This window comes from Streptomyces sp. NBC_00086 (assembly GCF_026343255.1).
In the GTDB taxonomy this organism is placed as follows: Bacteria; Actinomycetota; Actinomycetes; order Streptomycetales; family Streptomycetaceae; genus Streptomyces.
Genome location: NZ_JAPELZ010000004.1, coordinates 112,759 through 158,936 on the forward strand (window position 1 = coordinate 112,759; position 46,178 = coordinate 158,936).

At 70.1% G+C, this 46,178-nt stretch carries 40 protein-coding genes and 3 pseudogenes (1 of these 43 running past the window's edge); 18 read left to right on the top strand and 25 right to left on the bottom strand.

All coding sequences use genetic code 11. The features are described from left to right. Together OG276_RS40535 and OG276_RS40540 are read left to right on the top strand one after the other, a co-directional pair. Positions 1-253: the 3' portion of an MFS transporter gene (locus tag OG276_RS40535; protein WP_266914840.1), read on the top strand. Its footprint begins 2,225 nt before the window's first position; only the last 253 of its 2,478 coding nucleotides appear in the window; its start codon lies off the left edge, out of view; it ends in the stop codon at positions 251-253. A 387-nt stretch (positions 254-640) separates the two neighbouring features. Further along, a complete protein-coding gene (locus tag OG276_RS40540) occupies positions 641-1,168 on the top strand; it encodes an NUDIX hydrolase family protein (RefSeq protein ID WP_266914920.1) in 528 nt (175 codons plus the stop codon). A gap of 250 nt (positions 1,169-1,418) precedes the next feature. Here OG276_RS40540 and OG276_RS40545 read toward each other — a convergent pair whose 3' ends face one another. Then, on the bottom strand, positions 1,419-2,534 hold the full coding sequence (locus tag OG276_RS40545) for a HEAT repeat domain-containing protein (protein ID WP_266914842.1): 1,116 nt from the start codon (positions 2,532-2,534) through the stop codon (positions 1,419-1,421). A 269-nt stretch (positions 2,535-2,803) separates the two neighbouring features. On the opposite strand from OG276_RS40545, the gene OG276_RS40550 reads away from it, so the two are divergent. After that, positions 2,804-3,706, top strand: coding sequence for a GNAT family N-acetyltransferase (locus tag OG276_RS40550; protein WP_266914844.1), 903 nt, complete (start codon positions 2,804-2,806; stop codon positions 3,704-3,706). An 84-nt stretch (positions 3,707-3,790) separates the two neighbouring features. Here the strand turns inward: OG276_RS40550 and OG276_RS40555 are convergent. After that, positions 3,791-3,892: pseudogene (locus OG276_RS40555) on the bottom strand (DUF5958 family protein); the annotation flags it as partial. Positions 3,893-4,052: 160 nt separating this feature from the next. Between OG276_RS40555 and OG276_RS40560 the strand changes: the two are divergent. Further along, positions 4,053-4,652, top strand: coding sequence for a hypothetical protein (locus tag OG276_RS40560; protein ID WP_266914846.1), 600 nt, complete (start codon positions 4,053-4,055; stop codon positions 4,650-4,652). 269 nt (positions 4,653-4,921) lie between these two features. Here the strand turns inward: OG276_RS40560 and OG276_RS40565 are convergent, their stop codons facing one another. Beyond that, the gene (locus OG276_RS40565) at positions 4,922-5,791 is read right to left on the bottom strand and encodes a DUF3592 domain-containing protein (RefSeq protein WP_266914848.1); all 870 of its coding nucleotides are present in this window, start codon (positions 5,789-5,791) and stop codon (positions 4,922-4,924) included. 359 nt (positions 5,792-6,150) lie between these two features. Here OG276_RS40565 and OG276_RS40570 point away from each other — a divergent pair, with 359 nt between their 5' ends. Continuing rightward, positions 6,151-7,239, top strand: coding sequence for a terpene synthase family protein (locus OG276_RS40570; RefSeq protein WP_266914850.1), 1,089 nt, complete (start codon positions 6,151-6,153; stop codon positions 7,237-7,239). A gap of 50 nt (positions 7,240-7,289) precedes the next feature. On the opposite strand, the gene OG276_RS40575 is transcribed toward OG276_RS40570, so the two are convergent. From OG276_RS40575 to OG276_RS40595, 5 genes are all read right to left on the bottom strand, one after another. Next, complete coding sequence (locus OG276_RS40575; protein ID WP_266914852.1) at positions 7,290-7,481, bottom strand: DUF4236 domain-containing protein; 192 nt, start codon at positions 7,479-7,481, stop codon at positions 7,290-7,292. 562 nt (positions 7,482-8,043) lie between these two features. Then, the gene (locus OG276_RS40580; RefSeq protein WP_266914854.1) at positions 8,044-8,910 is read right to left on the bottom strand and encodes an NmrA family NAD(P)-binding protein; all 867 of its coding nucleotides are present in this window, start codon (positions 8,908-8,910) and stop codon (positions 8,044-8,046) included. A 101-nt stretch (positions 8,911-9,011) separates the two neighbouring features. After that, positions 9,012-9,491: a hypothetical protein gene (locus OG276_RS40585; RefSeq protein ID WP_266914856.1), complete on the bottom strand. Its 480-nt coding sequence runs from the start codon at positions 9,489-9,491 to the stop codon at positions 9,012-9,014. Positions 9,492-9,635: 144 nt separating this feature from the next. Next, entirely contained in the window at positions 9,636-10,154 is a 519-nt protein-coding gene (locus tag OG276_RS40590) for a MarR family winged helix-turn-helix transcriptional regulator (protein ID WP_266914858.1), read from the bottom strand. A gap of 144 nt (positions 10,155-10,298) precedes the next feature. Then, positions 10,299-10,493 (bottom strand): hypothetical protein, encoded by a 195-nt coding sequence (locus tag OG276_RS40595; protein ID WP_266914860.1) that lies wholly within the window; start codon positions 10,491-10,493, stop codon positions 10,299-10,301. A gap of 94 nt (positions 10,494-10,587) precedes the next feature. On the opposite strand from OG276_RS40595, the gene OG276_RS40600 reads away from it, so the two are divergent. Then, positions 10,588-11,040, top strand: a complete 453-nt coding sequence (locus tag OG276_RS40600; protein ID WP_266914862.1) for a hypothetical protein — start codon at positions 10,588-10,590, stop codon at positions 11,038-11,040. Between the two features lie 14 nt (positions 11,041-11,054). Continuing rightward, positions 11,055-11,564: a hypothetical protein gene (locus tag OG276_RS40605; RefSeq protein WP_266914864.1), complete on the top strand. Its 510-nt coding sequence runs from the start codon at positions 11,055-11,057 to the stop codon at positions 11,562-11,564. A gap of 118 nt (positions 11,565-11,682) precedes the next feature. On the opposite strand, the pseudogene OG276_RS40610 reads toward OG276_RS40605, so the two are convergent. Together OG276_RS40610 and OG276_RS40615 are read right to left on the bottom strand one after the other, a co-directional pair. After that, a pseudogene (locus tag OG276_RS40610) lies at positions 11,683-12,333 on the bottom strand (NADPH-dependent F420 reductase); the annotation flags it as partial. A 45-nt stretch (positions 12,334-12,378) separates the two neighbouring features. After that, positions 12,379-13,191, bottom strand: a complete 813-nt coding sequence (locus OG276_RS40615; protein ID WP_266914866.1) for an inositol monophosphatase family protein — start codon at positions 13,189-13,191, stop codon at positions 12,379-12,381. A gap of 115 nt (positions 13,192-13,306) precedes the next feature. Between OG276_RS40615 and OG276_RS40620 the strand changes: the two genes are divergently transcribed. Beyond that, positions 13,307-14,251 (top strand): LysR family transcriptional regulator, encoded by a 945-nt coding sequence (locus tag OG276_RS40620; RefSeq protein ID WP_266914868.1) that lies wholly within the window; start codon positions 13,307-13,309, stop codon positions 14,249-14,251. Between the two features lie 94 nt (positions 14,252-14,345). On the opposite strand, the gene OG276_RS40625 is transcribed toward OG276_RS40620, so the two are convergent. From OG276_RS40625 to OG276_RS40650, 6 genes are all read right to left on the bottom strand, one after another. Continuing rightward, positions 14,346-14,987 (bottom strand): hypothetical protein, encoded by a 642-nt coding sequence (locus OG276_RS40625; RefSeq protein ID WP_266914870.1) that lies wholly within the window; start codon positions 14,985-14,987, stop codon positions 14,346-14,348. 62 nt (positions 14,988-15,049) lie between these two features. After that, a complete protein-coding gene (locus OG276_RS40630) occupies positions 15,050-15,397 on the bottom strand; it encodes a hypothetical protein (protein WP_266914872.1) in 348 nt (115 codons plus the stop codon). 112 nt (positions 15,398-15,509) lie between these two features. Then, a complete protein-coding gene (locus OG276_RS40635; RefSeq protein WP_266914874.1) occupies positions 15,510-18,428 on the bottom strand; it encodes a hypothetical protein in 2,919 nt (972 codons plus the stop codon). After that, complete coding sequence (locus tag OG276_RS40640) at positions 18,429-20,291, bottom strand: HSP90 family protein (RefSeq protein WP_266914876.1); 1,863 nt, start codon at positions 20,289-20,291, stop codon at positions 18,429-18,431. It lies immediately after the preceding gene. 301 nt (positions 20,292-20,592) lie between these two features. Then, positions 20,593-21,576, bottom strand: a complete 984-nt coding sequence (locus tag OG276_RS40645) for a hypothetical protein (protein ID WP_266914878.1) — start codon at positions 21,574-21,576, stop codon at positions 20,593-20,595. Positions 21,577-21,720: 144 nt separating this feature from the next. Further along, positions 21,721-22,830 (bottom strand): hypothetical protein, encoded by a 1,110-nt coding sequence (locus tag OG276_RS40650; protein ID WP_266914880.1) that lies wholly within the window; start codon positions 22,828-22,830, stop codon positions 21,721-21,723. Positions 22,831-23,747: 917 nt separating this feature from the next. On the opposite strand from OG276_RS40650, the gene OG276_RS40655 reads away from it, so the two are divergent. Then, positions 23,748-24,656: an aminoglycoside phosphotransferase family protein gene (locus OG276_RS40655; protein ID WP_266914882.1), complete on the top strand. Its 909-nt coding sequence runs from the start codon at positions 23,748-23,750 to the stop codon at positions 24,654-24,656. A gap of 111 nt (positions 24,657-24,767) precedes the next feature. Here OG276_RS40655 and OG276_RS40660 read toward each other — a convergent pair whose 3' ends face one another. Then, on the bottom strand, positions 24,768-25,580 hold the full coding sequence (locus tag OG276_RS40660; RefSeq protein WP_266914884.1) for a hypothetical protein: 813 nt from the start codon (positions 25,578-25,580) through the stop codon (positions 24,768-24,770). Positions 25,581-26,429: 849 nt separating this feature from the next. On the opposite strand from OG276_RS40660, the gene OG276_RS40665 reads away from it, so the two are divergent. From OG276_RS40665 to OG276_RS40675, 3 genes and pseudogenes are all read left to right on the top strand, one after another. After that, positions 26,430-27,203, top strand: coding sequence for an ABC transporter ATP-binding protein (locus OG276_RS40665; RefSeq protein WP_266914886.1), 774 nt, complete (start codon positions 26,430-26,432; stop codon positions 27,201-27,203). Next, a complete protein-coding gene (locus tag OG276_RS40670; RefSeq protein WP_266914888.1) occupies positions 27,200-29,179 on the top strand; it encodes an ABC transporter permease in 1,980 nt (659 codons plus the stop codon). Before OG276_RS40665 ends, OG276_RS40670 begins: the two co-directional genes overlap by 4 nt. Before the next feature lie 527 nt (positions 29,180-29,706). Next, a pseudogene (locus OG276_RS40675) lies at positions 29,707-30,018 on the top strand (chorismate mutase); the annotation flags it as partial. A gap of 444 nt (positions 30,019-30,462) precedes the next feature. Here the strand turns inward: OG276_RS40675 and OG276_RS40680 are convergent. Together OG276_RS40680 and ligA are read right to left on the bottom strand one after the other, a co-directional pair. Then, positions 30,463-30,903, bottom strand: a complete 441-nt coding sequence (locus OG276_RS40680) for a hypothetical protein (protein ID WP_266914890.1) — start codon at positions 30,901-30,903, stop codon at positions 30,463-30,465. Between the two features lie 298 nt (positions 30,904-31,201). Beyond that, entirely contained in the window at positions 31,202-33,250 is a 2,049-nt protein-coding gene (gene ligA / locus OG276_RS40685) for an NAD-dependent DNA ligase LigA (protein WP_266914922.1), read from the bottom strand. A 110-nt stretch (positions 33,251-33,360) separates the two neighbouring features. Here ligA and OG276_RS40690 point away from each other — a divergent pair, with 110 nt between their 5' ends. The 4 genes from OG276_RS40690 (at position 33,361) to OG276_RS40705 (ending at position 39,969) form a co-directional block, all read left to right on the top strand. Further along, positions 33,361-33,999: a DUF2461 family protein gene (locus OG276_RS40690; RefSeq protein WP_266914892.1), complete on the top strand. Its 639-nt coding sequence runs from the start codon at positions 33,361-33,363 to the stop codon at positions 33,997-33,999. A 260-nt stretch (positions 34,000-34,259) separates the two neighbouring features. Then, positions 34,260-35,933, top strand: a complete 1,674-nt coding sequence (locus tag OG276_RS40695) for a BCCT family transporter (protein WP_266914894.1) — start codon at positions 34,260-34,262, stop codon at positions 35,931-35,933. Positions 35,934-36,610: 677 nt separating this feature from the next. Continuing rightward, positions 36,611-39,412: a serine protease gene (locus OG276_RS40700; RefSeq protein WP_266914896.1), complete on the top strand. Its 2,802-nt coding sequence runs from the start codon at positions 36,611-36,613 to the stop codon at positions 39,410-39,412. 65 nt (positions 39,413-39,477) lie between these two features. After that, positions 39,478-39,969 carry a hypothetical protein gene (locus OG276_RS40705; protein WP_266914898.1) on the top strand — a complete coding sequence of 164 codons (492 nt, stop codon included), beginning with the start codon at positions 39,478-39,480 and terminating at the stop codon, positions 39,967-39,969. 295 nt (positions 39,970-40,264) lie between these two features. Here the strand turns inward: OG276_RS40705 and OG276_RS40710 are convergent, their stop codons facing one another. Then, positions 40,265-40,483, bottom strand: a complete 219-nt coding sequence (locus tag OG276_RS40710; RefSeq protein WP_266914900.1) for a hypothetical protein — start codon at positions 40,481-40,483, stop codon at positions 40,265-40,267. A 123-nt stretch (positions 40,484-40,606) separates the two neighbouring features. Continuing rightward, a complete protein-coding gene (locus tag OG276_RS40715) occupies positions 40,607-41,416 on the bottom strand; it encodes an alpha/beta fold hydrolase (RefSeq protein WP_266914902.1) in 810 nt (269 codons plus the stop codon). Positions 41,417-41,496: 80 nt separating this feature from the next. Here OG276_RS40715 and OG276_RS40720 point away from each other — a divergent pair, with 80 nt between their 5' ends. Beyond that, entirely contained in the window at positions 41,497-41,901 is a 405-nt protein-coding gene (locus tag OG276_RS40720) for a MerR family transcriptional regulator (RefSeq protein ID WP_266914904.1), read from the top strand. 105 nt (positions 41,902-42,006) lie between these two features. Here OG276_RS40720 and OG276_RS40725 read toward each other — a convergent pair whose 3' ends face one another. Next, positions 42,007-42,432: a DUF4259 domain-containing protein gene (locus OG276_RS40725; protein WP_266914906.1), complete on the bottom strand. Its 426-nt coding sequence runs from the start codon at positions 42,430-42,432 to the stop codon at positions 42,007-42,009. A 203-nt stretch (positions 42,433-42,635) separates the two neighbouring features. Here OG276_RS40725 and OG276_RS40730 point away from each other — a divergent pair, with 203 nt between their 5' ends. After that, positions 42,636-43,568, top strand: a complete 933-nt coding sequence (locus tag OG276_RS40730) for a class I SAM-dependent methyltransferase (RefSeq protein WP_266914907.1) — start codon at positions 42,636-42,638, stop codon at positions 43,566-43,568. Between the two features lie 229 nt (positions 43,569-43,797). Here OG276_RS40730 and OG276_RS40735 read toward each other — a convergent pair whose 3' ends face one another. The 3 genes from OG276_RS40735 to OG276_RS40745 form a co-directional block, all read right to left on the bottom strand. Further along, the gene (locus OG276_RS40735; protein WP_266914908.1) at positions 43,798-44,484 is read right to left on the bottom strand and encodes a 2OG-Fe dioxygenase family protein; all 687 of its coding nucleotides are present in this window, start codon (positions 44,482-44,484) and stop codon (positions 43,798-43,800) included. Between the two features lie 297 nt (positions 44,485-44,781). Then, the gene (locus OG276_RS40740) at positions 44,782-45,201 is read right to left on the bottom strand and encodes a hypothetical protein (protein WP_266914909.1); all 420 of its coding nucleotides are present in this window, start codon (positions 45,199-45,201) and stop codon (positions 44,782-44,784) included. Positions 45,202-45,415: 214 nt separating this feature from the next. Further along, on the bottom strand, positions 45,416-45,820 hold the full coding sequence (locus OG276_RS40745; RefSeq protein WP_266914910.1) for a transglycosylase SLT domain-containing protein: 405 nt from the start codon (positions 45,818-45,820) through the stop codon (positions 45,416-45,418). Positions 45,821-46,178: the final 358 nt, after the last annotated feature.

The following is a 46,178-nucleotide window of genomic DNA, read 5'->3' on the forward strand; positions in this document are numbered from 1 at the left end:
CGCGGTCCTGCGCGGCACGGTGCGCGCCGGCTCAGGAAGGCCGGTCGAGGATGCCCGGGTGACCCTGCTCGACGCGGCCGGCAACGTGGTGGACACCCTGACCACCGGTTCGGACGGGACCTTCCGGTTCATCGACCTGCCGTCGGGCGAGTACACGGTCATCGGGGCCGGCTATCCGCCGGTGGCGACGGTCCTGCAGGTCGCGGGCGCCGGGCGCACCGAGCGGGACGTACGGCTCCGGCACGAAGACTGACGAACAGACACGAAACGGTGGGGCTGCTCCCTTGGGGGCAGCCCACCCGTCTCCGCTCCAGGGTCACGGCTCACCGGGTACGGGTACGGGTATTGGTACGGGTGCGGGCGCGGGTACGAGTATGTGGCTGTACCCGAACTGCCCGGTGCTCCACGCCTCCGAGCCTGGGCGGACAGGGCTCCGGAGGCGTCGGCGTCCCCGCCGTGGCCCTGCTGAAGCTCAGGACGCCTCGCGACCCGACATCGCCCCTCACGATCACCCGTTCCATCGCGTAGATCCTCCCGACATCGACCCGAGCTGCACCCGGAATGGGAACCTGCCCGTGTGAACCGGCCCGTGGGTCCTGCGGCTACGGCACCTGGAAAGTACGATCAAGCAATGTCTGACATGACCGAAACCACGCCCGGCTGGCTGACCACGGATGAGCTTGAAGTGGCCAGAACCCAGATGCCGATCCTGTACGTGACAGCGGTTCCAGTGCGGGTGGACGATAGCGGCGAAGTCACCGGTATCGGGCTGCTGCTGCGCATGGGTCCGGACGGAACGGTCAGCCGGACCCTTGTGTCCGGACGCGTCCTGCACCACGAGCGGGTCCGTGACGCGCTGTTGCGCCATTTGGAGAAGGACCTCGGGCCGGTGGCTCTGCCCCGTGTCCCCGCATCCCTCCAGCCCTTCACCGTCGCCGAGTACTTCCCCACCGCCGGCATCACCGCCTATCACGACCCCCGCCAGCACGCGGTGTCGCTGGCCTACGTCGTGCCAGTGGCCGGTGACTGCCGGCCCCGGCAGGACGCGCTGAACCTGGTCTGGTTCAGTCCCCAGGAGGCCGCCGACCTGGCCGTGCACGACGAGATGCCCGGCGGCCACGGCGTACTGCTGAAGCAGGCTCTCGCACACACAGGACACACCTACTGAGAGCCCCGCAACGTGCGCGAAGGCACGCCGGGGTCTGCGGCAGAGCCGTGAGGGTGGGATCTTGTCGGGGCACCGGAATTCGGGTCCTCAAGATCCCTCCGATGTCGGGTGCCGAGGGTCACTGAAGCAGGATCATCTTGCTTAGGAGCTCGGACCCGGACCGCCCGTAGAGCTGCCTCTTGATCTTCTTGATGCGGTGTGCGGCGCCTTCGACACTGCCGGAACTCCGGTCCAAAGTGAGGTCGGCCAATCAGAGCAGGGCTCGGATGGCGTCGCGCTGCTCTGGCAGGCCGGCTTCCCTGAGCCAGCGGATTTTGTTGCCCATGTTTCCCCAGCAGTTGTCATTGGCGGTGAGGGCCTGCAGGAGCTCTCGTTGCGCGGCTGACAGTTGCAGGCCAGGGCTGTGGCCGACGGGGAAGGCTTTGACCAGCAGCGGACCCCAGTCGCGGTCGACGGAGTAGTCGCTGGCGAGCGGTATCAGGGCCATGGCCGCCGGGGCTAGGTCCTCGAAGGCCTCGACGCGGTCAAGGGCGGCCTGCAGGAGGGTGAAGCGGAGCCAGCCGTCGATCTGAGGGAGGGGGTCGGGGAACCAGTGATCTGCCTCGGCCGGGTTGTGCAGGGCTTCGAGCAGGACGGCGGTGGCGCGGGGCATGCGCGCGCATCCGGTGGCCAGAGCGGCACAGGCACGTACGGCTGGGTCAGGATCATCGAGAAGGCCAGCGGTGTCCTGGCCCCAGGCACCCATGGCCAGAACGGCGGAGGAGCGTTCTCGGCGGCTGCCGTCTGATGCAAGAACGCGACGCAGGCGGTGGGCGGCGCGGGGGACGAACTCGGCGAGTTCGGGTGCCTTCAGAAGGTGCGTGACCGTTCCGAGGGCTGCCTCTCGGGTGGCCGGATGCGGATCCTCGAGGAACGGTTCGACCGCGTCGTAGAGCTCGGATCGGATGTTCCGGCATGCGCGGATCGCTTCGAGCTCGTCTTCGTCCTCGCCGTCGCACTCACCCCCGTACTCGCCATCGCTGCCGGGGCCCTCGCCGTAGGAGGCCGAGTCGGCGATCTGACCGAGCCAGTCGAGAAGTGCGGCCCGCAGGGGCCGGTTCCGGTCGTCCCAGGGGAAGAAGCTCTCGTGCTCGGCCATAGTGTGGGGGTGGGGCAGGATCCGTGCGACGAAGAGTGCGGCGGGCGGGGTGGAGCTGTACAGGGAGCCCTGGTGCAGCACTGACATATCGAGCATTCCCAGCGCCTCGGCCTGCACCTCGGGATCCTCGTTCAGGAGCCGGCACAGGTACGGCGGGGTGTCCTCAGCGCTCCCGTATGCATGCTGAAGGGTGCCCCATGCGGTTGCCACGAGCAGTTCTCTGGCCATCGGAGGCAGTCCGGACCATTTGGAGGCGTCGCGGTCCTCGTGTCGATTCGTCACATGCACAGCCTGCCGAACAGCACTGACAACCGGTTGCGGCAGGCCAAAAATCCGTTCTCGGTCACTCGATCACACTGTTACGCTCCGCTCGCGTCCTCGACCGCGAAAAGGGAGGTGGGAACCGTGAGCCAGCTGACTCTCGTGTGCTCCCACCCCGTTCCGAGGACGCCGGGGATCTGAAGGGGAGCGCGTCGCTACCCGGAAGGACCCCTCACGTGACCGATCTGGTCATCCGCGCCCTCGCCACAGGCGAGGAAGCACTTTTCGAATCCCTGCCCGATCCCGGTCTGGTCGGCTTCGCCGCCTTCGGCGACACCTACAGCGGGCTGGCCGCCGCCGGTGAGTACCGCCCCGAGTGGACCTGGGTGGCCCTGCGTGACGGTGTGGTCGTGGCGCGAGCGGCTTGGTGGGCAGGGCCAAAGGACGACAAGCCGCTCGCTCTGGACTGGTTCGACTTCACGGACGCCGGTGCCGCCGTACAACTACTCCGCGCTTCGCCGCTGCACGCCGAGTACTCACTCAAGCTGCCGCCCGGCTGGCGCGACGTCCCTGCGGTCCGGGAGCAGGCCCAGGCCCGGATCGACGCGGCCATCGCCGCAGGCATGGCTCCTCTGGTCGAGCGCTTCCGGTACCGCTGGACGCCGGACTGCGGTGTGCCCGCGCGCCCGGGCCGCCTCGAATTCCGTCCCGAGCCCGACGACGCGGCGATCCTCGACGTCTTCCGCCGTATCCACCAGGGCAGTCTCGACGCCCATGTGCGCCGCACCGTCGCCGCATCCGGGCTGGAGGCGGCCGCCCAGGAACAACTGGACTATCTGCGCTGGCTGCCGAGCCCGCGCGAGTGGTGGCGCCTTGCCTACAACCCTGCCGGGGAACTCGTCGGCCTGAGCGTCCCCGCCCGCCACTACGGAGACCCTCTCATCGGCTACATCGGCGTGGTGCCCGAGCACCGTGGCCACGGATACGCCTATGACCTGCTCGTCGAGGCCACGCACAAGCTCGCCGACGAGGGCGTGGACCGCATCGTGGCCGGGACTGACCAGACCAACGTTCCGATGGCCGCCCACTTCGCGAGGGCCGGCTACCCCATCGCCCAGGAACGCATCGACCTGATCTAGCCCAGAGACAGGAAACGGTGTGGGACTCGGGGTGTGACAGCCGAGCCCCCCGCACCCGCTCCTGCGACTCCTGAGCCACCAGTAACCACATCCGTCGGAGCAGAAGCGTTCGCGGCGCCGTTCGTCCGCGACCGCGAGTACCGGGACCAGGAGCCGGAACGCCCTGCGGCGTTCGTCGACCGGGATGAGGTCGGCGAGCGTCCGATGGCTTTCGGGGCGTGGTCACGGTCAGAGCCTGACGGGCTTGGCTCCACTCTCGTCCTACGCCACAGGCCCCGATACCGCGGGCTCCCGATGAAGATCTGATGGTAGGTTCGCGGCCGCAGATGCCGACGGGGGGAAGATCATGACGCCGACCACACTGCCGGAACCGTCCGGCCAGCCCTCGCACGGGCAGCGCAGGGCACGCCGCATCGTGGTTCGTACGGGTACCGGGGTCCTCCTGCTCCTGCTGCTCGGCACCCTTCTCGCCGGCCAGCCGTGGAACGCGCCCTGGTGGCCCGGCAGGACCGAGGTCACCGGCGTCCCCGACCCTTGTGAGGTCATCTCCGAACCGACCCGCAGGCTGCTGCCCGGAGTCGTCCCCGTGCGGGACCCGTGGGAGCGGGTGCTGGTGAAGCAGGAAGTGTGCGAGGCCAAGAACGACACGGGGTCCCTCAGGCTCGGCTATGAGCAGTGGCAGTGGAGACACCTCAAGTCCCCCCAAGCCGGAGAGGCGGCGGCCCACGACCGGCTCCAGAGCCTCATGGACCGCGGCCATGGCCGGAGCTGGGACCCGGTGCCGGGTCTCGGCGCCGAGGCGTACCGGGATGGTTCGACCGTGCTGGTACGCAAGGCCAATGTCATCGTCCGTGTCTCGTACAGCGAAACGCGGACGGAGTCGGCCAGCAGGGTGGCCGAAGCCGAGCACCTCGCCCGCTCAGCAGTGGCCGCACTCCGTCGCTAGGGAGCGTCCGGCGGGCGTGAAATTGCGTGGGCTCAACGGATCGGTGCGGAGCTGGCATACCCCCTCCCCCTCGATTTACCCGCCCCGCCCTCGGCGCCGAGGGCGGGTCTATTACCGGGTCGATCAGGAAGTGCTCGTGGCGCTCTGGCCTCCTGGGATTACCCGTTCGCGGCTGGGGGCTGCTCCGTGAACGGCCAACGGTGCGTCGCTGAGCACCGGGTTGCCCGGAGCATCCGCGGAGAGCCAAGTGCAGTCTTCGATCGGGGCTGTTACAACAGGACGGCTCCCGCTACGGTCGTCACCGCGCCGAGGAGCAGGCCCTGGATGACAAAGACGATGTCCCGGATGGCGGAGCGGCGGGAGGCGGCAACGTCCAGGGTGAAGATCTCGGGGGCGTCGGGCACGTAGTGGACTGTCATTTCCTGGCCGTACGCGGTGGCCGGGTCCTTCGGCGGGGTGGGGAGGCGGGCAGTGACGGTCGTTCCCTCACGGGTCGTGAAGGCGATGATCGAGGCGTAGCTGGTCCAGGTCCCCTCGTTGTCGTCATGGATGGACTTGGTGACAGCGATCAGACGGCCCTGGACGCAGGTGGCTTCGGCCAGCCGCTCCGATTCCTGGCGCGCCAGACCAAGGTCGTGGCGCAGGACGAACAGCATGGCGACGGTCAGCGGGCCGCCGGCGCCGAGCAGTGCCCAGGGGTAGCCGTGGCGGATCGCGGTGTCGGTGACCAGCCCGGCATAGAGCAGAAAGACCGCGAAGTTCGGCCAGCCCCGCCCGCTCAGGCCGTCCTGGAGTGTGTAGGCGACCTCGAACCGCTGCGGGTTGCCCGGCGGGTGGAGCACCGCGACCTCGCGGCCGACCCAGACCGTGTCCAGTTGGATTCCGCGCTCGGCCTCGTACCGCAGGGTGTACTCGTGCCCTGTGGCGGTGTCGGTGTCGGTGTCGGGAAAGGCAATGACCACGGGTACTCCGGCCGTGCCGGGGGCGCCGTGTGCGGGAGCCTGCACCTCGACGATCCGCCCGGTCACCCGAACTGCACGCTGTCCACGAGTGGCCCCGGCTAGCGCCCATCCGTACCCCAGCAGCGCCCATAGTCCACATACCGCGCAGGCCAGCAGCCGCGTCACCTGCCAGTCCATGCCCGGGCCCCCTGTTCGCCCCCTGTTCGTCGCCGAGCGCCAGATCTACCACGCCCGGGCGGCAGCGGTAAGTGGTGCGGCCAACTGTCCATGCAGGCGGAGTCGGCTCTGGCGCGCACCCTCCTGAGAGGAGCTCGGTGGCCACCGGCCGTCTCGTGGGTTGTGATTCCGTGCGCATGCCTGGCCATTTCGTCGCGGCCGTGTGCCTGGCGTTCCTCGACACCCAGCCTCACCTTGAAACTCCGATTCCAGTTCTGTAATTCGTATGGGGTCATTCGTGGTGTCACGGGTGTGCCGTGCACCCCGTAGGGAATTTTCTGATGCGGGCCGGCGTCCAGAACGAGGCAGGAATGACCGTTATGGGAACCCAGACGTTCACCATCCCCCCAGTGCGGACCAGCTTTCGCTGGCGCATCAACCCGCACCACTCCACCGAGATGGACGCGGATGCGAACGCGTGGGCGTTCGGCCTGTTCAGCGATGACCCGCGCGTGCCGGCGCCGGTTCATGCCGACAACTACACGACGTGGGCAGCGTTGTGTTTCCCTGACGTGGATGCCGACCTGCTGAGGCGTTGGTGCCGATTCAACGCGCTGTACACGGTCATTGAGAACAAGCAGGAGGCCCTGTACGAGACGAGCGGCGCCGGCAGCGCTGAACGGCTATGGGAACGTACGGTCACGCTGCTGTTCCGGCAGTCGCATGCTGACGACGTGTTCGTGGCATGCGACTGGGGCGAGGGACTGCCCTGGTACAACCTGACTGCGGCCATGGCGATCGCCGAGAGGCTCCCGGAGGCGCTGGCCAGGTACTTCCTGCGGCGCATCGCGTACATGGCGCAAGCGCAGTACCAGGAAGACCTCGTGATCCGCTCGCCCCGGATGGGGTGGGGCGAGTACCTGGAGTACCGCCACATCAACTTCGGTGTCCCGCTGTTCACCGCGACCATTCCCGCACTGCTGGAGCGGAGCCTTTCCGCGGACGAGTGGGAGTCGACCGAGCGGGCGCAACTCGATCGACTGACGGCGCAGCACTGCTGCCTCGTCAATGATCTGTATTCGTTCCGGAAGGAGTGGAACGACAGGCACGGTAAGAAGCGGCACGTGCAGGCCGTCTCGGTGCTGCAGCACATCTACGGCCCGGGTGTTCAGGAGGCCCTGACCAGGCTCGTCGAGACGATAGAGGAGACGGAACGCCAGTTTGTGGCGCTCCGTTCACGTTGGGCCCTCACACCAGAAGCTGATGAGTACTGCGATCGCCTGGAGGACATCAGCGCGGGGAACCTCCGCTACCACCAGACTTCGCCACGATTCCATGGGAGCGGTTTTGAGGGCGTGTTCGCTGGTGGGCAGCTGCAGATGAACGGGGCGACCGGAGGCGAGTCCTCAACGCCCGCCCATGTACCTCCGCCAGGCAGGGGTTACGGCGCCTCAGGCCATCCCGCCTGATGCCACGTCAGCCGCATGTCGCGGACCGCGGCCGGTGGGCCGCCCGCTGATCAGCCGCGGCGGGTCTTGCGCCAGCCGAAGGGGCCGGGCAGGTCGATCGAGGTGGTGCGGCGGCCGGTGCTGCTGTGGGTGCGGCGGGGGCCGCGCTTGCCGCCGCCGGTGGTGATCGACCACGACTTGCGGTTGATGTTGAGCCGGACACCCGGCAGGATCCTGAAGCTCTTGCGGAATGTCAGAGGCATGTCGTCTCACTTCCTCGGTGGGCGTACGGTCGGGCAGCCGAACTGTGCGTGCATTCAGGCTGCTTGGCGTGCCGTTCGTATGTCCCGCGGTCCCCGTTCCATGCGCCGCTGTCCCCTCAGGCCGCAACGGAAGCCGAGTCCGCGAGACTGGGTCGGCGTTCTGACGGCAGCTCAGAGTCTTTTTTCAGGTGCGTGTTTGCCCGACCGGAAGCGGGTCAGACGCATGGAAGGCGGAGCACGCAGCCCGGACTGCAGCGAGGCTTCGCCGGCCGGAGACGTGTGGGAGAACGATGCCCACACGGCTCCGGCGGCCGGCACCACGACTGCCGCACGGGATCCGCGCGGCACCGGGACCTCCTACTCCCCCGACCATCTCCCCCGGTCGCGGCAGCGGAGCGGCTTCCCGGCAGCCCCCGACGACGGCGCTCAGACCACCGTCCCCGGGCCTCGGACCCCGGCGGCAGTCGCTCTCCCCGCGCAGGCCGTGGGCGAGGGTGCTTCGGGAGAACCCGACCGGGCGCGACCCCGAGCCCCGTTGGCTCCGTCACCTTGAGCCGACGCCCTATCGGCTGAAGTGGGCGTGGTGTTCGCGCAAGAAGGCATCGAGGGTACGGGGCGGGCGGCCGAGGATGTCGACGACGGTGGTGGTGGGGGTTTCGGGTCGGGTGACGGCGAGTTGCTGGATCTCCGTCACGTGGTCGGCGAGCCAGGTGGGCATGCGGGCGTTGTGGATGAGGTTGTCGCGCAGTTCGTCGGGGGTGAGGTCGACGTAGCGGATCTGATGGCCGGTCAGGGTGGTCAGTCGTGAGGCGAGTTCGGGGTAGGAGACGGCTTCGGATCCGGTCAAGGTGTAGGTGCCGCCGGCGATGTCGCGCCTGGTGAGGGCGGCGGCGGCGACGGCACCGATGTCGCGGCAGTCGACGTAGTTGCAAGGCGCGTCGCCCGTCGTGCCGAGGATGACGCCCTGGGCGACGGTGGGGGCAAGGCGCAGGAGGTTCTGCATGAAGGCGTATGGGCGCAGGATCGTGTGGGTGAGGCCGCTGGCGCGGAGGTGTTCCTCGACGGCGCGGTGTCCACGGGATATGGCGACCGGGGAGTCGGGGTCGGCGGCGGGTGCGGAGATCTTGACGATGTGGCCGATGCCGGCGTCGGCGGCGATGTCGACGACGCGGGTTTCGAGTTCGACTTGTGCGGGACCGTTGGCCATCGCGAGGAAGAGCTGGCCGGCGCCCTTGAAGGCCGCGTGCAGGGAGTGGGGATCGGTGGCGTCGGCGTACTGAACCTCGACTGGCGGTTGGTGGGCGCCGGTTATGCCGGGGATCGGCCTGTGCGGGGTGCGGGTCAGTGCGCGGACGGGTGTGCCGAGCGTGAGCAGGCTGTGGAGCAGGGCGTTGCCGGTTGCTCCGGTCGCTCCCATGACAACGATCATCTTGTGCTCATTCCTTGGCGACTTCCCGGCGGCGGGTGCTGCCGGGGTGGGCTCGGTCGGGCTTGGGCTCGTGGGGCGGGTGGACCCGGTGCCGCGGCGGGCTATGTCGGGGATGCCGTGGGAGTGGTGGTGCGCCAGCGCAGGGTGACGATGGTGGTGGCGAGGGCCGCGGAGACGGGCAGGTCGATGCGCAGACGCTCCAACCACGGGGTGGCGGGGACCAGGCTGTGGGCGGGTAGCCATTGGGCGGTGAACCATCCCAGCAGGGCCGCCGCGCCGGCGGCGGTGATGACGAGTGCGGCCGTGAGGGCGACGCGCGGCGTGGTGGTGGTCCACCGGCGGGGCTGCCCGCCGTGCCACAGCCAGGTGCCGACCAGGAACGCCACCACGGCGGAGGTGCCGGCGATGGAGGTGCAGGCGGCCACGGCCAGGTCCCGCTGCCCGGTGAAGACTCCGGCGGTACCGGCCGTCAGCGCGGGGGCGGCGTAGGCGGTCAGCACCTCGCGCCACAGGGTGAACGGCCGGGGTGGCCGGGAGCCCGCCGCCCGGTTTCGGCGCGTTCTGTCCTTTGTTGCGGGCATGCTGGCCTCTTTCTCGTTCGGGTGAGGGAAGCGAAGGGTTGCGGCGGGGGGAGGGTGAGTCCGCCAATGTAATTAGGCGACTAACTATTGCCTCAAAAAAAGGGCCCTCCCCGGAGGGTGGGGCCAACCCAGCCGAGAGCCGGGTCAGTCGGCGGCCAGAGCCGCGCTGCCGCGCACGACGCGGGCGAGCAGGTCCAGGAACACCGCGCGCTCCTCGACGGAAAGCCCGCCCACCATCGCCTCAAGCCGCCCGAAATGCTCGGAGGCCATGTCACGCAGGCGCTGCGCCCCGCGCGCGGTCAGAACGGCCACCGTGCCCCGGCCGTCCTCCATGGACGGGCGGCGGGCGATCAGACCCTCGCGCTCAAGGCCGTCCAGCAGGCCGGTGACCGTGGCCCTGGAGACATCGAGGTCGACGGCAAGGCGCGAGGGGGACTTCTCCCCGCCATGGTCTTCGAGGTCGGCGAGCAGTCGGTAGCGCCCTGTCGACAGGCCGAACCTGGCGAAGTGCGCCTCGGCCGCCCGGCCGACCCTCGCGCCCGCCGAGATCAGCCGCACCGCGACCAGCACCGCCTGCGGATCGACCTCCAGGCCGTAGTGCTCGACCTGCCGCCTGGCCTGGTCCAGCGTGGGCGTCTCACCGTCGATGCCGTCCCTCGTCATGCAAATAATATGGCGGCTAATCACTTTGACTGTCAAGGCCCCCGAAGGGTCCGTCCCGGCCGCCTGGGGCCTACCGGCCGATGGGACCGGCCGGGTGGCCTCCGGCCCGCACCGGCCGCGTACGACAGCGCCCGACCCCCGGGGTCACTTTCCGTCGGTGATGAAGTAGTCGTTCTTCAGGTACTCCAGGGTGTAGCTGCCCAGGTCTTCCTCGGTGAAGGTGGCGGAAGACCTGACCGCTTCGAGCGGCATCTCGATCTTGTCGAGGGTGTGGACGGAGACGCGCTGAGGATCCACCGTCGCGGTCCGGAGGGCCTTCTTCTGCTCGGGTGAGATCATCTGGAACACGATCACGTACGTCGACGTGCACGGACCGAACCCCTGATCCTCTGCCTTCTTCGCACCCGGCCCGGCCACTTCGCAGACCGTGCCGATGTCCTCCCGCCCCAAGCCGTGGAGGTACTGCTCGTACCGCTGGATCGCGCGTTCCTTCGTCCTGGGCGCAGGCTGGTCAGCGCTCACCGTCGCCGACGGCTTCTCGGTTCCGGCGGACGCGGACGGCGTGCCCGACGGTGCTCTCGCCGGTGTGGACGCGGACGGCTGCGAAGGCTTTGCGTCAGGGTTCGCCTTCGACTTCTCCGGACCGCACCCGCACGCCACCACCGCCACGCATGCCGTCACCACCACGCTCACCATCGTCCGCGTTCTCATTCAGATCCCCTCCACCGGCCGGCTGCTGCCCATCAAGAGCTCACGCAGGATCCCACGGAACGGTTCCCGCCCCCGCGGCCTGGAGCCGGTGGCAGCCTCGGCCTTGGCCTTGGTGACCAGAGCATTCGCGGCGTCCGCGGCGGGCCGAGCCTGTTCGACCGGGGCCCGAGATTGAACGAAACTGGGCGGATGCCGTCGACCGAAGCAGCAGCCAGCGAACTACAGGACCGCGCGACGCTCTGGAGCGTGGGCGAGATCCCAGCGAGCGATGTCGTCAGCGCGGCCTGTGACGCGCTCGTCGCCGGCCTGGACAGCCCCGGACTTCGGGTGCTGGCAGCCTGCACACGCGCCGAGGCGGACTACGAGGTGCACGACTTGCTCCCCGAAGCGCTCGGTGAGCTCGGCCTCATCTTCCATCCGGCCGCCACCGAGGCCGGCCGAGAAGCCGCCGTGCGAGCGCTCGCACGACGCACGCTGGCCGGCGAGCTGAAGCCTTGGGAGCTCACCTTCCGGATCAACCAGCGTTACGGGCACGAGGTGCCCCTGACAGCACGGCTCGCCGAACTCGATGACGAGTACGCCTTCCTCGAAGACAGCGGCGACGAAGCAGCTCAGATCGATGCTGAGGTCATGGCCGAAGCCCGCCGCCTCGCCGCAGTCCACCCCCGCGTGATCACGGATGATCGGGCGTCGGGCTGACCACCCGTTCCTGCTCCTCGAAGCCGCAGGTCGGTGTCCCGTCTCAGTTGATCTTGCCGATGGAGCAGCCCGCCTCGGCAGTGCCTTCGCCTGCGCCCGATGCCCCGGTCGTGATCGGTCAGCGCGCGAGGGAGACGGCGAAGGGCTTGAAGCCGTGTCGGCGCAGGATGTGGGGCACGACCAGGATCATGGCCTCGGTGGCGCGGGCCGTGGTGATGCCGCCGAGGTCTTCGATCCGTTCGGGCTGCCAGCCCAGGTCGCCGAGCAGGCCGGCGACGGTCTTCTTCACGTCCTCGTCGTCGCCCGAGAGGTAGGCGGTCGGTGGGGTGGTCAGGGTTTCGGGAGCGGTCATGACCGTGAAGAGCATGGTGTTGAGGGTCTTCACCACATGGGTGTCGGGGAGCGCGCCCTGGAGCTTCTCGGCGAGGCTGCTGCCGGGATAGCAGAGGTCGCCGGGCAGGCCGTCAGCGGCGTCGCGGGTGGCGTTGGAGACGTCGATGAGGATCTTGCCGGCGAGTTCGGTGCGCAGGTCGGTGAGGCGGTCCAGGGAGGTGTCGCCGGGCGTCGCGTTGATCACGATGTCCGCGGTGCGGGCGGTGGTGCGCTGGTCGGCGAAGGAGACGTGCGGGTCGAGACCGGCGGTGCGGGTGGCAGTGTCCTCGGGGTTCTGGCTGCCAAGGATGACGTGGTGTCCGGCTGCGGAGAGCTTGCGGGCGAGGTTGGTGCCGACGCGGCCGGCGCCCAGGATGCCGATGTTGGTCATGGGGTGATGCTCCTTGGGATATCGGGTGGGGACGGGCGGAGACGACTGCGGTCAGGCGATCGGCGCAAGGACCTTGAGGGCGGCGGCGTGGACGCCGGGTGCAGCGGCCAGGAAGTCGCGGCTGGCGGTGTTCCAGGGTTCGCCCGTCAGGTCGGTGACGGCGCCGCCGGCTTCGGAGACGAGCAGGGCGCCGGCGACCAGGCCGGAGCGGACGTCGGAGAACTGCCAGAACGCGTCCATGCGTCCGGCGGCGACGTGGATGAGCTGCATCGTGGCGGGCACGGAGACACGTACGACCAGTCCGTTGATGAGCATCGCGGTGACGGAGTCGCCGATCCGCCGGAAGGTGCGCTCGTCCTCGCCGGGCTTGGCCTGGCCGGTGCCGATGAGCGCGGCGCCCAGGTCGGTCTTGGCGGAAACCTTCAGGGGCCGGTCGTTCAGGCGGGCGCCGCCGCCGGCGGCCGCGGTGTAGGTGTCGCCGGTCAGCGGCAGGTGGACGACGGTGAGTACCGGCTGGTTGTCTCGGACGAGGGTGGCGGTGACGGCCCAGTCGTCCATGCCGTGGACGTGGTTGATGTTGCCCTCGGCGGGGTCGACGACCCACCACTCCCCCGGCGGGAGCGCGCCGCCGGCCAGCTCGTCCTCGGCCCACAGGGACCCCGGCCGGGCCCGCAGCAGTGGTTCCCGCAGCACGTCCAGCACCGCGTCGTCGTTGGCGTGGATCTCGCCGACGACCTCGTCCAGACTCACGCCCCGGGGGTGTGAGGTGTAGCGGTCGCGCAGTGTGACGCCGGCGGTCTTCACGGCGGCGGTCACCTCGGACAGGAGCGGCGTACCGGCGGCGAAAGGCATGGCTGTGCTCATGACGGGCTCCCTGGGTTCGGTCGAAGCGGGGCGGTTGTCTCGCCCCCGCACTTTGAAGGTAGGCCGACCGGTCATTAACAACAAGTGCATGCTTTTCACTCGTAGAGTTACTTGCATGCAACTGGATCTGAACCTGCTCACAGCCCTGGATGCCCTGCTGGAAGAGGGAAGCGTCGGCGGCGCGGCAGCACGCCTCCACGTCACCTCACCGGCGATGAGCCGCTCCCTGGGCCGCATTCGCAAGGCCACAGGTGACCAGATCCTGGTCCGCACCGGCCGCAGCATGGTCCCCACCACCCGCGCGCTGGCGATGCGCGCCGAGGTCCATGCCCTGGTGCAGCAGGCCCACCAGCTTCTGTCCGCGCAGCAGGAACTCGACCTGGCTGCTCTGGACCGGGTGTTCACCGTGCGCTGGCACGACGCCCTGACCGCGTCCTGCGGTACGGCCCTGGTCGCCGCCGTCCACCGTCAGGCCCCCGGCGTCCGCCTGCGCCTGTCCGCCGAGCCCGGAACGGACGACGCCGAGCTGCGTCGGGGCGAGGTGGATCTCGAATCGAGCTCCAGCGCTCCGACGCTCCCCGACATTCGCCACCGCTTGGTCGGCAGCGACCGGCTGGTCGTCGCCGTCCGGCCGGGCCACCCGCTCACCGCCGGCCCGCTGGGCGTCGAGCGCTACGCCGCCGCCGAGCACCTCACCGTTTCGCGCCGCGGAAGCCTACGCGACCCGATCGATGACGCCCTGACCGCACACGGCCTCGAACGACGCGTCGTCGCGGCCGGACCCACAGCCGCCTTCGCACTGCAACTCGCCCTCGACACCGACCTGGTCGTCACCCTCCCCGACGCGGTCACCCGCACGGCCCGGGAACAACTCGGCCTGGCCGCGCTGCCGCTGCCGCTACCACTTCCCGACGTCCCCCTGTACCTGCTGTGGCACCAGCGCTACGACAACGACCGCGCCCACACCTGGCTGCGCGAAACGGCCGCCGAAACCGTCCAGGCACTCTTCACACCCCCGACCACCCCTGAACAGCCCGTCACCAACCGGGCCGGCCGGTGAGGGACGCGCCCGGAAAAGGAAGCGGGAGCGTCCGGCGCCCTTGGCCGGTGCGGCCCGCTCCCCCGGATCGCAGGCATGGCGACTGCTCGGTCGTTCAGCCCACGCAGGCGTGCACCGTCCGCTGCCTGCACTTGAACAGCGTGTAGGTCAGGCCGACTTCCAGCGGCATCGGCTTGCCGGCCTTCCCGCCCACCACGGTCTGGCAGCTGTGGCCGGTCGTGCCGCCCATGGGGACCAGGACCGCCTTCGGAATGGCGCTGCAGCGCACGAGGTCGGGGCCGAAGTACGTGTAGACCTGGTGGGCGGCGCCGTCCCGCGTGAGGATTCCGCGGCTGGGCTCAGCACTCCACTGCACCGGTTTCCCGTGCGTATCGTTCGTCTTTCCCACGATGACCCTCCATTCGACCTCCAGGCCCTCGAACGTACTCACGCACACGCTCGCGGCGCCGTCCTTCAGCACCAGGTCGGCAGGGCACCGGGCGGTGACCTTGCCGTCGGTGCCGGCCATGTCGAGGGTCTTCGCGCGCAAGCCGGCCTCAACCACCTCGTGGAAGACCTCGCCGTCCGACGCCCACGGGATCGACAGGTCCGGCGGCTGCGGCACGGGGTTGACGACCGCATCAGGCAGCTCGGGGAAGGAGTGGTCCTGCGCGCTGTCGCCCTTCGGGTCGGAACCGCAGGCCGTGAGCACCAGGGCAAGGCCCCCTATCGCCGCGATGATCCTGTTCGTGCGCATGCCCCGACCCTATTCGGCCGGCAGGCCCACGGCGCGACCCCTACCGGCGCCCCCGCCCGCGGCTACCAGTCGAGCTCCCACAGCTTCAGGGTGCCGTCCGAGCTCCCCGAGAGCAGGAACCGGTCGTCCGGGGTGAGCGCGATGCCGTAGACGTCGTCGGTGTGGCCGTCCAGGGTTCGCACGCAGCGGCCGGTCGCCGTGTCCCGGATCCGGATCAGGCCGTCGTCCTCGCCCGTGACGGCGAACCGCCCGTCGGAGGTGAACCGGGCCGTCGGGACCTCGGTGGACCGGTCCCCGGGATCCTCGACCGAGCGCGGGTCCCGTGCGTCCTCGAAGGCGCGTACGAGATCACCCGTGGCGGCGTCGAGGAGCCAGAGGGTGCGGTCCCCGAGGTGGCCGGCTGCGAGCACGAGGCGGCCGTCGGCGCTCAGGCCCCGTCGGCCGTCCGGGGACCCCGCGCCCCCCCGGCCGAACGGTCCGGGCCCCATGTGCACGAACCGGGTGACGGCCGGGGGCGGGGTGTCAACGGCGCAGATAGTCCTGGCGGAGGGCCTCCAGGATGTCGGCTCCCTCGGTGAGACCGGCCTGGCGGCAGCGGGCGGCCGCCGTGGTGAGGCGGGCGACGGCCCCCTGGAAGCGGCCGAGGCCCTTGCCCTCGATCAGGGCGGCCATCCGTACCGCTTCGGCGCGCGGCACCTCGCCGTGCTCGCCGCCCTCCTCGTGGGCCGCGATGGCTGCCTCCGCCTCGGGCAGGGCCTCCTCGTAGCGCTCTACCTCCGCCAGGACACAGGCCCGGCGGTAGTGCACGGTTCCGCGCTCGTACCAGGGGGTGAAGTCCTCGGCGTCCTGAGGCACTCCGGCGCGGACCGCGTCCGCCCGCGCGAGGTGCTCCAGGGCCGCGTCGAGGCCTTCGGCCTCCCTGGCCGACACGGTGAGACGGGCGAACTGGCACATCATGTGGATGAGCAGCGAGGGGTTCGGCGCCTCGGCGTGCGAGGCGACCGCGCGCTCGTACGCCGCGGCCGCCGCGGCCCACCGGTCGGCCATCGCCAGCGTCACGGCCGCCTCCGCGGCCACCAGGGTGTGGACCGCGCGGTCGTCTTCCCATGCGGCGACGGTGTCCGCCAGCCGCAGGAACTCCTCCGCCGCGGGCAGGTACTCGCCGAGCTCCCGCAGTCCCCGGGCCAGGGACAGGCGCGCCTGGGCGAAGGCCCGTTCGTTGTCCGGGGTGAGGGCCTCGTCCGCCAGGAGGGATTCGAGGACTGCGACCGCGTCCTCCGGCCGGCCGCCGCGCCCCAGGACGTCCGCGAGCTGGAGGCGTACGTCGGTGGCTTCGGCCTGCTCCCCGGCCTGGTCGAAGAGCGCGGCCGCCTCGGAGAGATGGCGTACGGCGCCACCCAGGTCCCCGAGGTGCGAGGCCGCGTGCCCGAGCAGGGAGTACGTGGGGGCCAGCGCGAAGTCCGTGTCGTCGTAGCGGGCCGCGTCGGCGAGCGCGTGGTGCAGGAGCTCCGCGGCCTCCTCCGGCTCGCCCTTGGAAAGCAGGAACTGCGCGAGCATCGCGCGCAGGCGCGTACCCCGCCAGGGCCGCGCGGAGGCGGCCACGGCGTCGAGGGCCGCGCGCAGCAGTTCCTCGGCCGCGTCCGTGTCACCACCGCGGCCGGACAGGTCCGCGGTGAGCTGCAGCGCGTTGGCCACGTGGTGGGGTACGGACAACCGCTCCGCCTCGGCGCGCAGTGTCCGGGCCCGCTCCTGGAACCGCTCCGCGGCGGGCCCCTCGGTCTCCGGCAGGTCCCGCAGCGCCTCCTGGTAGGCGGCGAACGCATCGGAGTAGCGCACGGTGAGGTACTCCAGCGCGGTCTCCTCCGTCAGCGGGACCTCGGCGACGAGGCGCTCGGCTTCGGCCACGACCTCGTCGAGGTCAGCGCGGGTCGCGTCGTAATCCGCGTCGTCGGAATCGTTCCGCCAGGCCAGGGAACGGGAACGCGCGGACAGCGCGTGCCAGGGCATCCCCAGGCCCTCGTACAGCTCGGCGGCCCGCTTCAGCTCGACGACGCTCTCCTCGTCGCGTTCCTTCTTGGCGAACTTATAAGCCCGTTGGTCGGCGAGCTCGGCCATCAGGAGCTCCTGCGGGCCGAGCTCTTCGCCGGGGGCGGCGCTGCCGTCGGCCAGGCGTTCCTCGACGCGGTCCCAGAGCCGGTTCTCCCCGGGGTGGCCCGCGGCGGCCAGCCGGCGTGCCTCGCGGACCAAGGTGGCGAAGTCCTGGGAAAGGTCCGCTCCGGCGGTGGGCGTCACGGCGTCGGCCGCCGCCGCGGTGGCGGGCGCGGCAGGGCGGGTGACCCGAGCACGCAGACCGAGCGGCAACGGCTGCTCGAGGAGCGGGTGTTGCGCGAGACGAGTCCGGAGCCGGTCCCCTACGGCACTGGTGGCGTTGCGCGCGTCGAACGCGGCGGCGATCCGGCCGGCTTCGGAGCGTACGTGGGCGAGGAGCTCCCCGGCGCTCCAGTCGCGCCCGGGCGGCCCGGCAACGGCGGTGTCGGCGTGCCCGTCCTCGACCAGGCGGGTGAGCAGCACCCCCGCTCCGGTGAGGAAGCCGAGATGGGCCAGGGGCGCGCCGGTGGCCTCGAACAGCGGGCGGTTCTCCGCGAGGATCTCCAGCCCCCGTCCCTCGTTGCGGGAGAGGGCGCAGAACTCCAGGTGGAGGCCGACCTCTTCCTGCGTGCCGGTGTTCCCCCGAACCTGGCGGTAGCCGCTGAGGTGGTGGGAGCGGGCCTCGTCCGCGCGGCCCGAGCGCAGCAGCGGGAGGAGCGAGCGCGACCGGCTCAGCTGCGGCTCCTCGGTGCAGCCGGCCTCCCCGTCGAGGACCGGACCCCAGATCTCCAGCGCCCCGGCGAGGTCACCGGACTCCACCTGGTGCTGGGCGAGGTGCCGTATCTCGCAGGCCTCGCAGTCGCTCAGCTCGGTACGGGGGCGCGTGGCCCACAGGTCGTAGGCGTCGGCGAGGCCGGTGCCCGTGTGGTGCGCGATGTGGTAGCGCATCGCCGCGACCGGCTGCATGCCGTGGTCGGCCGCCTCGTAGCGGCCGCGCATCGTCTCGATCCAGCCGTGGATCGCGGCCAGTGGTACTTCGGGCACCTGCAGCAGGGAGGTCGCCACCCACTTGAAGCGCCAGAAGACCTGCCGGGCCTCCCACTGGCTGAAGGTGCCGGGGACGGTGTCCCACAGCTTGAGGAGCCGGGCGAAGACCACGGGCGACTTGCGGTGCTCGCCGGTGAACTCGTACGAGGTCATCAGCTCCAGCAGGGCCGTGACCAGGGTGTCGGGCTCGTCGAGGAGCTCGGCCGCATCGACGATCTCCTCGGCGGTGACGGTGCGGTGCAGGCCGTGCGGTCGGTCGTGGTTCTCGCGGAGTGCCTCGACCACGGCCTCGGGGGTGTCCAGCATCTACAGTTCCTTCCGGGGCTCGGAGCCGGGTGCCGCCGTTCCGCTGTGGTGCATGGCGTGGGTGAGCAGGCCGATGAAGGCCCGGTTCAGCAAGGCGCTCTCGCTGGCCCGGAGCGGGCGGCGGCTGAGCAACAGCGCCTGGCCGTAGAGGGCTTCGGCGGTCGTGACGGCCAGTCCGCGCTCGGCGATGGTGATCGCCTGGCGCACCAGCGGGTTGAGGTGGTTCAGGACGAGCTGGGCCCGTGGGGTCTCGTTGCGCAGCGAGCCGAGGATGTCGGCCCACACGCCGTCGCTGTCGGCGGCCAGGCTCGACCTGGTCCGCTCGTGGCGGGCCTCGCGGTTGTCGAGGAGCAGGGCGGAAGCGGTGACGGGCTGGAAGTCGCGCAGGACGACGTCGCAGTCGTGGACGCCGACCGTCTCCCGGGCGACGGCGAGGAAGGCCGCCGCGCGCAGCTCGGCCGACGGGTCGACGGCGTCGAGGTGGGCGGTGACGGTGGCCGGGTCGAGGTCGGTGACGGACGTGCCGGGCCGGATCTCCGGCAGGCGCAGCACGAGGTCGCGGTCGTAGGTGTAGCCGCCGTTGACGACGCCCAGACCGGCCGCCGAAGCGATGGGCGCGACCTGGCGGAACTCCTCGACGCTGCGCGTGACCAGGAGGGTCGGGTGGGTGCGCGCGAACTCCTCCAGCGTGACGTTGCCGTCGGTGGTCTCGAAGGGCAGCCACGGCAGCACGATGCGCAGCAGCTCGTCGTCGTAGCGGGCGAGGGCCTTCACGGCGAGGTGGTGCGTTTCGATGAAGCGGTGCAGGAGGGAGGGGTCGCTGGCGGCGAGCCCGGTGAGCCATTCGCGGATCCGGTCGCCCAGGGCGTCCCGTACGGCGGACAGCGTGCCGTCCTCGTACAGGGACTCCCGCGAGGCGGTGGGCCTCAGACTGGTGGTGTCGACGACGCAGCGGACGAAGAACGCCCACTCCGGGAGCAGTTCGGGCGCCTGGTCCGTGAGCAGCATGCCCTTGAGGTGGACACGGTGGCCGGCCCGTTGCGCCGGGCTCATCGCCGTGGGCAGGACGTACGCGACGCCGCGCAGCCCGGCGGCCGGGAGGTCGAGGTCGATGGTGTCGAGCGGGGTGAAATCGAACAGGTTCCGGCAGTACGCGGTCATCGCCTCGCGGCGGGCCAGCGGAGAGCGGTGGCTCTGCTCCCAGGGAGGCGTCTCGTTGACCGTGTGGGTCTCCCCGCGCGGTCCGACGACGGTGACCTCGTGGCGCAGGAGGCCGCCGTAGTGCCGGGCCAGTGAGACGACCTGCTGGGGGCTGGTCCACTCGGCGTTGTCGGCGCGCGGGGTGAGGCGCACGGTGGTGCCCGGCTCCGGCACGGCCGAGGCGGGCAGGGTGCGGATGGTGTAGCGGCCGTCGGAGTGGCCGCGCCATTCGACGGCGGGCGCCGAGGGGTCGGCCGCCGTGCGGCTGAGCACCGTGATCTCGTCGGCGACGACGAAGCAGGCGAGCAGCCCGATGCCGAACTGGCCGATGAAGTCACCGCGCGCGGCGTCGAGTCCCGCACCGTCCAGGGCTCCGTCGGGGGTCCGCTTCGAGCTGCGGCCGATGGTCGCGAGGAACCGGTGCACGTCGGCCTCGGTCAGACCGATGCCGGTGTCCGTGACCGTGAGGGTCTCGCCGGTGCGCACCGTGATGGTGGCCGGGGAGCCGGGTGCGACGGCCTGGCGCGCGGTGATGGCGTCCACGGCGTTCTGCAGCAGCTCGCGCAGGTAGACGCGGGGGCTGGAGTAGAGGTGGTGGGAGAGCAGGTCGACGAGGCCGCGAAGGTCGACCTGGAAGGTGTGGGACGTCTCGGAATCGGGCACCTGGCGGAATCTTTCGGTGGGGCCCCGCCCGCGTCGTGGGCGACGCGGACGGGAAGGGCGGGAAGGGGTGCGTGGCACTGCCGTGCGTGGCACTGCCGGGCGTGGCCGGTCGTCCGGCAGCGGCAGGGCACCGGCAGCGCGCGGGTCGGGACCGGTGGCACGGGCCGTCAGAGCGCGGAGTCGGGCCCCGGAGCGCGGGCCGTCACAGCGCGGGCGTCGCCGCGCGGTGCCGGGAGTGACCGTGCCGGCGTTCGGACGTAGGCCGGTGGCCGCCGGCAGGTGGCCCGGCGGCCCGGCGCGCTCAATGTCCGGTCGAGGACCGGTGCTTCCGATAGGCCACGGCGGGGTCGGAGCCGTTGATGTAGTACCAGGGGAACTCGGTGACCCGACCGTCGGTGGCGCGGAAACACTCCGCTGCCCCCTCGCGGTCCCCCGCGAGCGAGAATGCCATCGCGAAGGTGTTGAGGATCTGCGCCCACCCGGCCCGGCGCACGAAGTCCGGGTGCCGGAAGGAGTGGTCGGCGGCCTCCCGCAAGGACGCCGCGACCTCGGGCCCGCGCATGTACGCCGCGTCCGGGCCGGTGTCGAGGGAGAGCCACTGCTCGATGTGCGCGATGGCGACGAGCTGGCCCAGCTGTGTGCCGGCGGGTGCGCCGAACGCGGCGTCCCGGGCGAAGGCGTGCATCTCCTCGTGCGAGCCGCCCCACTTCTCGCAGGCCTGCTGCAACTGCTGCTGGTGGGCTCCCAGGTGCTGCGGGTCACGGCGTACGGTCGCCTCGAAGCGGCGGCGTGCGACGGTCGACCCGACCTGGAGGCCGCGGCCGGTGACCTGCAGGCCGTACCAGGGCGAGGTCCACCCCGGTTCGCGCTCGGCCACCTCGTACAACCACTGCTCGGCGGTGCGCAGCCGCTCGTGGAACACCTCGAACTGCTTGCTCGAAACCTCCGAGGCACGGGCGCCGGTCCGGGCCTCCCATCCCCAGCTGATGTGACGGATCCCCGCCACCAACCGGGCCAGCGCCGCGTCCTGACCCGCATCCGCTTCGAGGACCGGGACGATCCACCGCTCCACCCCGGCGGTATCGCCGACGGCCCACAGCAGTTCCGTCCGGTCGTCGCTCTCGGAACGTGCTTCGAGCACCTCGCGCACGGCGGTCCAGTCCCCGGCCGCGGCGGCCGCGCGCACGCGCCCCACGTCCGGATCGCCGGAGTCCTCCTGGACCCGCGCGACGGGCTTTCCGGCCCATTTCCCCAGCGTAAGCCCCCATTGACGGAGCAACGCCATGTCCCCACCCCTTGCCGTATCCAAACGGGGAGAGCATGGATCACCCTCCATGAGAGAAGTGACTATCACGCTCGCCCGACAATCGCATATTTGTTTACGCGAAGACCCGGCCCACGGCCGGACACCGATCCTTCAGACCACCCGTTAGCGCGCCATGCCGAAATCCTGGGCCGCCGAGGCAGGGCGGCTCCGGGACAGCCTCACGGCCCGGCCCCGGGCCGCGTCGAACGCCATGACCGGGTTCCCCGCCTTGCGCCAGGGTTCGGCTCCGCACCATGGTCCGATCTCGCGGAACTGCCGCAGAGCGGGCGCGTACATCATCGACTGGAGCATGTAGTGCGCCAGCAGGTGGCGCAGGAGCGGCAGACGCTCGTCGTCGGGCGCGACCCGGTCGAACGACGCGGCGGTCCGCTTCAGCAGGCTCCTCGTCATGGGTGTGACCGGCAGTGCGACGGCGGCGGACCGGTCGGCGAGTTCACTCAGCGCGTGCAGGTAGATCCCGGCGAGCGGGCTGCCGGCCGGGGCCTTGCGGACCGCCTGGCGGGCGAACCGCATCATCCGCCGGTTGCTTCCGTACCACTTGGCGCACCAGTACTGGAGGGCCTGCCCGTGCCCCTCGTAGTGGTGGGGCGCGCGGGCGACGAGTTCCTTCCAGAGCGGCTTGAACTGCGAGCGGCCGTACTGGGCTCCCCGTGCCGCGGTGATCATGACGACCCAGGGGCCCGGGTTCGCGGGGTCGAGCAGCGTGGCCTTGCGGGCCTCATCGATCGCAGCCGGGAGCATCTCCCGGAAGCGCTTCATGTCCTCGTACGGGACCGCGTGGGCGAAGGCGTTGCCCCGGATCTCCCAGGCACGATGGACCATGAGGCTCGCGCGGAGGGTTACCGCGTCACAGTCCCCCGGCTCGGCGGCGAGCCAGGTGTCGAGCCAGGCGCCGTCCTTCTGGGCAACATGCTGGAGGAGCTCCAGCCGGTCCCAGCGCTCGTCCCAGTCCTCTCCGGCGGCCCGGACGTACCGTTCGGCCGCCTTCCAGTCCCCTTGCCAGGCGGCGTCGGCTACGGCCTGCCTCTCCTGCGTGCGGTGGGCCGGCGCCGGCGGACCGGAGCGCCGGTTGTCGAGCGCTTCACGAGGCGCAAGGCCGTAGTCGGCGGCCACGAAGTGCTTTTCGACCCAGCGGTCGGCGGCGCCGGGGGCGAGGGAGAGGAGGAACCCGATGAGAAACACGCCGAGCACAACGGCGAGAAAGATGGTCACGGCGGGGAATCATTCCCGAAGTGATCACGCTCCGCAATAGCTTTGGCCATCGATAAGGCGAGGTCAGAGCGGGCGTAGCGGCACAACACCCCCACACGACACCCAGCGCCACGACGTCGCGGCGCCGATGGGCGACCTCGCCGAAGCGGCAGGGTGCCGAACGCACCCGCGGCTTTCCATACCGTCCGCATCATCCGACCGATTGCCCGAAGGACCCCGAGGAGCGGCCCAGCCAGGAGACCAGAGAGCCGGCGTCGCGGGTCCGGTCCGGTCGGGTCGGGTCGGGTCGGGTCGGGTGTCGTCGCACGTCGGCTTCGGCGGGGCCTTGGCCAGAACGTCCCGCCAGTAGGCGACCTCCCCGGCCACTCCTCGCTTCACGGGATGGACGACCTCGGCGAACGCGAAGCCGTAGTTGTTCGTCCCGGGCCCGGCAGTCAGGTCCCCCGGGCCGACGGCCACCACGTGCTGACGGCCGGCCTCAAGGAGCACCTCCTGCCGGTTCGGGGTGACCGTCAGGGTGTAATGAACCGGGGCCTCGCCGGACTGCACCCGCTGGGTGATCGCCACCGCAGGAGCCCACTCCTCCTTCACCACTGCCAAGACGCGCACAGGCGTTGTCACGAACTTCCCCGCCTCAGCGTTGGAGATCCCCGCCAACGAGACCGGTCCGGCCGGGCTGCCGGAGTGACGTACGTGCTCAGCGGCTGGGACCGTACCGGCCGGGTGCCGCTCGGCGAGCCACGCAACACCTTGCCGGGGTACCGCGTCGGCGTCGGCCGCCTCCGTGTCCCTCAGCGGTCGGCCGAACCCGGTCCTCATTCCCACTCGGTCTCACATGGCATGGCGGATCGCGGTCTGAGCGTCCACGGCCTCGAAAATGACTGGCGTCGGCGAGGCCCGGGCAGAAGGCTCTCAGCGTGACACTTCATGAGAACGAGATCCGTGTGGATGAGGCGGTCGTCCGGTCGCTGCTGCGGGAGCAGAAACCGGAGTGGTCCGCCCTTCCCATCTCACCGGCCGGCGAGGGCACCGACAACAGGATGTACCGGCTCGGCGACCAGCTGCTCATACGGTTGCCGCGTACTCCGGACAACTCGAAGGCCGTACGCAAAGAGCAGACGTGGCTGCCGCGGCTGGCTCCTCACCTTCCCTGTCACATCCCGGAGCCGGTGCACGCCGGCACCCCGAGTTCCGCATTTCCGCTCGCCTGGTCGGTGTACCGCTGGATCGACGGCGATGAAGCCGGCCTGGGATCGGTCACCGATTGGCCCGCCTTCGGGGCCGACCTGGCGGCGATCGTGCAGAGCCTGCACTCCACCCCCCTTATGGGAGCCACTCGTCAGGACGAGCTCAGCTGGTACCGCGGAGGTGGCCTGCAAGCTTGTGACCGGTGGATCAGCGAGTACTTCGACAACTGCCGCATGATCGAGGGCCTCGACCTCGATATCGCACACCTGCGACACCTGTGGCAAGGTGCGCTCGCCTTGCCCGAGCCGTCCGGCCACCAGGTGTGGCTTCACGGAGATCTCAAACCCAGCAACCTCCTCGTACAGCAGGGAAAGCTGCACGCGGTCATCGACTTCGGAGCCCTCTCAGTCGGCTTCCCCGACGCCGAGCACGCACCGCTGTGGGACCTTCCGCCCGGGGCCCGGCAGGCATACTGGGACGCCATAAGCCTCGACAACGAGACCTGGCTGCGTGCCCGGGCGTGGGCCATCGCCGTCGGAGTCAGCGGAGTGTCGTACTACTGGGCCACCTATCCCGCCTTCGTCAACGAATGCCTCTCGCGTCTCCGCGCGATCCTGGAGGCCGCCGGAGAGCGGTGAACCGGTCCCGGATGGGCCCCTCGCCGCGAGCTCCGGTTCCGCCAGGGCCAACTCGGAAGGGGCCAGGACCCAGTTCGGTCTCCGAGCCGGGTCAGGACCGGCCCGACCAAGTCAGCGGGAATCCGTTGCGTCGTCCTCGTCCGGGCCGGGGGCTGCCGTGCTGTCGGCGGCCTGGCCGGCGGCTCGTTCCGCACGGAGTTCTTCGGCGACCTCGTAGGCCCGGCCCGGGTCGTAGACGGTGACCGAAGTGCTGGGGCTGTACATCGCGTGTGCCCGGGGCGTGTACCGATGCCTTTCGACGCTGCGCTGGGCGGCTATGCCGTCGACCTCGCCGACGGGTACCCGCCACAGCGCGGCGGTGTGGGACGGGGTCCACCACTCGTCCGGACGCAGGAAGTCTCGCTTGACCTCCGTCTGACGCTCCACCGCCACCTGGGACCGCCCGAGTTGCTCGGTCAACCAGTCGGTCAGCGCCTGTGCGTCGACCCGAGAGAGCGGTGCGGACCTCGCCGGTTCGCACTTCACCGTCTCGCTGCGGGTATGCAACACCACCTTGATGGACTGTCGCTGTCCCAGACTGAGTCGCTCGATGACGACGACTCGCTGCAGATCAGCCACCGCCATGGTCGACGAACGCAGAAAGCGAGCGATCACGACCTGGGCCGGAGTTTCCAGGGGGCGGAACTCGACCCACCGCACCGTCGTGGCGACCGTGACGGCCGTCATGGCCACGGTCAGTAGGATCACTGCGACGACCGTGAGCGCCAGTAGGACCCACAAGGCGCCCCAGAAGAGTGAGTTCCCCGAGACCACGGCGGCCACCAGAGCGGCCAGCAGCAGTGGGGCTGCGACCATCGGCGGGACCAAGATGCTCCCACCGAGCCCGATGGCCAACTCGCTGGCCCGGCTGGGCACGAACAGCACCCGCCATCCGGCCGGCACGGATGACACAACTTCCGCAAGTGGACCGGAATGCCGAGTTTCCATGCCTCAAAGTTAGGACCCTGCACCGGAGTTCGTAAGCCCACGGCGAGCCGTATCTCCTCAAGGACGGGAACCGCAGCCGACAGCCCGTCAGTCGGCGCGGTGGCTGTAGAGGTCGGCGACGGCTTGGGGGCCGAGGGAGACGCCGCCTGCTCGACGTCAGGCTCGCCTGCCCTGACATGGCTCGGGCCCGCGCCTTCGCCGCGCCTTCGCGGAGATCCTCCGTCACCGGCGGCTGCCTGCAGCACCTTCACAGGCCCCATCACCCCCGCCCGTCGTCGGCTGTGAATGGCTGCCACGCCCCGGACGTGGCAGCTCGGTGTTCGGACCGAACGGAAGGATGAGAAGAGCGTGCCCGCGCAGCCAATCGCACCGGTTCTCCCGTACTTCTTGCCCGACTCTTCATTTCCTCTATAGCGGCGCCCGCCCTGCGGTGGAGGAAGGGCATAGGCACGGAGGCGACGATGTCGCCGCAAGATCGGCCTGTTCCCGGACTGCAAGGGATCCCTGCCCACTGACCTCCTACGGGCTCCTACGGGCTCCTACGCACCGGGATGCCCGACCGCTCCCCCAGTGCACGGACGGCGGGGGCCGCTTCGTCGTCGATGTTCACGGTTCCGGCCGTTGAATCGACTCCACGGTGAGATCGCGCTGGGAACTCCCGTCGGTCGGCCGGCCCGGGCGCCCGGGGTCGCAGGGTCTGACGGTCCAGTGGGCTGGTACTGAACCGGCTTGGAATACACGGCTGTTCGTCCCGGCGGCACGAGATCACTTGAGAGGTGTAGAGGTATGCGAGACAGCCAGCCCGTACGCATCGAACAGGTCAGCCGGTGTTACGCACCCGGGTCGGCGGAGCAGGTGCGCGCCCTCGACGGGGTATCCGTCGCCTTCGGTCAGAGCACATTCACGGCCGTCATGGGCCCCTCGGGCTCGGGCAAGAGCACCCTGTTGCAGTGCGCGGCCGGCCTCGACCGGCCCGACTCGGGCCGGGTAGTCGTGGACGAGGTCGATCTGGGACCGCTCGCCGAGAAGGCCCTCACCGAACTGCGCAGGGACCGGATCGGCTTCATCTTTCAGGCGTTCAACCTGCTCGGCGCCCTCACCGCCGAGCAGAACGTGGGCCTGCCTCTGCGGCTGGCGGGCCGGCGTCCGGACCCCGCCGAGGTCCGGGCCGCGCTCGCCCAAGTCGGACTCGGCGGGCGCGGGCGGCACCTGCCCTCCCAGATGTCCGGTGGTCAGCAGCAGCGCGTCGCCATCGCCCGGGCCCTGATCACCCGTCCGAAGGTGCTCTTCGCCGACGAACCGACCGGGGCCCTCGACAGCAGTTCCAGCAGGACCGTCCTGAAACTGATGCGGTCCCTGGTCGACGCTCAGGGTCAGACCACCATCATGGTCACCCACGATCCGGTGGCCGCCTCGTACGCGGACCGCGTCATCTTCCTCGTGGACGGCAGGCTCACCGACGAGATGCACCGGCCGACCGCTCAGAAGGTCGCCGAGCACATGGCCCAGCTGGAGGCCGAGCCGGCCGGGGAGCCGCTCGGCGCCTACGGGGGCCGATGATGGGGATCTCCCTGCTGGTGCCCGTCGCCGTGGCGACCCTGCGCAGGCGGTGGCTCGGCTTCGCGGGCTCCTTCGTCGCCCTCACCCTGGGCGTCGCCCTGATCTCGGCCACGGGGCTGCTGGTCAGCACGTCGGCGGGGCTCCAGAACAGCGACCCTTCGGCGCCGTCCCTGAAGAAGCTGCTCACCTTCATGGCGGGCATGTCCGGCTTCGTTTCGGTGTTCGTCGTCGCCTCGACGTTCGCCTTCGCGGTCGCCGGGCGCCGCCGCGAGACGGCGCTGCTGCGGGCCGTCGGGGCGACCCCCCGTCAGGTCAGGCTGCTCGTCCTGGGCGAGGCGGTGGTCGTCTCGCTGGCGGCCTCGCTCTGCGGGGCGCTGCTGGGCCTCGCCGTGGCGCCGCTGTTCGCCCGCTGGCTGATCTCGCGCGGCGCGGCCCCCGAGGGCTTCACCGTGGAGTTCAGCGCCGGGCCGCTGCTGATCGCCGTGGCGATCGAGGTCGTGGTGGCGGTGGCCGGCGCCTACACGGCGGCCCGCCGCGCCGGCCGGGTGCGGCCGGTCGAGGCGCTCGGCGACGCGGCCGTCGACGGCCGGGTGATGACGCTCGGCCGCTGGCTGTGGGCGCTCGGCCACCTCGCCGTGTTCGCGGCCGTGCTGACCCTGTTCACCACGATGCCGCCCGGGATGAGCCGGGACCCGCAGCTGCGCGACCCGCAGAACGTGCCGGTCTGGTCGCTCCTGATCGACGGCATAGCGATCATGGCGGTGGCGTTGTTCGCCCCGCTCCTGGTCCCTCCGCTGGTGCGGCTGCTCACCCTGCCGGTGTCGCTGGCGGCCGGTGCGGTGGGCCTGCTGGCCCGGCAGAACGCGCTGGCCTCGGTACGGCGTACGGTCTCCACCGCGACCCCGATGTTCCTGGTGATCGGCCTGACCGGCACCGTGGTCGGCTCGACCCTGACCTTCGGGGACGCCCGGACGATCCAGTCGCGCGAGGCGCTCGCCGCGCAGTACGTCGTCGAACCTGACGGTGGCTCGGCCCTGGCCCCGGGCACCGTGGAGGAACTGCGCCGGCTGGACGGCGTACGCACCACCACGGTCCGCACCACCTGGCTGAACGGCCTCGAGGGTGGCACCGCGGCCGCCGGCTCCTCCCCCGCCACGGGCACCGTCGCAGCGACTGCGGTGGACGGGGACGCCGCCACGACCTGGCGGCTCCCGACCGAGTCCGGCTCCCTGGAGCGGCTCCAGGGACCCTCGGTCGCCGTCTCCGGCGCACTGGCCGCGGCCAACGGCTGGCAGGTCGGGGACACCCTCACCAGCTCGCTGGACGACGGAGCCCCCGTCACCCTGACCGTGGTCGCCCTGGTCGAGACGCCCCTCAGCCTCGCCGAGGTGCTCCTGCCGTACTCCGTCGTGGCCGGCCACCTGGACGGCGACCCGCAGCCCACCGCCGCCTTCCTCTCCACCTCCGCAGGGGCTCCGCCGCCGGTGCTGGACCCCGCCTCCCACGCGAAGGTCACCGCGGCTGCCGCGTGGGGCGGGAAGGACGACCCCCGGTCCCGGTCCGACTGGATCGCGATGATCGCCATCCTGGGCCCGGCACTGCTCTACGCCCTGATCGCGATCGTCAACACGATGATGATGTCGACCGGCGACCGGCTGCGGGACTTCTCCACGCTCCGCCTCACCGGCGGCAACAACCGGCAGGTGCTCTCCATGGTCGGGGTCGAGGCGGCCTTGACCGCGGCGACCGCCACGGTGCTCGCACTGCTGGTCACCACCGGGACCCAGGCCGCCACCCTGCTGCTGATCGGGCAGCGGATTCTGGTTTCCGGCCCGTCCCTTCCCCTGAGCCTGCCTTGGCCGGCGATCGGCGCCGCGGCCGCCGCCGGACTCGGCCTCGCGCTCGTCTCCAGCCTGCTGCCCGCGCGGCTCGCGCTGCGCGCCCGGGCACTGGACCTGGCTTCGGAACGTCAATGAGCACTCTCTCGCCACCATTCGAGCTCGGGGAGGACCACCGATGAGCTCCGCCACGCTCCTTGCCTTCCGCGATACCGGCTCGCCCGCCGACGTGCGCAGACCGGCCGTTCCGCCGACCGAGGAGCCGTCGCTGGCCACCGTCGCGGCGCTGGGCACCGAGGCCGACGTGCGCGGCCGCGACGGGACCCACCGGCACTCGCTGTTCGCGGGGCTCGGCGGGATCTGCTCGCTGGCCGCCCCACGGATGGCCGCCTTCGGCATGACGGTCGTCGCGTACGCCCCTTGCACAGACGGCAAATCGGCCGCGCGGGCCGGGGTACGGCTCCTCCCCCCTCGCCGCCCGCGGGGCGGCATCGTCGACGATCAGGCGCTGTACGAGGCCCTCGCGGAAGGCAGGGACACGCGCGCCGGGCCGGACATCCTCGCCACTGCTCGCGCCGGCGGGCGAAGCGGACCCAGACGCGGTCAACGGCTGACCTGCCCCCACCCACCCCACTCCCCCCTCGAACCACCCCCCGAAGGAGCACGCCATGACTACGCAGACCGTATCCGCCGCGCCGACGACCACGCCCGAGGCCGCCATCGCGAGCCTGAGGAACTCCATCGACCTCATCGACCAGGAGATCCTGCAGTTGCTCGAAGGCCGGCGCCGACTCTCCGAGGACGTCCAACGCTCCCGAATGTCCTCGGGAGGACGGCGGACCGAGTTGGGCCGCGAGAACGTGATCATCAAGCGCTACGCCGACCGCCTCGGACGGCCCGGCGGAACCATCGCCCTGGCCATGCTGGAGTTCTGCCGGGGATCGACGGCGGTGCTCGCAGGCGGCACACCGCGCTGACCGGCCCAAGACCGCTCGCCTGCCTGCCCCCTGCCCCCGTGGGGCCAGGCGGGCGGGCCAACTCGGGCCGGCATCGCCCGTACGTTCCGGAACATACGACTGTTCGCCGGCATGTCCGCCCTGGAGAAAGTGGTGGTCGGCCGGCACACCCGCATCGACCAAGGGGTGCTCACGGCGATCGCGTGGGGCCCCCGCTACCAGCGCGGCGAACGGGAGTCGCGCGCACATCGCACCTGGCCCTGTGAGCTACCGGCCCTGCCCTCCGATAAGCCGCGGATACCCGGCCGGCTTGGCCCTGCTGCCCGTCGGGCGCTGATGATCACTCCACTGTCAGAAGGAGCGAACGGTCGGCTCCGCTCCCCACGTATACACATCCGCTTCCCTGCACGCCGACAGAGCGCATGCAGCACGGCGCGATACCAGATGGGGCCAGCCCTGTCTCACCTATTCAGCGTGGAGAACGCAATGGATCCCGGTCAGGCTTTCCTTCAGCTCGCGAGCCCCCAGGGCGACGCGTTCGTCAGGATCCTGCGTCAACTCCTCGCAGAGCCGCAGCGCGTCGTCGCGGTCACTGGCGTAGACGGCGAATGCATCGCGGACCGCGGTGTGGATCCAATCGCCGTGGTTCGGGCTGGCGACGGCCAGCGCGGACGCGACAATCAGCAGTCCGGCCCTGTCCTGCCGTCGAAGCAGGGCTTCTGCGGTCGCCCGTGTGACGAAGGTGTCTTCGCGGTCGAGCACCAGCTCCAGCAGCGGGTCGGCAGCCTCCCCCATCTCCGCAAAGGTCGCCAGACCGCGACCGGCGTCCGCCCGGTCCCCAGAGTCGCTGCTCCGCCCGAGCTCGACGAGGGCCACGACGGCAGCACGCCGCGGTGCGCTGTTCACCAGTTTGCCGACCCCTCCCCCGAGTTTCGGCAAAACTAGCACCACGGGCCCCACGGGCCCCACGGGACCGAGTGGGCACCCTGTCGGGATCTGGCCGACCGGCCCCGAAGGCGCCGTCCGTTCAGCAACCCCAGTGCCCACCAGGTCAGCTCACCCCACTCAAGGCGGCTGCCATCGTCGTGGAATTCCTTCTCGGCCCAGCGCGCGACCCCACCGGTCGGCGGCGTCGCGGCTCAGCACGGTCGGTGTGTGAACAGTGGTCAGCAGCCCGTCGCCGCCACCGTTGCCCGACGCGGCATTAGGTGGTGGGGAGGAAGTCGCCGACGAGCGCTGCGAATTCTTCGGGGTCGAGGATGCGGATGCCCAGTTCCTCGGCCTTGGTGCGCTTGGAGCCGGCCTTCTCGCCCGCCACCAGGAGCGTGGTGCGCTTGGACACCGACGACGATGCCTTTCCACCCGCCCGCTCGATCAGCTCGTTCATCTCGTTCCGGGACAGCACCGCAAGGGGGCCGGTCATGGAGCCGGTCACCACGACGGCCTGGCCGGCCAGTGGGCCGCCCGTCTTGTCCTCGCCGTCGTCCGCGCCGGTTGCGGGCTGCTGCGGCTCGGTGACCTGCGTGCCGACCTGCTGGGCCTGGAGCTTGTCGAGGAGCGGGGCGAGTTCGACGAGTTCGGCCGCGATGACGCGGGCCTTCTCGCCGCCGATGCCGTCGACCCCGGCCAGCGTGTCCGCGTCGGCGGCCCGGATCGCGGCCATCGAGCCGAAGTGCGCGGCGATCCGGCGGGACATGGTGCGCCCGGTGCCGCGGACACCGAGGGCGCAGAACACGCGGTTCAACGCGGCCCCGCGGGCGGTCTCGATCGCGGCCAGCAGGTTGGTGGCGCTGGTCTCGCCCATCCGCTCCAGACCGAGGAGCTGCTCGCGGGTCAGCGTGAACAGGTCGGCGACGTCCTTGACCAGTCCGGCCTCCACCAACTGGATCGCACGCGTGTCGCCGAGGCCTTCGATGTCGAGCTGGTCGCGGCCGGCCGCGTAGATCACCGAGGCCACGGCCTGACAGCTGCGGCCGCGCACGCACCGCCACCGCTGCTCGGAGGTGTCGATCGCGTCGCCACAGCGGGGGCACGCCTCGGGGAAGACGATCGGGCTCTCGGCGCCGGTGCGCTGGTCGACCAGCGGTGCCTCGATCCGGGGGATCACGTCGCCGGCCCGGTACACGAACACCTGGTCGTCGATCATGAGCCCGCGACGGGTGATATCGGAAGGGTTGTGAAGAGTGGCGTAAGTGACCGTCACCCCGTCGATGACCACGGGCTCCAGGACGGCGCGCGGGGCGATGATCCCGGTCCGGCCGACGTTCCACTCCACCGCCAGCAGGCGCGTCACCTTGTGTTCGGCCGCCAGTTTCCGGGCCACCGCCCATCTCGGGGCGCGCGAGCCGTTGCCGGCCTGCCGCTGGTCCTCGGCCGTATCGGCCTTGACGACGACACCGTCGATCCCGAACGGCAGGTCTCCGCGCAGGCCGGCGATCACGTCGACGCGTTCCTGTACCTGCTCCACGGTCTCGCATCGCAGCGGGGCGGCGGCCGTACCGGCGGCCGTGTTCGCACCGAGCGCCGCCAGGTTCTCCAGCAGGGCGACGTGGCCGAGGTCGGCCAGGCCGATCGCGCTGTAGGCGAAGAAGGTCAACTCGATCCGGTAGGGGCGGTCCTTGGCCCGCAGAGTGCCGGCTGCTCCGCTGCGCGGGTGTGCGAAGGGCGTGGCCTCGTGGGCGAGCCGGATCCGGTTGGCCTCCTCGAACTGCGCGGTCGTCAGCAGTACCTCACCGCGCAGCTCGACGTCGATCGGCTGGGTGAGTACCGCAGGCAGACCGAGGACGGCGTCGGCGGCGTGGGTGATGTCCTCGCCGGCCAGTCCGTCACCGCGGGTGAGGACCTGAACGAGCCTGCCACCGCGGTACCGGGCGGCGACCGCGAGGCCGTCGAGCTTCGGCTCCACACACCACCCGGCCACGGGGTGACCCAGGCGCCGTTCCAGCCCCGCGGCCCACTCGGCGAGCTCATCGGCGTCGAAGACGTTGTCGAGGGAGAGCATGGGAACCGAGTGCGGCACGTCACCCTGGACAGCCCCGCCCGCCACCTTGCCGGTCGGCGACTGGGCAAGCACCTCGTCCGGGTGGGCGTCCTCGTAAGCCGTGATGGCGCGGAGCAGCCCGTCGTATTCGTCGTCACCGAGCGGGGTGGTCCCGTCCCCGTAGTACGCGGCCGACGCCGCCAAGGCGGCCGTCACGGCCTCGGTGTAGGCGACAGGGGAAAGCAGGGCGCTGTTTTCGGTCATGCAGGTCATCATCGTGCCCGGCACTGACAATGCCGCCGGAGCTCGCCTGGCCACAGCCCGCAACCGAGCCGCTCTGCGGCACTCGGGTAACGGCGGTGGCGGTGAGTTAACCTGCCCGCATGGGCGGACACAGGCAGTTCACCGGCTGGCCCGAGCAGGCCATGGACGTGTTGTGGCAGCTCCAGGGCGAACCGACCCACACGACCCGCGAGCGCTGTCGCGCGGACCGCGAACGCCTGGTCCGGCAGCCGATGATCGCCCTGCTCAACGAGGTGGCGGACGCCGACCCGCGATACGAGGACTTCTCCGTCTGGCACTACCGGACCGGCTCCTGGTGGTGGCAGCACCAGAGCGCGGTGATCCGGCTCGAGCGCAAGATCGAGATCGGTCTCCGCTTCGCCTTGGACGGCCTGCGGATCCAGGGCGCCTGGTGGTACCCGGATCCCGGCCAGGTGGACAGGTTCCGCAAGGCCGTGGTCTCCGAGGGGAGCGGCCGCGAACTGTCCGCCATCGTCGAGGACCTGCGGAAGAAGGGCTACGACATCTCCGGGGACATGATGAAACGTCCCCCGCGCGGCTATCCGGCGGACCACTCCCGTGCGGACCTGCTGCGCCACCGTTCCCTGATCGCCGCCCGTCCCCTCGGCTGCGAGGAGTGGCTGCACACCCCCGAGGCGGTCGACCGGGTCCTCTCGGCCGCCGCCGACCTGGACGCCCTGCTGATGTGGCTGGTCCGCCACGTGAAGCCCGCCTCCTGACAACACGAGGGCACCGCGCCGGCGCGGGAGGAACGACACCGACCCGGTCCCGAGTCCCGGCGGACCAGGGCCTTGTGGAGCGTGGCAGAGGCAGCCCGCCCCCGTTGGAGGTCGGCGCAGCCGGCCGTGACGGACTTCGCGCACGGTGAGCCGCCCCGTGGGCGTCCTGCGGACCTAACGGTCCGATATGGGCTTGAATGGGAATAACGTGACATTCCATCACGGCATGCGGTTCCCGACTCTTGGCGAAGGGGGCTTCGTTGGAGGCCGATCAACGTTCCCGCACGGACAGGGTGGTCTTCGGGGTCACCGCGGGTCTGACGCTCGCGTTCGTCCTGTGGGGCGCAGTGGCGACGGACTCGCTGGAGAGCGTGTCGAGCAGCCTGCTCGAAGGGCTCATCCACAACGGCGGCTGGGCCTTCATGCTCGCCGCCAGCGCCTTCGTCGTCTTCGCCCTCTGGTTGGCGATCAGCCGCTACGGCCGGATCCGCCTCGGCCGCGAGGACGAGCCGCCGGAGTTCCGCACCGTCTCCTGGGTCGCCATGATGTTCAGCGCCGGCATGGGCATCGGGCTCATGTTCTACGGCGTGAGCGAACCCCTGGCACACTACGAGAATCCGCCGCCCGGCACCCACCCCGTCGACTCCGCCGAGCGGATGCAGACCTCGATGGCCACCACCCTGTTCCACTGGACGCTCCACCCGTGGGCGATCTACGCGGTCGTCGGCCTCGCCATCGCCTACAGCACGTTCCGTCGCGACCGCCGCCAGACGATCAGCGCGGTGTTCGAGCCGCTGATCGGCGCCCGGCACGCGCACGGCGCCATCGGCCGTGTCATCGACATCGTGGCAATCTTCGCCACCCTCTTCGGCTCCGCGGCCTCGCTGGGCCTCGGGGCCCTCCAGATCGGCAGCGGCTTCCGTGAGCTGGGCTGGATGGATTCGGTCAGCACCGCACTCCTCGTCGCCGTCATCGCCGTCCTGACCGTCGCTTTCGTCGCCTCCGCGGTCTCCGGCGTGGAACGCGGCATCCAGTGGCTGTCGAACATCAACATGGTGCTCGCCCTCCTGCTCGTCGTGTTCGTGTTCATCGCCGGGCCGACCATCATCGTGCTCGACCTCCTGCCCACCTCGCTCGGCGCCTACCTGGGCGACCTCCCCCAGCTCATCGGCCGCACCGAGGCCACCGGCGCCGGCGAGGTCGCCGAATGGCTGGGCAGCTGGACGGTCTTCTACTGGGCCTGGTGGATCTCCTGGACCCCCTTCGTCGGCATGTTCATCGCCCGGATCAGCCGCGGACGCACCATCCGGCAGTTCATCGGCGGCGTCATCCTCGTACCGAGCACGGTCAGCCTGCTGTGGTTCGCCGTCTTCGGCGGCACGGCCATGAAGCTCCGGGAGAGCGGCGGTCTCGACAAGGAGAGCACCCCCGAGGGACAGCTCTTCGGGCTGCTCCAGCAGTTCCCCATCTCCACCGCAATGAGCCTGCTGGTCATGGTCCTCGTCGCCATCTTCTTCGTCTCCGGCGCCGACGCCGCCTCCATCGTGATGGGCACGCTCTCGCAGAAGGGCGTCCTGGAACCGGCCCGGCTGGTGGTCGTCTTCTGGGGCGTGGTCACCGGCGCCGTCGCGGCCGTCATGCTCCTCATCGGCAACGGCAAGGGCGACGCGCTCGCCGGATTGCAGAACCTGACGATCCTCGTGGCGGCGCCGTTCACCCTGGTCATGATCGGCATGTGCGTGGCACTCGTACGGGACCTGCGGCAGGACCCGCTCATCATCCAGGGCGAACAGGGCGAGGAAGCCGTCGCCGTCGCCGTCGCCGCCGGCCACGAGGAGTACGGCGGCGACTTCGAGATCCGCATCGGCCCGGCCGGCGACCCGGAAGCGGACACCGCACAACCGCCCGCGGCACCTTCGACCCCGGACCGGTAGGACATCCGGGAGGTTCTCGGACAAGGGACACGCACTCGGCAGCATCGGCTCGTGACGGGGCATGGCCAGGGACGGCCATGCCCATGGAGCACCGCCCGAGCCGGACCAGGCCGAGGCCGAGGTCGAGGTCGAGGTCGAGGTCGAGGTCGAGGTCGAGGTCGAAAATGTCGACGCGGTCGTGCACCCGGACAACGCTCTGAATGGCGTGTTTTTTCAGCCAAACAATCGGACTCGCATTTACTCGCACTTTGACCACTATGTGCCACCCGTTCCAGGGATCAAGCGGTGGCTCGACGACTCAGACGCCGGGCGGGGAGGAGGGTATTGCGCGCCCCTTGGCGCTGAAACAAACGGAGTTACGACCTCCGCCGAAATCGGGCCACGAGTGCCCGAGGAGCCCGCGAAATTCCGGGCACGGCGATCGAAAGCGACCCTATGTTCGAAAGATCATCGAGGGGGCAGTCCGCTGCCTCACCTCGGAGTTCATCGAATGAAGGGTGTATTGAGTGAGAGCGAATTCGGCGTTCCGGTCCCTCGGGGCTGGGGCGTGTACGGCCGCGCTGCTCCTGTCGGCTGCGGCAGGTGCGGCGGCGCAGCCCTCCGCCGCAGGGCCATCGGCCGGGGGGCCATCGCCCGATGCCGCTCCCTCATGGACGGCCAGGGATGCGCAGGGACTCTTGTCGCCCAAGCGCATGGCGGCGGCTCAGCCTTGGAACCCGCAGGGCGGCACGGAATCCGCGGGCCGCACGCTGGGTGTCCGCTTCCCGACGCAGAACGCGGAAGGCCCGGACACCGGGGTGCTCTTCCGTTTGACGAAGAAGGGGCTGTACTTCTGTGGGGCGGGCGTCACCTCCAGCCCGTACCGCAATCTGATCGCGACGGCCGCCGACTGCCTGACCGGTGACCCGGCCGACAAGCTGGCCTTCGCGCCGCAGATCGCCAAGAACGCCTCCGGCGTCATCGAGGCGCCGAAGGGTGTCTACGCCGTCAAGAGGCAGGGGAATCGCTCTCTCGTATGGGCCGGCTCCGACGCGGCCCCTACCGCCTCCAAGGCCGCCGTCGGCTTCGCCGTGGTCGACAAGGGCATCAACGGCGACCAACTCGAGGACACCGTCCCCGGCCACCGCCTGCTGACTGACGCCGGCCGCACCCACAAGGGTGTTCGGGTCGCCGGTCACGGAGTCTCCGGGACGCGGCCGGCCGAGCCGTGCGTCGGTGACACGTCCGAAGCAGGCGTGCCGGGTAGCCGGACCCGGTACCAGCAGCTCGACTGCGGCCCGGCCGGCGCGGGAATCGCCGATGGCTCGGCCTTCATCGCCGACTACGACACGAAGACACGAGTCGGCAGCCTCATCGGTGTCTCACAGGACGCCGCTGCTCCTCAGACCCCTTCCCTGATCCGCAGCGCGTACTTCGACGACGCCGTCCAGGCCCTCTACGACGAGGCCGTCAGCGGCAGCAAGCCATCTGTGACACCGCCCGTCACCCTGCCCGGCGTCACCCCCCAGCAGCCGGCGCCCCGGCCCACGCCCTCCGGTACTCCCGCTTCCCCCTCCTCACCCCCCAAGTCGTCGGTTCCGGCAGATCCGACGAGCCCTGCGGGCGATGGGCTCAAGGCGACGCTGGCCCAGATCGAGGCCGCCAAGAAGGCCGAGGCGTACTGGACACCCGAACGCATCGCCAAGGCGTCTCCCGTGCACGGCGGCAAGCAGTCCGCCCCGGGAGCCGCGCGCGAGAACAGGATCGCCGCGGCCGCGCCGTCCCACTTCGACAACAACGGGATCGCAACGGTGGGCGTGTTCCTCATCAACGAGGATGACGATCCGCAGTCGGACCCGGGCGGCCGCGACCAGTTCTGCTCGGCGAGTTCCGTGTCCTCGCCCACCAAGTCGCTGGTGCTCACGGCCGCACACTGCCTGAACGACAACGACCGGTGGAAGCAGCTCGCCTTCGCACCCGGCTGGAAGCCGGACCCCAAGGACCCGAGCCGGGGCATAGCCCCCTACGGCATCTTCCCGATGGTGGCGGGAAAGCTCTACATCGACGGCAGGTACCTCACCCAGGGGCCCGCCAAGGCCGACGACCTCGATTTCGCTTTCATGCGGGTCGGCCCCAACTCGAAGGGCCAGTTCCTCGAGAACGCCACCGGCATGGGCAACTCGCTCACCACGCTGTCGTCCCAGCAGCTCAGCCAGAAGAACGTGAGCCTCTTCGGATTCCCCGGAGGATCCAAGGCACCGCTCGTCTGCCCCTCCACGAACACCACCGCCTACTCCGGACGGTTCGTGAAGATTGCCTGCAAGGGCTACGCCGGCGGTGTGTCCGGCGGCCCCTTCCTCCGCAACTTCGACGGCAAGCGCGGAGACGTGATCGGCGTCATCGGCGGATGGAAGACCGGCGGAACCATCGATGACGAGTCCTACTCCTCCCAGTTCGACGCCGACATCATCCGCCTCTACAACCAGGCGGTGAACGACTACGAGCCCGACAAGCCCACCGGCGGGACCATGGGCAACGGAGACCTCTGGAAGCACGCCACCGGCGCCGTTTCCGGCACCTTCCACACCAGCTCCCAGGAGTTCGGAGACTCGGACCTCATCGTCAAGTGGGACGACGGAGAGGTCACGCTGTACCCGGGCGACCAGAACTTCGGCTTCTACGCCGGCTGCAAGCCCGGCGAGCCCTGCGAGACGCAGCTGGCCAAGCCGAACGACATGTGGAAGAACTACGCGGACCTCATCACTGCGGGCGACTACGCGGGTACCAACGCCTACGACCTCATGGTGAAGTGGGTGGACGGCGAAGTCACCATCTACCCGGACGTCAGCCAGAACACCCGGCTTCCCACCGCTCTGGACCAACACCTGCCCAACGAGATCAACGTCGCTGCGGCGGACTCCGTCTTCAAGTACGCCCACGGCTTCGCCACCGGAAAGTACGGCGGCAACCAGTGGCCCGATGACCTGATCGTCCGATGGAGCGACGGCGAGGTCACCAAGTACACCGACATCGACGGCGCCGGACTCCACGCCGAAGAGCAGCTCGCGGCGCCGAACGAAGTCTGGAAGACCGCCAACCTCATCACCGGCGGCGACCTGGACGGCGACAGCACCGGGACCGCCCCCAACCACGACCTGCTCGTCGTATGGGCCGGCGGCAAGGTCAGCGTCTTCCCCGACGTGAACACGGGCCGGTTGCAGAACGAGAGCGTCGTCGCATCGAGCTCCACATGGACCTACGCGCGGGTGATCGCCCTGGGCGAGTACGGCATGAACGACTGGGAGGACGACCTCTTCGTCCGCTGGTCGGACGGCGAGGTGACCGTATACGGGAACACCCAGGCCGACGGCGTCGGCCGCGAATACCAACTCGTGCCACCGGCCGCGGCGGGATTCGCAGCCGCGACGAACGGCGCCGTCCGTACGGACGACCCCTGTGCCAAGGTGTGTGGACCGGAACTGTACCGCCGTAGCCACTGACCGACCCCTGCCCGTGGGGGGGCTTCACCTCGAAGCCCCCCACGGTACGAAACAAGGACACCGACGTGCGCATACCGAAGCTCCTCGGCCTCTTGGCCGTCGCCGCCGCTCTCGCCGGATGCACCGGCCAGGGCGAGGAGCCGGCTCCCCAGAAGGTGTGGGAACCGGACGACGCCCTGCAACGGGCACAAGCAGCCCTGAAGGACCCCTCGGCGCAACGCGTACGGTTCGGGTCCCCCCACGTCGCCTCGGGCATGGACGAGACACTGGAGACGGGCGGCGACAAGCCTTACCGCTTCGATGTCGTCTGCGACAGCTCCGACGTGCGAAAGGTGACCGTCTCCTTCAAGCGAGGGCAGTCGACGAAGCAAACCGACGTGGCCTGCGCGACCACCACGCGCCAGCAACCCGCGCGCGTCAACATCCCCGCCGGCGGACCCGTCACGGTGACGATCGCACCGCAATCCGAAGACCTCACGGGCCTCATCGTCTGGGAACTCAGAACGGTCGACCCCACGAAGGTGCAGGGCTGCGCCGACGACATCTCCGGCTGCTGACGAGGTACTGCCGTGAGGACCTCCGGCTGACCTGGCGCGTCTGACCGAAGGCACCGGGATCCGTGCCTGCCCCGCTGAAGGCCAGGCGCCGATCCCTCACGGCAACGCCCTGGCGGTTCCGCTGGGACTTGTCCGGTCGTCACGAGACTGTCGTATTCAGGCCCGGGTGTCTGCCACCGGCTCTCAGTCTCTGGACCGCTTGCGGCACCGGGACGGTCTCGCGTGAGGCCTGGGTCTTGAGGGCACGTACAACGCGCGACACCCCGGTCGGCATGTGACCGGGGTGTCCGGGGCCTTAGCGGCGGCGCTGGTGGGCGTCGCTGGACGTGGGCGGCGCGAGGTGCATGGCCACGGTGTTGAAGGAAGCACGGTCCTGCCCCGCTTGCAGGCGTGCCTGCTCCTCGATACGCAGTCCCTCAGCCGTCTCCGTCTGCTTTCCGTTCCGACGCAGGAGCGTGACGATCAGCAGCAGAACAAGGCCCCCCATGACGCCGAACAGCACTATGAATGCCATAGTTACCTCCCCGTATTGACGTGATCCAAGTATGCGTGCGGTGGCCGGAGACTGGCTATGGCTGGTGCGGACCGGACGGAGTCGCCTCCCGGGACCCGATGGAGGCCATGAGGGGTGGTGTGCTCACGCCGACGTGGCGGGGAGTGCGGCGAGGAACTCGCGTACGTGGCGGAGCCAGGTCGCCCGGTCTGCCGGGTTCAGGATGTGGGCGGCGCCGGGCAGTTCGATCAGCCGGGCGCCCGGGATGCCGGCCGCCAGACGGTACGAGCTCTCGGGCAGCACCAGTCGGTCGCCGGTCGGTGCCACCACCAGGGTGGGGGCGGACACCTTCGCCAGGTCGGCCCGAACGTCCACGCGGGACACCAGGTCGAAGTGGTCCAGCATGCCCGGCGGCATCGCGGTCAGGGTCTGGGCGACGGATTCGTCGAGGGCGGCCGGTTCGAGGTCCGCCAGGCCCGCCGGGGACATGCAGGACACGAAGGCGAGCCGTGCCACGTCCTCCCACTGACCCGCGGCTGCCAGGGACTTGATCAGCTGCGCGGCGAGCGCCAGGACGGGGTCGGCGGCAGCGAAGCCGGCGGTGAGGACGAGGGCCCGGACACGGTGGGGGTGCCGTGTGGCGATCCGGACGGCCACGGCGCTGCCGAGGGACTCACCGAGGACGGCGAACGAGTCCTGGCCGGCCGCGACGGCGGCCGCGACCAGGCGGTCGGCGAGGTCGTCCAGGTCCAGGGGGTCGATGGCTACGGCGGAGCCACCGGCCCCGGGGTAGTGCGGGCCGACGAGAGTGTGGTCCTGGGCGAGGTCGTCGAGGACGAGGCCGAAGTTTCCCTCGATGCCGCCGCCGGCGCCGTGCGCGAGCAGAAGTGCGGGGCCGCGCCCCTGCACGAGAACGTCGAGGTGAGGGGTGGGAAGCACGTGATGAGTGGTCATGGCACCGACGCTAAACTCCGACATCAGTGTCAGAGTCAAGTCGCATTGTGCGCAGGGCGGGCAGGAGTGAGGCGATCGGCATGCGCATGAAGGAGATGGTGCGGCGTACCGGGGTCCATGAGCGGCTGCTGCGCTACTACGAACAGCAAGGACTCCTGACGCCCCAGAGGCTTCCCAGCGGCTACCGCATCTACGGCGATTCGGACGTCGAGACAGTGCGCCGCATTCGCTGTCTCCTGGCGGCAGGCCTTCCGACCGCTCTGATCGCCCAGGTCCTGCCGTGCATGCGGGCGGACGACGAGCACCTCGTGCCCACCTGTCCGGACCTGCTCGCCCAACTGCGCCGGGAGGGCGAGCGAATGACCCGCGCCATCGAAGATCTACAGGCATCGCGCGCGATCCTCGACACGATCATCACCGCCGCGCCCCCAGGGGGTGCCGAGACGCTGAGGCCGCCTCAGTCTGCCGCTGCCGAGGCAAGCTGACAGGAAGCCGCATGCTCGGAGGTGACGTCGTCAGGCGGGTGGAGAGAGGGCGTCGCAGCTCGTGGTGGCTCTACGGGTAGCGGCTCAAGTAGCAGTTGCAGTAAGTCAGATGGGGCCGAGTTGTTCTCCAGGTGGCCCTGGCAGGAGCACGTTCTGCAGGCCGTGGATGTTCGCGCGCCAAGGACCGCCCTCCGACTCATCCCATAGCTCCATCAGCTCGGACGGCTCGGTCATGACGCGGTCGAGGGCCCGGAGGGCGAGATCAAGCAGACCGGTGAGATCGGGAAGGGGCTCTTCCGGGCCATAAACGGGATCTGCAGGCTCACCTCCCGGGCACTGCGCAGCGACAAGGGCTGCCGCCGCTACGGCTTTGTCGGCTTCGGGTGCTTCGAGACATCCCACGGTGTCGATCACACGCGTGAGAGCGGCGCGGACGATGTCTCCGCGTTCGCCTGCAGCTGCCTCATCGAGGTCGCCGCCAAAGTCCGCTGCCGTGTCGTTGTCGAAGGGGCCGACGTCCCAGGTACCCATGCTCTCTCCTGCATCATTGTGCTGACCGGGGCATCGTGACAGAGGGCACTGACAGCAGCAGCGGAGCCCAGGGATGAGATCGCTTCCTACAGCGTGCGTCTGTGTGCCGCTGCACGGTCGGCGGCCGTTCGCCGTGCCGTCACCTGGAACCCGCATTCTCGCCGGACAGACCGATCCACCTCGCTCCCGGGGATGTCCACTTCATGACCGCACCGCTTGCGCAGCCCGAAGAACTCCCGAACCTGCCTGCACCCGCGCGTTTGGATGAGGTGAAGGGATGGTTCTGGCCGGCCGATCAGATCCTCTTCGACTGGTTCCTGAGCCGCCAGAACGCCGACCCGTCGGGTGGTGGGGACCTCCTGGAACTCGGCGCTTACCTGGGTAAGAGCGCCATCTTCCTCGGCGGGTACCTCAAGGAGGGAGAGGAGTTCACGGTCTGTGACCTCTTCGATTCCCCGGCCGAGGACGACAGCAACGACGGCGAGATGCAGCGCTCGTACGCCACTCTGACGCGCCGGGCCTTCGAGGCCAACTACCGCGCGTTCCATGATGAGTTGCCGACGGTGGTGCAGGCGGTGACGGCGGTTCTCCCCGACCGCGTCCGGCCCGCCTCCTGTCGCTTCGTTCACGTGGACGCCTCGCACCTGTACGCGCACGTGCACACGGACGTGGAGACCTCGCGGCTGCTGGCCGCCCCCGGAGCAGTCGTCGTCTTCGATGACTTCAGGGCGGAGCACTGCCCGGGCGTCGCTGCGGCCGTCTGGGGAGCCGTGGACGCGCGGCGGTTGCATGTCCTGTGCATCACCCAGCACAAGATGTACGCGACGTGGAACGACCCCGAACCGCTGCGCACGGAACTGGCCGCGTTCCTGGCCGGCCGCGAGGATCTGTGGCACGGGGTGGAGGAGGTGGCCGGCGCACCCCTGATCCGGATCACCGGCCGGAAGGCGGTCCCTCCGCCGCACCCCCGCTCCCGCCACGAGACGGCCGCTCCCGGCCCGACCCCGGAGCCGGTGCCTGTCCCCGCGGCAGTACAGGCGCGGCGCACTCCGCCCCGGCGGAGCCCGCTGGCCCGCCGCCTGGCCAAGGACATCCTTCCCCCGGTCGTGACCCGCACGGTGCGCCGCTGGCTGTAGGGAGCGTCCTGCCTCTGGAGGCAGCCGAGCCTGCCGAGGTTCCCACTCTCCCAACCACCCGCCCGCGCCGCCGCGTTGCGTATCGCAGCGCTTTACGAGGCCGCCGCCCGGCGTGATTGACCGGCGGCGGCGACCGCCACAAGGCCCTGTCCCCACGCCTGGACTGCTCCGAGATCGTCCGATCGCTTGAGGTGGACTCGGGCTGATGGAGACCCGAGGAGTACCGGTGTCACAGCTGGGGGACGTACGGGGCGAGGCCGACGATAAGGATGGAGCGTTCGCCCGGCCCCGGCTCGGAGCCCGTGCGGACCGGGCCTACGTAGTGGCTGACTCTGTGGTCGTGGACGGCATAGCCGTCCAGTGGGTCGGTGAGGGTGAAACTGGCGTGGATGTCCGCCCAGGGGTCATCGGGCTGCAGGCCCCCACTGGCCGGTGTGGCGATGACGTTCTGCCCGCCCGTGACGTTGGTACGGCTGATCAGGTGGGCGAAGGTAAACGTGCTGGCCGAACTTCCGTCCTGATGGAGGCAGTTCGGGGAGGAAACGGCATCCTGGCCTGGACCGTCGACGCCGAGCCTGATCAGGTGGACCCCGGCCCACAGCGGCCGTCTGCTCAGGTCCCTCAAGGACAGGACCTGTTCGATGTCCCAGCGCAGGAGCCGCAGCAGCAGGGGGTTGCCGCGCAGCGCCTCGGGGATTTCGGGAAGCACGCGGCGCTTTTGCGGGTGCTCGGGGTCGTCTTCGCCCTGGGAGAAGTTGGTGACCGTACCGTGTACGGGGTCGGGGGTTCCGGGGATCCAGGACAGTTCGTCCTTCCACGGCAGGTACACGGCATGGGAGTAGCGGCGGAACCGGTTCGTTCCCGGAGCGTACGGGTCGGGCGGCAGCGCCTCGAAGACCTCCCTGATCCGGGCCAAGTCCCCTGCTGTGGAACCGCCCGGGGTGATTCCGAGTTGCTCGGCACCGTAGCGGGCAAAGCCACGCTCCCGCAGACCGTCCACGCATGCTGCTCCCGGATCCCCGGCATCAGGGTGCGACCGCCGCTGGGGCTCAGCAATTCCCACGTGTTCCTCCCACAGATCACCACCGCGGCCGGCCATGGCGGCGGCCCGTGCCGACCTTACGCACCCCTCCCCCGCGGCCCCGGCGCGGCCACATGAAGGCGCTCTCAGAACACCTGCCCTTCTGCGTCGACCCCCGTGGATGCCGGACGGTCAGTGTGCCGCGGGGTCGATGTTGCAGCTGGCTCGGCGGCGTCCGATGGCGACCAGGGCATGGTGGAGGGCGTCGAGATCGGCGCGTCGGACCTCGTGGATGGCACCTTGGACCGGTTCGAGTCCCGGACTGATCGCCTCGGCGGCCTCGTGCGGGTCGCGGCGCAGGATAATCCCCGTGGGAGGGTCGAAGGACCGAAGAGCGCGCACGAGGGTGCGACGGTCGCGTTCTCCCTGGGCGTCGGGGCGGTGGAGGGTGACCACGGCGATGTCCGGAAGCAGCACGCGGGCCTGCGCCAGGGCGACGTCGGCGTCGTGCGTGTGGGCAACGATGCGGAAGTGCGGCCCCGTGTGAATGCAGGAACGGAGGGCTTCCAGCTCGACACCGTCCGCCACACCGGTCACCAAAACGGTCATCATTGCCCCTATTCTTCACAAAATCGGCGATTTCGGTAGAGGGGGCGGGGAGCTCGCGCGTGGTTCCCGCACGGTCTGTACCGCGAGCAAGATGTCCTGCGTCCCACTGCTGGTGCCCTACATCCACCATCCAGAGCGCCTCCGCGTGCGCATGCAAAAGCGCCCGGCCGGAGGGGTCCGGCCGAGCGTTTTCGTGTCCCCGCGATCCGCTGGTGGCTTAGTACCAGTGGTGGTTCTGCCAGAAGCTCCAGGCGCCCTCGGGGCTGCCGTAGCGGGAGTTCATGTAGTCCAGGCCCCACTTGATCTGGGTGGCCGGGTTGGTCTTCCAGTCCGAGCCCGCCGAGGACATCTTCGAGGCCGGCAGGGCCTGGACCAGGCCGTAGGCACCCGAGGAAGAGTTCGTGGCGGTGTGGTCCCAGCCGCTCTCACGGGAAACGATGTTGTTGAACGCCGCGAACTGCGCCGGGTCCTTGATCATCTGCTGAGCGATCGCCTTGGCACTCATCGGGGCGGCCTGCGCGGGAACCGCGGCCAGCATGGAACCGGCAACACCCAGGGCGAGGACGGTACCCGTGAGGGTCTTCTTCGAAGCGGCGATGCGGCGGATGACGGCGTTGGACACGGACAGGCCTTTCAACGGGGACAAGGACGGTCGCGGACATACGTGAGCCACTCACGTGAAAGAGAGGGATTCACCGGCGGAAGCGGGAGAACCGGGGGTGAGCCCGGAAATCTCCGACCGCCTTGCGACTCATCCAGTTCTACGGGGGTCGAGCTCGCCTGGCAACGACCCCTCTTACTAGTGGTCCTCGCAGCCGGGGCGCAACGGCCCCCCACCGGCTGGGCAGGCATTACCCCTGGTGGGGAGCGATGCGAGGGGCCCGGTAAGGGACGTTTAAGGACTACTATCCCGCCTCGTATGTGACCAAGGTCCTGTGGGGCGGGTCACCGCCCGGAGCCCCGAATCTCACCCTCCGTGG

Bases quoted from the DNA above. Each gene is read 5' to 3' on its own strand.
- OG276_RS40540 (WP_266914920.1), top strand. From the start codon at position 641: ATGACCGAAACCACGCCCGGCTGGCTGACCACGGATGAGCTTGAAGTG.
- OG276_RS40545 (WP_266914842.1), bottom strand. From the start codon at position 2,534: ATGGCCAGAGAACTGCTCGTGGCAACCGCATGGGGCACCCTTCAGCAT.
- OG276_RS40560 (WP_266914846.1), top strand. From the start codon at position 4,053: ATGACGCCGACCACACTGCCGGAACCGTCCGGCCAGCCCTCGCACGGG.
- OG276_RS40565 (WP_266914848.1), bottom strand. From the start codon at position 5,791: ATGGACTGGCAGGTGACGCGGCTGCTGGCCTGCGCGGTATGTGGACTA.
- OG276_RS40570 (WP_266914850.1), top strand. From the start codon at position 6,151: ATGGGAACCCAGACGTTCACCATCCCCCCAGTGCGGACCAGCTTTCGC.
- OG276_RS40575 (WP_266914852.1), bottom strand. From the start codon at position 7,481: ATGCCTCTGACATTCCGCAAGAGCTTCAGGATCCTGCCGGGTGTCCGG.
- OG276_RS40580 (WP_266914854.1), bottom strand. From the start codon at position 8,910: ATGATCGTTGTCATGGGAGCGACCGGAGCAACCGGCAACGCCCTGCTC.
- OG276_RS40585 (WP_266914856.1), bottom strand. From the start codon at position 9,491: ATGCCCGCAACAAAGGACAGAACGCGCCGAAACCGGGCGGCGGGCTCC.
- OG276_RS40590 (WP_266914858.1), bottom strand. From the start codon at position 10,154: ATGACGAGGGACGGCATCGACGGTGAGACGCCCACGCTGGACCAGGCC.
- OG276_RS40595 (WP_266914860.1), bottom strand. From the start codon at position 10,493: ATGATCTCACCCGAGCAGAAGAAGGCCCTCCGGACCGCGACGGTGGAT.
- OG276_RS40600 (WP_266914862.1), top strand. From the start codon at position 10,588: ATGTCCTCCCGCCCCAAGCCGTGGAGGTACTGCTCGTACCGCTGGATC.
- OG276_RS40605 (WP_266914864.1), top strand. From the start codon at position 11,055: ATGCCGTCGACCGAAGCAGCAGCCAGCGAACTACAGGACCGCGCGACG.
- OG276_RS40615 (WP_266914866.1), bottom strand. From the start codon at position 13,191: ATGAGCACAGCCATGCCTTTCGCCGCCGGTACGCCGCTCCTGTCCGAG.
- OG276_RS40620 (WP_266914868.1), top strand. From the start codon at position 13,307: ATGCAACTGGATCTGAACCTGCTCACAGCCCTGGATGCCCTGCTGGAA.
- OG276_RS40625 (WP_266914870.1), bottom strand. From the start codon at position 14,987: ATGCGCACGAACAGGATCATCGCGGCGATAGGGGGCCTTGCCCTGGTG.
- OG276_RS40635 (WP_266914874.1), bottom strand. From the start codon at position 18,428: ATGCTGGACACCCCCGAGGCCGTGGTCGAGGCACTCCGCGAGAACCAC.
- OG276_RS40645 (WP_266914878.1), bottom strand. From the start codon at position 21,576: ATGGCGTTGCTCCGTCAATGGGGGCTTACGCTGGGGAAATGGGCCGGA.
- OG276_RS40665 (WP_266914886.1), top strand. From the start codon at position 26,430: ATGCGAGACAGCCAGCCCGTACGCATCGAACAGGTCAGCCGGTGTTAC.
- OG276_RS40670 (WP_266914888.1), top strand. From the start codon at position 27,200: ATGATGGGGATCTCCCTGCTGGTGCCCGTCGCCGTGGCGACCCTGCGC.
- ligA (WP_266914922.1), bottom strand. From the start codon at position 33,250: ATGACCTGCATGACCGAAAACAGCGCCCTGCTTTCCCCTGTCGCCTAC.
- OG276_RS40690 (WP_266914892.1), top strand. From the start codon at position 33,361: ATGGGCGGACACAGGCAGTTCACCGGCTGGCCCGAGCAGGCCATGGAC.
- OG276_RS40710 (WP_266914900.1), bottom strand. From the start codon at position 40,483: ATGGCATTCATAGTGCTGTTCGGCGTCATGGGGGGCCTTGTTCTGCTG.
- OG276_RS40715 (WP_266914902.1), bottom strand. From the start codon at position 41,416: ATGACCACTCATCACGTGCTTCCCACCCCTCACCTCGACGTTCTCGTG.
- OG276_RS40720 (WP_266914904.1), top strand. From the start codon at position 41,497: ATGCGCATGAAGGAGATGGTGCGGCGTACCGGGGTCCATGAGCGGCTG.
- OG276_RS40725 (WP_266914906.1), bottom strand. From the start codon at position 42,432: ATGGGTACCTGGGACGTCGGCCCCTTCGACAACGACACGGCAGCGGAC.
- OG276_RS40730 (WP_266914907.1), top strand. From the start codon at position 42,636: ATGACCGCACCGCTTGCGCAGCCCGAAGAACTCCCGAACCTGCCTGCA.
- OG276_RS40740 (WP_266914909.1), bottom strand. From the start codon at position 45,201: ATGATGACCGTTTTGGTGACCGGTGTGGCGGACGGTGTCGAGCTGGAA.